Genomic DNA, 55524 nt, shown 5'->3' on the forward strand with positions numbered 1-55524 from the left:
TCGCTCGGGGAGGGGAATGCCGCCGCCATCAAAGGTGAGGTTGCTAAGGCCGAGGTGGTCGGCGCCTTCGGCTGCGAGCAGCGAAGCGCCGCCGGTGAACGTCAGCGTGGTCGCGCCGCGCACACCGACGAGTTGCGAGCCTTTGGAAAGTTGCAGCGGTCCTGTGCGGTAGACACCGGGAGGAAGCGCGAGCGGCGCGTTGGCGCGGGCCGCCTCGTCGATCGCCCGTTGCAGCGTGCGGGTCTGGTCGCCGGTTGCGTTGGGCCGCACGCCGTAATGAGTTGCGTCACGCCCGAGCGCCGATGTCAGCGGGGCTGTACGAGCGGCCTCCGCCGGAATCGCCAATGCACCGGCGATGCCTGCGGCGGAAGCTCCAAGGACATGGCGGCGCGGGATATCCATGGGTGATGATCCTTTCAAGCCGAGCAGACGCCTTAGAGCATGATCCCGAAACGTGGAACCGGCTTTCGGAAAAGATTACGCTCAAACAAAAAGATAAGCGACGGGTCTGATTCAACGTCAGTCAGCTCTGGATGTAATCCGGAAACAAAGGATGACGGTTGGCGCGAGCCGACGAAAACAAGCGATTGTTGGCGACAGGGTTAATGCGGTGGCGGCCTGACCACCGGGTTGTGCGGCACGAACAACCGTCCGCGCTCGACAACGATCACGATGACGAACGCGGCGATTGTGCAAAGGAAAGCGCCGGTCGCGAACGGCAGCATCGTGCCGTTAAAATCCTGCCCGATCAGCGCGCCGACGCCGCTCCCGATCAAAGTAGTAATAGAGCCGAACAAGGATGAGGCGGTTCCGGCGATATGGCCTTGCGGCTCCATTGCGAGCGCGGTGAAGTTCGAGAACATCAGCCCGAACGCAAACATCGTGCCGATCGCGAACGCCATGTAGATCGGAAACGACAGCCAGCCCTGCCAGGCTGCGAACAGCGTCAGCGCCGCGATCACCACCGATCCCGTCAGCGCGCCGTGCGAGATCACCCGCATGCCGAACCGGCCGACAACGCGCGCGTTCAGGAAACCCGCGGCGGCGAGGCCGGTGGCGATGGCGGCGAAGGCGAGCGGAAAATAGCTGCCAAGGCCGTAGACTTCCGTGAAGATCTGCTGCGAGCAGAACACATAGGCGAACAGCACGCTCTGGACGCCGCCGGCCGCGAGCGCATATCCAATGGTCTGCCGGTTGGTGACGGTCTGACGGAATGCGTCGAAGACGTTCGCAGCCGTCAGCGGCTTGCGATCCGTCGGTGGCAGCGTTTCCGGCAACCGCATCGCGCACCACAGCAGGGCGAGCAGACCGTAGGCGGTCAGCACCACGAAGATGCCGCGCCACGCCGCGAACAACAGAATCGCCTGACCGATCGACGGCGCAAGCACGGGCACCGAGATGAAGATCATCATCGCCAGCGACATCACGCTCGCCATTCGCCGCCCGGTGTAGCAGTCGCGCACGATCGAGGTAGCGATGACACGGGCGGCCGAACTTCCGACGCCTTGCAGCACCCGCGCCAGCAGCATCATTTCAAACGAGGATGCAGCCACCGACAACAGGCCCGCGGCGCTATAGAGCAGCATTCCGCCGATCAGGATCGGGCGGCGGCCGAACCGGTCCGACAGCGGTCCCATGATGAACTGGCCCGCGCCGAAGCCGGCGAGAAATACCGAGATCACGGCCTGGACGTGATTGGGATTGGCGATCCCGTAGGCATCGCCGAGATCCGGCATTGCCGGCAGCATCATGTCGGTCGCGATCGGGTTCAGCGCCATGATGCAGGCGACGAGGGCGACAAACTCGGGAAACCCTCTCGGCTGATGGGCTTGCGATACCCACCCATCCATGTTGGCGTCGGTCATCGATGTGTCTCGGAAGATCGGTACGCAGCCATATCGATGCCGCTGTTGCGATGCACAATGCCTGTTTCGAACATGGCTGTCCATCGCCGAGCGCGAGGGCGGCCTGAGTTTTCGGGATTACGCGCAATCCGTCCGGCGTGCCCCTTTAACCAGTTCCATTAACATGGCCTCGCTTGCATCAACGAGATGTTCCAGCGTGATGCCGCCGGGGATGCGAGCCGAGCCGTCCCGCCTCAGGGGCGGAACATGAATGAACGCAGCGAGGCGCGGTCCCGCCGGTTGATCAGCCGCCTCGATGGCGCGCCAGCAGAGGTAGTTGCAAAGATAGCGGCCGGCATCGCGCGAGGCGCGGGCGTCGATGCCCGTTAGCCGTGCCGCGCGCAACAGCCTGGAAACATGGGGTCCGAATGCACGCGCATTCGCCGTGCCCGCGATCGAACCTTTATGCATCCGCGCGCCGCGCTGGTCCGGCCAGATCGGTGTCGCCGCGTTTCGCGCGCGCGTTTCGATCCGCAGCCAGGGCGTGCGGGCCGCGAGGCCGAACATCAAGAGCGCGTGTGGACGGTGCGTTGCAAGAAGCTGCGGCAGTTCGACATCCACCGTCGCATACGCGACCTCGAAGATGTGAGTTGCGATCGTGACGTCGCCCAGCGCGGGGCGGCGCAACTTCGCGAGCCGCTTGACGAGCGGCACGGTCGGATTGAACGGCGCGCCGGGGAAGGGACCGAAGCCGGTGACGAGAATGCGGAGTTGTGTCGTCATGATGAATCAAAATTCTATCATTGAGGCACGTTTTCCCTCTTCCGCAAGGGGAGAGGGAAAAAGCATTACCGCAACAACTCCGCGATCTGGCTTGCTCCCAGCGCTGGCGTGACGCGACCCTCTGCGACCGCGGCTTCGGTCGCCTTCACTTTGGCGCGGATCGCAGGATCGTTGCGCAGGCGCGCCTTGATGCGATCCTCGAACATCGACCACATCCACTTCACCTGCTGCTGGCGACGCCGCTGTGTGAACTCGCCGGAGGCATTCATCGCGGCGCGGTGCTCGACGATCTTCTGCCATAGCTCCGGAATGCCTGATCCGGTCAGCCCCGAATAGGTCAGCACCGGCGGAGACCAGTGCTGCGAGCGGGGCGCAAGAATTTTCATCGCGGAACGATAGGCCGCGGCCGTGGCATTTGCACGCGACAGATTATCGCCGTCGGCCTTGTTGATCGCGATCATGTCGGCGAGTTCGACGATGCCCTTCTTGATGCCTTGCAGTTCGTCGCCTGCACCCGGCAGCATCAAGGCGAGGAAGAAATCCGTCATGTCGGACACGGCGGTTTCCGACTGTCCCGTTCCGATCGTCTCCACCAGGATCACGTCGAAGCCCGCCGCTTCGCACAACAGCATCGCCTCGCGCGTCCTGGCCGCGACGCCCCCGAGCGTTCCGGCGGCGGGCGAGGGCCGGATGTAGGCTGCCGCCGCCGCCGCCAGTCGCGCCATGCGGGTCTTGTCGCCGAGAATGGAGCCGCCGCTGCGCGCGGAGGACGGGTCCACTGCAAGCACGGCAATCCTGTGGCCGCGCGCGATCAGGTCCATGCCGAGTGTATCAATGGTGGTGGACTTGCCGACACCGGGTGAGCCGGTGATGCCGACGCGGATCGCCTTGCCGGTCACCGGCAAAAGCTCCTGCACCAGTTCGCGCGCGGTGGCCTCGTGATCGGCGCGTCGGCTTTCGACCAGGGTGATGGCGCGCGCCAGCGCCGCGCGATTGCCGGCGCGGATATCGGTGGCGAAATCCGAAATGACAGGCAAGCGGTTCATTCGCTGCCGGGTTTTGTGTTCGCAGGACGGTCGCCGCCGAAGATTTCAAGGCCCTGCGGTGAGAGGTGTTTTCTGAAAGCCTCCCACGGCACGAACACGGTATATGAACCCTCGGCGTAGGAACCGACAGCGTAGGGCGAGTAGTGAAACACGAGGCCGGCGCTCTTGCCGGCCAGAACGGAAGGTGCAAGCGAGACCGCGCCGACCTTCAATAGCGTGGGCTCCACGCTCTCGTACCAGTTGATGGCGCCGGAATCGTCGATGCCGCGTTCTTTCTTCTTGGCCTTCACAGCGGCGACGGCGGCATCGCGCAGCGCTTTCAGCGTTGGGCCGTTGTCCGCGGTTTCCTTGAAGAACGGACGGATGCTGATCTGCTTTTTGGTCTCTTGGTCCCACAGGATCGTATCGATGAGCGTATTGGGATGCGCGCCGCCGGTATAGATATAGTCGGTGCGTACGATGCTGACGTACCGGCCGCCGACGTTCGAGGTTTGGGCGTAGCTGCGTTCGAAAGTCCACGCGCGGCCTTCGCCGAATAGTTCCGGCGAGGTCTTGAACTCCTTCGCGGCATCCGCGCGGTTCTTCTCGATCCAATGTTTGCCTTCCGCGAGCAGGTTGTCCGCCAGCGGCGCATTGGCCCTGATCTGCTTGTCGAGCGTGACGCTGGCGTCGATGTATTTCGTCTTAACGGCGACGTCGGGCCTGGGTTCGGCTGCGATGGCAGAAGCGATGCCTGCGAGTACCAGGACTGCCGCGAGACATGAAAATTTCTGAAGCGGGCTCACGATAGAACCGGGTCTGATGATCATGGCAATCCTCGTCATGGCCGGGCTCGTCCCGGCCATCCATGTCTTGGAGTCCGGATCATAGAGCCGTGGGTGCCCGCGACAAGCGCGGGCATGACGGTCATTTGTGGAGAGTTGAAAAACCCCCGTGCTACTCCGCCGCCGAGCTATGGCCGAGCCGTGCGTTCAGTTTGCGGATCAGGTCTTCGGCTGCGTCCGCGATCACCGTGCCGGGAGGAAAGATCGCCTCCGCGCCGGCTTTGTAGAGCGCATCGTAATCCTGCGGCGGCACCACGCCGCCGACGATGATCATGATGTCGCCGCGGCCGTGGCTTTTCAGCGCCGCCTTCAACTCCGGCACCGCGGTCAGATGCGCGGCGGCGAGCGAGGACACGCCGAGAATGTGTACGTCGTTTTCGACCGCCTGCCGCGCGGCTTCCTCCGCCGTCGCAAACAACGGTCCGATATCGACGTCGAAGCCGATATCGGCGAAAGCGGAAGCGATCACTTTCTGGCCACGGTCATGGCCGTCCTGGCCGATCTTGGCGACGAGGATTCGCGGGCGGCGTCCCTCGGCCTCATCGAAGGCGTCGATGAGCCGTTGCAGTTTTTCCACTTTGTCGGACATCGCGGACACCTCGCGCTTATAGACCCCGGTGATGGAGCGGATTTCAGCGCGATGCCGGCCGAACACCTTCTCCAGTGCGTCGGAGATTTCGCCCACGGTTGCCTTGGCGCGCGCGGCGTCGATGGCGAGCGCCAACAGGTTGCCGTTGCCTTCGCCGGCCGAGCGTGTCAGCGCCGCGAGCGCGGCATCGACGTCCTCCTGCCTGCGCTCGCTGCGTAACCGTTTCAGCTTCTCGATCTGCAAGCTCCGCACTGTCGAGTTGTCGATCCTGAGCACGTCGATCGGTGTCTCACGCTCGGGCTTATACCTGTTGACGCCGATCACGACCTGCTGTCCCGCATCGATCCTGGCTTGCGTCCGGGCTGCCGCTTCCTCGATGCGCAACTTTGGCACGCCCGCTTCTATGGCCTTGGCCATGCCGCCGAGTTCCTCGATTTCGCGAATGTGGCCCCAGGCCTTCATTGCAAGGTCATGCGTGAGCCGTTCGACGTAATACGAGCCGCCCCACGGATCGATGATGCGCGTGGTTCCGCTCTCCTGCTGCAGGAAAAGCTGGGTATTGCGGGCGATGCGGGCGGAGAAGTCGGTCGGCAGCGCCAGCGCCTCATCGAGCGCGTTGGTGTGCAGGGATTGGGTATGACCCTGCGTCGCCGCCATCGCCTCGATCGCTGTGCGGATCACGTTGTTGAACACGTCCTGCGCGGTCAGCGACCAGCCGGAGGTCTGGCAATGGGTGCGCAGGCTGAGGGAACGCGGATCCTTCGGGTCGAAGGGCTTCATGAGCTTGGCCCACAACAGCCGCGCGGCGCGCAGCTTGGCGACCTCCATGAAGAAATTCATGCCGATCGCCCAGAAGAATGACAGCCGCGGTGCGAAACGGTCGATATCCAGGCCCGCCTTGAGGCCCGCGCGGACATATTCGACGCCGTCGGCCAGCGTATAGGCCAGTTCGAGGTCCTGCGTCGCGCCGGCTTCCTGCATGTGGTAACCGGAGACTGAGATCGAATTGTATTTCGGCATCTTGCGCGAGGTGTAGGCGAAGATGTCGGAGACGATCCGCATCGAAGGCGCGGGCGGATAGATGTAGGTGTTGCGCACCATGAATTCTTTGAGGATGTCGTTCTGAATGGTGCCCGAGAGTTTTTCCGCCGGCACGCCCTGTTCTTCGGCTGCGGCAACGAACAGCGCGAGAACCGGGAGCACCGCGCCGTTCATCGTCATCGACACGCTGATCCGGTCGAGCGGGATGCCGGCGAACAGCGTGCGCATGTCGTAGATGGAATCGATCGCGACGCCGGCCATGCCGACGTCACCCGAAACGCGAGGATGATCGGAGTCGTAGCCGCGATGGGTGGCGAGGTCGAAGGCGATCGACAGCCCTTTCTGGCCGGCGGCGAGATTACGGCGATAGAAGGCGTTGGACTCCTCCGCCGTCGAGAACCCTGCATATTGCCGGATGGTCCAGGGCTGGTTGACGTACATGGTCGGGTAGGGGCCGCGCAGGTAGGGCGCGATGCCGGGCCATGTGTCGAGAAAATCGATCCCGTCAAGATCGGCTTCCGAGTAGGCGGGTTTGACCGGGATGCCCTCGGGAGTGAGCCAGGATTCCGGGGGTCGTTCGAAGTTGCCGGCGGCAGGAGGCGTGACCGGCTCGAACGCGACATCGGCGAAATCCGGAATGCGGGTCATCATCGTTCAATCATGATCCGGGTGTTGGTGGCTGATGATGGTCGCCATCTTTTCCGGCCCGTAATTTTCGGTGGTGGTATGACTCGGCAGGTTGACGATGGTCGCGACCCAGCCGAGCCGGGACTCCGTTCCATACTGCCCGGTCGGCACCAGCAGGTCGGGCCGGTCGAAAGTGCCGGTCATGATCTCGATGCAAGGGCCACCAATGCGGCTGAAGCTCAATGGCGTGCCGCAGGCGGCGCAGAAAGCACGTTCCGCGATGGAGGATGAACGAAACGTCGCTGGCGTGCTTCTGGTCCAGCGAAAGTTCTCGCGCGGAATGTCGGCAAAAGACGCAAATGGCGCGCCGGCGGCTTTCTGGCACATGCGGCAGTGGCAGATGCTGATGCGCACCGGGGGCGCCGTCAGCATGAAACGAATGGCGCCACACTGGCATCCGCCGGTCAGCGACGTGTTCATTTGCTCGGTCATGATTGCTCCAGTCGCTCCCAGACCTCGTTCAGCACCGCCAATGCATTATTTCCTGCAAAAATGAAATCGCGCACGCCAAACTGGCGCAAGGCCGATTCCAGCCCGGTCGGTCGTCCCACCAGATAGATATGGCCTGCACCTGCGGCCTGAAAGGCCTGCACGGCGAGAGTTGCCTGCTCGGCATAGACCTCATCGGAGGAGCACAGGCAGACCATTTGCGCTCCGGATACCTTGAAGGCTTCGGCGAGCGTATCTTCGTCCTCTCGCTGCGCGGCATCTTTAACGCTTTCCCGCCGCGAGCGGGGGAAGGGGGAATCAACCGCCTCGATGCCACCGGCCTCGAAAAAACTTCTGGCAAAGGTGGCGCGCGCCGCGAAGTCGGCAGGAGCACCGAGAGTGGCAAGCAGGATTTTCGGCCGCGCGCCGGTGGCCTTGAGCCAATCATCGGAACGGTCGCGCAGCTTTTCGAAGGGCGCGGCGAACCGTGTCGGCGTCAGCGCCTCGAAGCTGACTGTTGTCTCGTCGGAGGGCGCGGGTGTGACCGGCTCGGCGTCGAGCAGGTCGAGCGGCCTTTCTTTCAGGTTTGGAAAGTCGCTGGTGCCGGTGAACACGTCGCGTCGTTTTGCGATATTCATTTCGCGCTCGGTGCGCGTCGCGGCGATGCTGCGCTGGATCAGGTTCTGTTCGAGCGCGGCGAAAGCTCCGCCCGCTTTCTCGATATCCTGAAAAAGCGCCCAGCTCCTCCGGCAAAGCTCATGCGTCAAGGCTTCGATGCCGCCCGATCCGGCCGCCGGATCTGCGACTTTGGCGAGGTTGGATTCCTCCAGCAGAATGAGTTGCGTGTTGCGCGCGATGCGGCGTGCGAAGTCATCAGGCAGGCCCAATGCCTGCGTATGCGGGAGCACGCAGATGCTGTCGGCGCCGCCGAGACCTGCCGAAAATGTTGCGACGGTGGCGCGCAGCATATTCACGTCAGGGTCGCGTCGGGTCATCATCCGCCACGCGGTTTCGGCGGCGATGAGCAACGGCTTCGGCGCGAGGCTGCAAGCCTGCTCGACCCGCGCCCACAACAGTCGCAGCGCGCGCAGTTTGGCCAGCGTCAAGAACTGGTCGGCATCGGCGCTGAGACGGGCATAGATCATGCCGCGCGCGTTATCGAGGGCCATGCCGGCGTTTTCAAGACTTCGAAGATAGGTCACCGCCGATGCCAGCACGAAGGCAAGCTCCTGGGCCTCCGATCCTCCGGCGTCGTGGACCACGCGGCCGTCGCCGACCAGGAACGGCCCATTGAAGCCCCGGGCGGCGAGCATTTTTGCGGTCTCCGTTACGGCCGGAACGATCTCAGCCCGTTCGCCGGTGCTGGATCCGGATGTCGCGCAGGCGCCGATCGGATCGAGACCGAAGCGGATTTCGCAGTCGGTCGGATTGACTCCCCTGGCGCTGATGGCGTCTGCGATCTGGAGCGCGACCGCGCGCGACGACGGGTCGATCTGTAACTCGATGGAAATGCCCGCGTCGAGAAAAACGCCGTCCAGCACTTTAGCGACAGCCTCGGCGGTGGGAGGCATTCCGAAACCGCGCGCGCCATTGGCCCCTGCGAACACCAGCGTCAGGCCGCCAGCACCATGGTAGAGGTCGTGCAGCGCCTGCGCGTTGGCCTGCGCGGCATCGGGATGATCGATCCGTTGCATAATCCGCCATGGCGCGGCCGCGGCGCGGCCGGCGATCGCGGGCGCGCCTTTCGCGCGCATATAGATCGGTCCGATCGTGAGCCCGTCATAGGTCTTTCCAACCAGCTTCTCGAAGGGCGCGCCCTTCAGCACCCCATCAACCAGCCTGCGCCAATCGGCTGCGAGCGCCGGCGCGAAATCGGCCGCCAGCGGCAGATTGGTGATCTCGTCGGAAGCAGCGGGCATTCGTGCGCTCGTGTCCGAAAATCCGGCTTTCAAAATGCCACGCGGTGGCGGACAAGCCAAACGGTCGTTTGCGTCCGATCAGGGAAGATCGGGGAGGCGCTCGATTCCGGCGGTGGATATGTCGGCCAGCGCATGAGCTGGCGTTCGCCCGGCAATCACGCGGTCCGGCGCGATTTCGGCAAGCGGAACCAGCACGAACGCGCGCTCGAACGTGCGCGGATGTGGGAGCGTCAGCTCCGGCTTGTCAAGAATGGCATCGTCATAGGCGATCAGATCGAGGTCCAGAGTGCGCGGCCTCCAGCGTTTTTCAGCGCTGCGGTCGCGGCCGAATTTCTTTTCGATCTTGTGCAGCGTGAACAGCAGCGCGTGCGGGTCGAGGCCAGTGTCGATCTCGATGCAAGCGTTGACGAAACGGGCCTGATTCTCCTCACCCCATGGCGGCGTGGCGTAGTCGGACGAGCGGGCGACGAGCACGGCTTGCGCCATGCCGCAGATGTTGGCGATGGCCTTGCGAAAAGTCTGCCGCACGTCTCCCACGTTTCCCCCGAGCGAGATCAGGACGCTGGCCATCGCGACAGCTATTCCCTGCTGCGGGTGAGTGAAATGCCGACGTCGTCGAAGATCGCCGCGATCGGCGCGTGCGGTTTGTGCACGGTGATTTTGATGGTGCGGACGCGCGGAAAAGCCGCCAGCACCGCATCGGCCACCGCTCCCGCGGCACGTTCGAGCAGCTTGTAGTTGGCATCCTTGAACGCGGCGCTGGCCGTCGCCACCACGCTGGCATAGGAAACCGTATCGGCGAGGCGGTCGGTCCGCGAAGATTCCGAAAGATCGGCCGAGAGTTCGATGTCCATCACGAAGCGCTGGCCAACTTCGGTTTCATGCTGCATGACACCGTGCTGTGCGTGAATCACGAGGCCGCGGATGAAGATCGTATCGGTCATGGTGCGGTGATCCTCATTACCGCTTGGATTCGATGGCGTGCGCCACGCGCAGCGCCTGCACCGTGTCAGCGACATCGTGTGTGCGGATGATACGCGCGCCGCCTCTTGCCGCGATCAGATGCGCGGCGAGCGAGCCGCCCAGCCGTTGCTTCGGCTCGGACGGCACCACCGCGCTGATAAAGCGCTTGCGCGACGCGCCTACCAGAACTGGCAGGCCGGATGTCCGCAGTTCGTCGAGTCGGGCCAGCACGGTCATGCTCTGCTCCTGGGTCTTGCCGAAACCGATGCCTGGATCGAGGATGATATGGCTATCGGGGATTCCGGCCTTCGCCGCGATCTCCAGCGATCGTTCGAAGAACGCTGCGATATCCTGCATGATGTCGAGGGAAGCGTCGGGCTTGTCACGGTTGTGCATCACGATGACGGGTACGCCGTGCGCGGCGATGACTCGAGCCATGTCCGGATCGCGCTGTAATCCCCAGACGTCGTTGGCGATCGCCGCCCCGTTCCCGAGCGCCCACTCGACCATCGGGGACTTCATGCTGTCGATGGATACGGGAACTTCAAGCGCGACCACCGCGGCGAGCACCGGGTTCAGTCGCCGCATCTCCTCGTCGCGCGGGACCGGTTGCGATCCGTAGGGGCGTGTGGATTCCGCGCCGATATCGATGATGTCGGCTCCTTCCGCGATCATGCGGCGCGCCTGCGCCAGGGCCCGGTCGGGCGTCATGTATTGACCGCCGTCGGAGAAGGAGTCGGGGGTGATATTCAGGACCCCCATGACCGCCGGATATGGCCGCGACAGCAATGCTTCGAGCGTGGGGTGACGCGTCCCATCCGCCACAGGTCTGGACATGGAATATGCCGACGTCATGCGGTGGCTTTGCGCGGTCCTGAATATGCTGTCAAGGCGCGAGGGACCTCTTCAGTGAAGCCCGGCTTGCAGCCGCGGAAAGCTCAATAGGTGATCTTGAGTGGAAGTTTCCGCGCTTGAGCAATCAGATTGCCGATCGACTTCTCCGACGGAAGGGCGCTGACAAGCCTGCGCTTGGTGTTCGCATCTTTCATGGCTTGGGCCAGGCGAGCCGGATTGCGATGCGTCAATTCCCTTACCGTGGTAACGCCGGCCGCGCGCAGCAGCTTGGTCTTCCCGTTGCCCATCCCAGGGATGCGCATATAGTCAGCGAGATTGGCCCACTCAAGGAGTTGCTGTTCGCTGATGCCGGTTTTGGCGGCGAGCGCCTTGCGGCCTTTCGGCGTGCGCGCCGCCTCGAGGTAAGCGTCGGTTGTTCTGATGCCGATCGACCTCAGCTTCTTGGCGTCGGGGGCGCTCAGCCCTTCGAGCTTGGAGATCGGATACGTCATGACGTTCGGGGATGTAGCGGTGCTTTGTGAGAGCCGGTAAACGTCGAACGGCCTCTCAAGTCATAGGAACCGGCGACCCAGTTTTCCGCGTCGGCTTTTGCGGCGGTCGCTGATTGAACCTTGCCGGCAAACCCTTCTTTGCTGCGAAAGACCGGAATCGCGCCGACGACCGCTCGCGCGACAGCGGTGCTAGCTGTCGCGGCACGCCGCTCCATCAGTTCGTTCATGGTACCCCGCCTCCGCCGGTTGCTCGCCGGCTCGTTATTTATGCTTTCATCTTGATACCCTCGCGATGCGAAAGACAAGTCAGCAGACAGAACAAACGGCTGTTGACACGCAATCGCGCAGCGAGTGTTGCCGAGATGCAAGACTTGCGTGCCAGATTCATGTCGCGAGCATCCGTCACTCGCTGGTTAGAACGCTTCCGCGCTGATGATCCCGCGATAGCTCTGCTGGAAGATTTCGAACGCTGCGACGTAGTTCGCCGGGTTCAATCGGCGCGGAACTTGAAGTAGAATAATGGTTCGACGACGGGATCACGAAGAGGCTCTCATGACGAAGACCGCGACCGGGATTGGCGATACCGATCAAGGCATCTTCATCGGCAAGGGGGAGCGGCCGGTGTGGCTGACGCTGAGCCTCGCCAATCGACACGGTCTTGTCACCGGCGCCACCGGAACCGGAAAAACCGTATCGCTCCAGGTGATGGCGGAAGGATTTTCCCGCGCGGGAGTGCCGGTCTTCGTCGCCGATATCAAAGGCGATCTGTCCGGCATTTCAGAGCCCGGCGAAGCCAGGGATTTCATACTCGATCGCGCCAGGACGATGGGCCTAGCGTTCCAGCCCGATCAATTCTCGACAATTTTCTGGGATGTTTTCGGTGAGCAGGGCCATCCGGTGCGCGCCACCGTGTCGGAAATGGGTCCGCTGCTGTTGTCGCGGATGATGGATTTGAGCGAGGCCCAGGAGGGCGTGCTCAACATCGCCTTCCGGGTGGCGGACGAGCAGGGGCTGATGCTGCTCGACATGAAGGACCTCCGCGCCATTCTTTCGTTCATTGCCGAGCATGCGGCGGAACTGATGACGCAGTATGGCAATGTGTCGAAGCAAAGCGTGGGAGCTATCCAGCGCCGGCTTCTGGTGCTCGAAAACCAAGGCGGCGACAAGTTTTTCGGTGAGCCGGCGCTGGATTTGAAGGATTTCATGCGCGCCGATCGCGACGGCCGCGGCATGATCAACATCCTGGTCGCCGACAGGCTGATGCAGAGCCCGCGGCTTTATGCGACGTTCCTGTTGTGGATGTTGTCGGAGCTGTTCGAACAGTTGCCGGAAGTCGGCGACCCGCCGAAACCTAAACTTGTATTCTTTTTCGACGAGGCCCACCTGCTGTTCAACGATGCGCCCAAAGCGTTGATGGACAAGATCGAGCAGGTGGTGCGGCTGATCCGCTCCAAGGGCGTCGGGGTTTATTTCGTCACTCAAAACCCGATCGACGTCCCGGACAAGGTGCTGGCGCAGCTCGGCAACCGGGTTCAGCACGCGCTGCGCGCATTCACGCCCCGCGATCAGAAGGCCGTCGCCGCCGCGGCGCAGACGTTCCGGCCAAATCCGAAGCTGGACACGGCGCAGGCCATCACCGAACTCGGCAAGGGCGAGGCTCTGGTATCGTGCCTCGAAGGCAACGGAACGCCGGCTGTCGTCGAGCGTGTGATGGTGCGGCCGCCATCTGCCCGGATCGGCCCGATCTCTCCTGAGGAACGCAAGGCCATCATTACCGGCAGCCCGGTGAAGGGAAAGTACGACACCGCGATCGATTCCGAATCGGCTTACGAGCTGCTTCAGAAGCGGGTCGAGGACACCGCGGCTGCTGCCGACGGATCGAACAGCGGAGTTCTTGGTCAGATCGGATCGATCGTCGGCAGCATATTCGGGACCAATACGCCGCGCGGTAAACTGTCGACCGGGCAGGTGATCGCGCGTAGCGTCACGCGCTCCGTCACCAATAAGGTGGTCGGAGGTATCGTTGCCGATCTCGGCAAGTCGATCGGCGGCTCGGTGGGCGGCTCGGTCGGTCGCGCGCTGGTGCGTGGTGCGCTGGGAGGACTGCTGCGGCGGTGAGCGCGCTCAAGCATGTTTTGGACGGATCAGTGTGTTTCCGTCAAAACGCAAACCACTCCAGAGTCCTTCTCGCCTCACGGCAACGGTGAAAGACTTTGGCTTTTGATTTGACGCGTTTTCTTCCCGCGTTCCGGATTCCACTTCGCTCGAAAACACTATAGTGATTTGACATTCGCTACCCAGTTTGCGGCAAACGCGAGTATCGCCGCGTGACAACGGAAAAATGCTCGTGCTGAGATGGCCGTCGCTCCGGCGCCCGCTGGATATCCTGTTTCTCCTGGCCTGCATCCTGCTGACCGCCGACGTTCTTGTCCCGGAAATCTGGGGACACGGTAAGACGAAGGATTATCCGCTGTGGTACTGGGCCGGGCAGCAGGTCCTGTACGGTGGCGATCTGTATCCGCAGGGGCTGAACGACGGCTTTGCCTTTCTTTACCCGCCGCTGTCGGCCATTCTGCTCGCCTTGCCGAGCATATTCGGAAAGGTTCCGCTGTATCTTGGTCTGTGCCTTCTCAATGCCGCCGCATGGTGGATGACGGCGCAGCTCTCCAACGCCATGACAGGGTCGGGCAGGGCGCCTAGTCCCTGGCTCGAAGCCCTGCCGGGCATCGTGATGATCCCCTTTGTCTTCGATATGTTCGATCTCGGGCAGCCCAACCTCGTCCTTCTTGCGATGATGCTGCTCGGATTCTGGTTCCTGCGGCAGGGGCGCGGGTGGTTGTCGGGAAGCATGTTTGCGCTCGCGGCGGCTATCAAGGTCTTTCCAGTCGCCGTGCTGCCGTATCTGCTTTGGCGCCGCTATTGGAAGAGTGCGATAAGCATGGTCGCGTTCCTGGGCGTGTTGCTGTTTCTTGTGCCGGCCCCGATCCGCGGCTTCGACCGCAACGTTTCGGAGCTGACCACATGGTACCGCGGAATGATCGGATCGAATTCGGAGCATGGGTTTGGGCAGCGTGACGCCCAGAACTGGTCCTGGGTCAATCAGTCCATCATCGCCGTCACGCATCGGCTTGTGCGTCCGATCAATTATAACCAGATCGATCCCGCCAAACCGGCGCAGTTCATGAATGTCGCCGATGTCGATTACAGGACGGCGAACTGGATCGTGCTGGCTGTGTTCGCCACGATAGGGTTGGGCTTCATCGCCATCATGCCGGCGCGGGCGAGCATGACGCAGCGATCGATCGCCGAGGAGATCGGGATTCTGTTCTGCCTGATGACGCTCGCATCGCCGCTGGCTCGCCAGTATTATTTTGTATGGCTGTTCTTTCCGATCACGGTTCTGTTTCATCGCACCGCGCTCGATTGTCGGCCCGGAGCGCAGGCGGTCTCGCGCCTGGCGCTCGGCGCGTCATTCGCGCTGATGGCGCTGGCGCTGCCGCCATTTCCGAAACTTCTTCAAGCCGCCGGAAACAACCTCGCGGCGACTTTCGTACTGGTCGCCGCCTTGGCCTGGCACATCCTTGACTCGCCACCGGAAAGCGATCTGCATCCGGTCGCGCAACCGCGAAGCTGAGCAATCCGGCCCGTAACTCGAGGGGAAACTGAAATGTCCGGCACGTCGCAACTGCAAACCGTCCTCGACCACATCGACGCCGATTTCGACAATAGCCTGGAGCGGCTGTTCGCGCTGCTGCGCATCAAATCGATCTCGGCTGATCCGGCCTTTATTAACGATTGCAAAGCGGCGGCCGATCATCTCGCGGCCGATATCGCAACGCTGGATTTTGCCGCCGAGGTTCGCCCGACCGAAGGCCATCCCGCGATCGTCGCCAAAAGCAACGGCAACACCGGATCACGGCCACATGTTCTGTTTTATGGCCACTACGACGTCCAGCCGGCCGATCCACTGAATCTGTGGCATCGTCCGCCGTTCGACCCGGTCGTCACCAGCCATGCGGACGGGCGCAAGATCATCGTGGCGCGCGGCGCGGAAGACGACAAGGGTCAGTTGATGACGTTTGTCGAGGCCTGCCGCGCCTGGATGTCGGTAACCGGTTCGTTGCCGCTGGATGTGACGATCCTGATCGAAGGCGAAGAAGAGGTGGGTTCGAAAAACTTCGTGCCTTTCCTCGAACGGAACAAGAAGGATCTTGCCGCGGATTTCGCTTTGGTGTGCGACACCGGCATGTGGGATCCCGACACGCCGGCGATCACCACGTCGCTGCGCGGTCTGGTCTATGAGGAAGTGATCATCAAGGCCGCAAACCGCGACCTGCATTCCGGTCTTTTCGGCGGCGGCGCTCAAAACCCGATCCGGGTTCTGACCCGAATCCTCGGCGGCCTCCATGATGACGACGGCCGCATCGCTATTCCCGGCTTCTACGATGGCGTGAAGGATTTGCCGTCCGACATTCGCGCTCAATGGGCTAAGCTCGATCTGACGCCGGATCGGTTCCTGAAGCCGATCGGACTCTCGATCCCTGCGGGGGAAAAGGATCGTTTGCTGATCGAGCAGCTATTGTCGCGACCGACCTGCGACATCAACGGGATCGTCGGCGGCTATACGGGAGAGGGGTCCAAGACGGTGATTCCCGCGCAGGCGTCGGCGAAAATCTCGTTCCGTCTCGTCGAGGGTCAGGAGCCCGGCAAAATACGTGACGCCTTCCGTGCTTTCGTGAAGGAGCGTGTGCCGGCGGACTGCTCCGTCGAGTTTCTCGATCACGCCGGCGCGCCCGCGATTGCGCTCGACTGGAATATGAAGCCGCTGGCGGCCGCGAAGCAGGCGTTGACCGACGAATGGAATAAGGAGGCGCTGTTGATCGGCTGTGGCGCGTCGATTCCGATCGTTGCCGATTTCAAGACCTCACTGGGGCTCGACACGGTGCTGGTCGGCTTCGGCCTCGATGACGACAACATCCATTCTCCCAATGAGAAATACGACCTGAAAAGTTTTCATAAGGGCATCCGGTCGTGGGCGCGGATCCTTGCCGCGCTTGCGGAAGCACCGCGCTGAAGCCATCTTCGGGCTTCATGTGCAAACGCCGCCCGGAATTGGACGGCGTTGGATTGACGTGTAGAGGCTGATGACTGAGCCTACACCAAATCCGGCGCGCAGACAAATTCGAACGGAGTCGCGCCCTGGAGCTGGTTCTGGCATTCCCTGCCGCCGCTGAATTGAACCATTCCCGCCATTCGCAGTTGACCTCATCGCCATCGTGTTGTCGGTAGCGGTGGTCGAATTGGCGAGCGGCGACAACCGATAGCGTGGCTGTTAGAGCATGATCCCGACCCGAAGGGCCGCGCCAGCGCAAAGTGGAAACCGGTTTTCGGAAAAGATCATGCTCAAACAAAAGATAATCGACGAGTCTGATTCAACGCAGTTGAAACAGAGTTTCGGCGCCTGTCGTCGCCGGGGGGACGGAGCTTTTGGATGAGCGTGCTTTTGGTCGCCGGGTTCGGTGTATTCGTGACCGGTCTGGTGACGGTCGCCTTCGGGATTTCCATCAAGGAGTTCAGTTTCGGCGATACCCTGGTTGTATCCGGTGCGGTCGTATCCTGCACAGGCCTGATGATGATCAGCCTGTCGATCGTCGTTCGCGAATTGCGAGGGGTCGCGGACCAACTCGGCTCCGGAGCGGTTGCTGATCAAGATGGCGGCGTTCGCGCGAGCGGCGTCCGCGCGTCCCTTCCGCCGGACAGACGCATCGATGATGGTCCGCCGCGGTCTGACGGCGATCGGGTAGCATCAGGTCTGAAAAGCGATCCCAGCGCCACGCCCTCCGCCCTGTCGCCTCGCTGGCAGGCGGAAGTGGTCGACCGCGACGGCGCGACCGTTGTCTCCGCCCCGGATGCTGAGCTTCCGGCATTTTCCGACTCGCCATCGCAGCCCAAACCACGACGCAACCTTCTATTTGCGTCCATGATGAAGGAGCGCGAGCGGGCGGTCGCGGAACGACCGGGCTCCGCCGGCTTGTCTGCGCCCGCGATCCGTGCTGCTGATCGTGACATGCCGGGAACGGCATCGAGTGAGGCGCCCCGGCCAGCATTAAGGGCCGATCACCTGTCCGGCCCTGCGGATCACAACGGCTCCCCGGTCACCGTGGTGAGGTCCGGCGTTGTCAACGGAATGGGCTATTCGCTTTACTCCGATGGCTCGATCGACGCGCAGCTTCCGGAAGGAGTGATGCGATTCGCGTCGATTGATCGTTTGCGCGCCCATCTTGATCAAAGCCCCGATCGATCCTTCCCCAAATAAAATTCCGCGTGTGCGTGCGCGCTGTTCTTGTCATGCCGGCGGCAATCCGCTCATATCATCCTGCTGCGTAACGGCCGATTCTGATCGCATTCCGAGCGGATCGATGCTTTACGATCCGGAAAATTTGAGATCATGAGCGATTCAGCGGGTAAAAGCTTTCTCGACCTCACGGCGGAGATCGTATCCGCCTACGTCAGCAACAATACGACGCCAGCCTCGGAAATTCCCGTCCTCATCAGCCAGGTGCATGCGGCTCTGATGCGCGTGTCTTCTGGCCGCAGCGAATTACCGGTGGAACCGGTCAAGCCGGCGGTGCCGATCAAGAAATCCATGACGGCCGACTACCTGGTCTGTCTGGAGGACGGAAAGCGCTTCAAATCGCTCAAGCGCCATTTGCGGACGCAATACAACATGAGCCCCGAGCAATATCGGGACAAATGGAAGCTTCCCGCGGATTATCCGATGGTCGCCCCCAATTACGCGGTCACGCGATCGCAACTGGCCAAGGACATGGGCCTTGGCCAGCAGCGCCGGCGCCGAAAATAGCCCAAGGGGTTTTCGGCTACCGATCGTTAGGAATAATATCCGAAATCGACGCCTGTCGATACCTCCAGGCATTTCAAATTTTGAAGAAAATGCTATCCCCGGGGCAAAAATAGCCTCTAGGGTATAGGATATTATTCCTAGAGAGGGTTTTCTCCATGCTTCTGACCCATCTGTCACCCGCATCCCTCGGGCGATCGCGAACCTCGACAAGGCGAATCTGTCGCGATATCGCGCGGCTTGTCGCCGAGGAGTTCGAGATCGATGCTGCGGCGATGATGGCGCCGACTCGTGGTGCGCCGCGCGCCGCATTTGCCCGGCAGGTCGCCATGTATCTGGCGCACGTCGGCTTTGCCTTGAGTTTCGAGGCAATAGGCCGTGCCTTCGATCGCGATCGCACCACGGTCTCGCATGCATGCCGCGTCGTTGAAGACAGCCGCGATGACGCCGGACTCGATCGCCGCCTCGCGGCGCTGGAGGCGATGTGTACGATTTGCGGTGAATGCCTCGACGGAACGTCCCATGTCGACATCTAATCGCGGCGGCAGGCAATCGTCGCGTCGTCCCAAAGGGCGGCCGGTTGAAATTGTGGACCGGTTTCGTGCGCAGCATCTCGCGCTGGCCGAACGCAAGATCATGACCGATGAAGGCGTTGCCACCGTGATGGCCGATGACAGCGAGAGCCCTCTTGCCTGGCTGGCGCGCCGCAAAGGCCGCGACGGACGCGCCATGATCAGCCGGGATCAGTTCATGGCCGGCGAAAGATTGCGCGCGGATTTTACGCGCGGGAATCTCACGCCCCGGGTGACCTCGAACTGGTCGGCGCCGACCGGAGGACGCCCGCGCGGGTGCGGAGCCGGCCCCTGCGAGATGACCGATCTGATCGTCGCGGCGCGGCAGCGCGTGCGGCTGGCGCTGGAGGCGTGTGGACCGGAATTTTCCGGCTTGCTGATGGATGTCTGCTGCTTTCTTCGCGGGCTCGAAGATGTCGAACGTGAGCGCGGCTGGCCCTCGCGGTCGGCGAAAGTCGTGCTGCAACTGGCGCTGGACAGGCTCGCCCGCCACTACGGCTTTCATGCGCGTGCGGAAACGAGCGCCCACGTGCGGACGTGGCTGGCGAGCGATGCGAGGTTCACGAGCGGCTAGAGCTGTTCCGAACGGGGAGGCTTGCTCGTCGCTCGTGCGCCTCGCATTCCCCCTTGCTCCAGCCAGGACATGATCTCGAAATTCGAGAACCGGCTCTGATCGGCCTCAGGCTGCGGCGGCCAGCGCTTCGCGCGCGTCCCTGCGGATGCGCTCGACCATGGCGCGCAGCCCGTTGGAGCGTTGCGGCGTCAGATGCTCGCGGAAGCCGAGTTCATCGAAGACGGCGATCGCGTCTGTGTCCAGGATGTCCTGCGGCTTCCTACCGGAATAGAGTGTCAGCAGGATCGCGATCAATCCTCGCACGATATGCGCATCGCTGTCGCCGATATAGGTCAGCACCGGGTCGCTGTCCGCGCCGCGGCTGGCTTTAAGCGACAGCCAGACCTGACTGGTGCAGCCCTGCACCTTGTTCGCGGCGGTGTGTTCAGCCTCGCTCATGGGCTCAAGGGTGCGCCCGAGTTCGATGACGTACCGATACCGGTCGTCCCACTCTTCCAGCAACTCGAAGTTGTCCCTGATCTCGTCGATCGTCATCGCGGCTCGTGTGTCATGTGTCCCACCCGGCCTATATAAGGCCACGGGCGCATAAAATCGATACAAACCAGGCAGTCTATGGGGATTGTTCCCCGGGAGCGGCCATCGGAGCAGCGAGATGCCATTCCACCTCCAGATCCTGCGGGATCAGGGTTCCGTGCTGCGTATCGCCGGAAGCCGCCGCTTCGACGGAGGGGACGGCGTCGATCGACCCGGTATGGTCGGGAGGGCGCTTCTCAGTGATGATCCGGTAGAGCTTTCTTGCGCCGTCCTGCGCGCGCTGGCCGATTGCGGAGGCAGCCTGGCCGCCGACCTCGCAGGCAGCCGGTTGGCGCTTGCAGAATTGACTCATGTCCGAGACGGCGGCTGTGGCGGCCGATACGGCTTCGGAAGCCCCGATCCGGGGTTCCTTGTTCGCCTCGGGCGCCTCATCCCTCGGCAGCAGCACGAGCACGAGCCCGAGCCAGAATGCCATGCGAAGCAGGAAAAACATGTCGCGTCCCCATGCGTCTTTGATCTTCGTCGCGTTGCGTTGAATTCCGCAATCTGGTCCCTTTCTTATCAAGTGGTCCTGAATCCCGCGTTTGTCCGCGACCTTCGGACCAACAAAATCCCGCAAACGGCGGCCAAATTTGATTCGGCGTAAATTTTCGATTGAGGCATGTAGCGACTGCGGTCGACGACACTATCGTCGCTTCGCGGCATCATCGGTACAGAGTGGTGGAAACCTTGCGTTCACCATCTGCACCGAATGAAGGCGCTGCAAAGCGACAAAGAGCGATCTGTGCGTACTGTTTCGTGATGAGGAGCTGCGCCTTAGCGTTCGCTTAAGTTCACTCTGACACGTTGAATCCACAAATGGAGGCGTTCCAGCGCGTCGGACAAGACGTAAGCTGAAGCGCAGGCGACGTGACCGCATTGACCATTATCCAGGACCGCCTCGACGCGTTGCTGCATCCGTCGGCGCGATACGACGCGTTGACGCGAGCGCGTCATCGAACCTTCATGGCGCCGCGGCTGCTCGGCAGCCTGGTCGCGCTCGCGGCGTTTCCGATGTATCTGGCCCTCCGCGGTGCGCCGACGGCGCTGGAAGTGGCGGCTTTCGCCTGGCTCGTCGTGCCGATTTTGCTGTCTTATTTCCTGTCACGGACTGGCCGCTATGAAGGCGCCCACGTGCTGTCGTCGATCGCGTTTGCCGGTCTCGTCATGATGATCGCGATACCGACCGGCGGAATTGAATCGTTCGCTGCCGTCTGGCTCGTTGTGGTTCCGCTGGAGGCGGCGCTGTCAGCGTCCCGCCGCGTCATCGCCTTCGCCTCGATGCTGGCAGTGTCGTGCGTGCTCGCGCTGATCTCGATAAGTTATTTTGATGTTTTGCCACCGTCCGATGCGGGCGCGGCGGCGCATGGCGTCTTCATGGCGTTCGGTATTGCGTCCGCCACGCTCTATGCCGCTGGAGTGGCGTTCGGCTGCGAAGTCTTGATGCGCACCGGCGCCTCGTTGCTGAACGTCGAGGAAGACCGTTATCGCCTGCTGGCGCGCCACATGGGCGACGTGATTTCGCGCCACAGGCGCAATGGCGCTGTCCAGTTCATTTCGCCAGCCGCGGAATCCCTGCTCGGCGTTCCGGTGTCGGAGTTGCAGGATCATGGTCTGTTCGACCGGGTTCACGTCGCTGATCGCCCGGCCTATCTCACCACGCTCGCGGCGGCTGCACTGGGTAAGGGCGCCCAGAGCGTCGAATTCAGGCTCAGGCGCGAAGCCGCGTCCGATGCGAGATTCGAGGCGCACCTTTCGGGGGATTTCATCTGGGTGGAAATGCGGTGCCAGCCGCTCGAGTCGTCCTCTCCGGCCGAACCGGAAGTGGTCGCGGTGATGCGGGAGGTTACCGACCGGAAGCAGCAGGAGCACGCGCTGGATCTGGCGCGAACCGCGGCCGAGCGCGCCGACGCCGCCAAGACGCGGTTTCTCGCGACCATGAGCCACGAACTGCGAACGCCCCTCAATGCCATCATCGGATTTTCGGAGATGATCGTTCAGGAGGCGACCCTGCCGCTCGATGCCACGCGCCGCAAGGAGTATGCCCAGCTCATCAACGATTCCGGCCAGCATCTGTTATCGGTGGTCAACAGCATTCTCGACATGTCGAAAATGGAATCCGGAAGTTTCGAGATATTGCCCGAGCCGTTCGCGCCGCGCGAGGTGCTGCTCAACGGCTGCAACCTGCTCGCGCTCAAGGCGCGCGACAACGGCATCGAGCTGGTCACGCGCGTACCGGAGAATCTGCCGCAGATGATCGGCGATCCGCGCGCGTTCCGGCAGATCGTTCTGAACCTGGTGTCGAACGCGATCAAGTTCACCGAGCGGGGCGGCCGTGTCACGATCTCCGCGCGCGTCGAGGGAGCGCGCATGGTGCTGCGGGTGATGGACGACGGAGTCGGCATCGCGCAGGAAGATCTCAAGCGGATCGGCGACCCCTTCTTCCAGGCCGGGAAAACCTATCAGCGCCGTCATGAAGGGACCGGACTCGGCTTGTCGATCGTCAAGAATCTCGTCGAGTTGCACCGGGGCGAGATCGACGTGCAGAGCAAGGTGGAGGAGGGGACCACGGTCACCGTCATGTTGCCGCTGACGCTGACGCTCGTACCCGACGCTGAACCGCCATCGAGCAACATCGCGACGCTGACGCCGGCCTCCCGCTCCGGCAAGCAGGATCAAGGTTATCGGGTGAGGAAGAGTGCCTAGAAAAGTTGTTGGAGAGGATGGGATGCGGCCGCGCCGTCGCAGCGGGGCAACCAGGAAGATCGAGGTTGACGAAGAGCCTGGTCTGGCGATGCGCATTCTCCTGCACAGCCCGAAGGATCTGGTCGCCGGAGGCCTGGCTTTTGCCGCCGCCGGCGCGATCGTCGCCAACGCCATGTTCATGCAGGCCGGTCATCATCCGTCGCCGATATTCGGATCGGCTGTCCCGATGCCGCCGGTGCAACAGGGCAGTCCGCTGCCGCGGCCTCGACCGGTCGAGGCGGAGCGGGCCGAGCCGCGCGCGAGCGCGGCGGATGCAGCCGCCAATTCCGTCAAGCCGGCCGGCCCGCATAGCGATCCCGTTGCCGACATCATCAATGCGAATCGCCGCGTCGCCGCCGTGCAGCGGGCGTTGACGGAATACGGCTATGGTCAGTTGAAGCCGACAGGAACGGTCGGGACCGAAACTCAGGCCGCGATCCGGAAATTCGAGCAGGCGCGCCAGATGCCGGTGACCGGCCAGATGTCGGATCGCCTCGTGCGCGAGCTCGCGGCCCTGACCGGGCGGCCGATCGATTAGAGCATTTTTCGGCGAAGCATGTCCTCAGGCCAAGCCCGAGGACATGCTTCGCTCGAAAACGCTCCAACCATCGAGAACTATCGCACCCCGTAGCTGGCCACCCGGATGCCGCCGAAAACCGCGAGGCCCGGCGCGAGGAATCCGGTCGGATTCTGGTAGCGGATGTCGAGCAGATTATCGATCCGTCCGAATACCTTGACCTGGTCGTTGAGCGCATAGTCGCCGCGCAAATTCACCAGCGTGTAGCCCGGCGCGACAATTCCGGAGGCCGAACCGTCGCGGGTGACATCAAGCCAGTTGCTGACGCGGAGCACTGTCGCCGACAACGTCAATTCATCGAGGGGAAGCCAGGTCGCGGTCGCGCTCCACTTTTCCTTGGGCCGGCGCAGCAGTTGCAGGCCGGTGGCTGCGTTGACGGCGCGGGTGAAGGTGTAATCCGCGCGGATTCCGAAACGTTCGGTGATCTGTGCCGAAACGAAAGTCTCGGTGCCTTCGGTCGTCGCGCTGTTCACGTTCACCAGCGATGTGAACGTGGCGTTGTAGTCGATAAGGTTGGTGATGTCGTTATGGAAGTAGGTCGAGCCGAACCGTACGCGATGGTTGAACAGGGGTTGCTCGAAACCGGCATCGTAGCCGCGGCTATCTTCCGGTTTCAGGTTGGGATTGGCGAAGAAATTGAAAGTCGGATAGTCCCGAAACAACTGGCTCAGCGAGGGCGCCTTGAATCCCGTGCCGTAGCTTGCTTTCAGTTTTGTTTCCGTGACGGGAACAATGACCGCCGGCGCGATCCGGTAAGTCATGCGTCCGCCGAACAGGTCGTTGGAGTCCTGGCGGACATTGGCCACGAGGAAGAGGCGGTTCGCGAAAGCCGATTGCAACTGGACGAAACCAGCCTTGTTGCCGTTCCTTGCGGCAAAATCGGCGGTATCCATGCGGTCGGTCTGATGCTCGGCGCCGACGATCAGATGGTTGTCATGCGTAATTTCGGCCACGGTGCGCCAGTCGAACTTGAGGCGCTCGCCCGTGGTGATCGCTCCAGCGGGATCGCCGGGGCCTATATCGTAGGCTCTGCTGTTGGTGAAATTGAGACCGAAGTAGCTCTGGACGCGTCCGTCGAACAGAGACCATACGGCTTCCTGGCGGTTGAAGAGTTGCTGGACGCTGTGCGTGCTCTGGCTGGCGTTGGGGGTGCTTGGAAACCCGCCGTCGCCCGTGAATAGCAGCGTCGCGTCGGTATAGCGGGTCACCGAATTAACGGTCAGATTTTCATTGAGATCGACGCCGAGCTTGGTCGAATAGGTCATGTTGTCATAGTTGTTTCCGATCGCTTGCCGTCCTGGCGGAAGAAGCTCCGGCGGTGTGACGGGAACGTCTCCGGCATGAAGATGGGCGACGTTGACCGCGTAGTTGAAGTTTCGTTCGGCGCCGCTCACTCCGAGCGTCTGGTTGAAGGTTTTGAACGAGCCTGACTCGAGTGAGCCGGTGACTCGCGGCGGACCCTCTCCCTTTTTTGTGATGATGGAGATGACGCCGCCGATCGCGTCGGAGCCGTAAAGTCCGCTCTGCGGACCCCGGAGGATTTCCATTTGCTGGATGTCCGCCGTAAGGAGATGCGCATAGTCGAACGCGCCGTTCGAATTGGCAGGATCGCCGATGTCGATTCCGTCGAGGATCACCTTGGTGTGGTTGGCGTTGGTGCCGCGCATGAAGATCGAGGTCTGGGCGCCCGGTCCGCCGGCTTGCACCACGTTCAGGCCGGGAGCCGTCCTGAGGATGTCCGGAACGCTGCGATGCTGCTGGGTCTGGATATCATTCTCGGTGATGACCGTGATGGAACTCGCCAATTGCGCAGCGGGCGTCACGACTCCGGTGGGGCTGACCACGGTCGAACCCGGTGTGCCCGGAGCATGAGTATCAGCGGCAGGAGCTTGTCGAGGAGCGGAGCGGGCCGCACGGCGCGAGCGCGAAGCCGCGCGGCGCATGGGTGCTGTCGTTCTTTCCGGCGGCGGCGCGATCCGAATCGGAGGCAGCAGATTGGGAGAGGCGGATTGCTGCGCGCTCGAGGGCGTATTCAGGCCGATCGATCCCAGCGAGGCGAGAACGGCGGAGGCTAGCAGGCTTCTGCGATAAGCCCCGGACACGAAGGCGGCGGACATGAAAAAACCTCGGCAGGACGTCAGTGGCACGTCACAGCGAACGAGGTTTCACGGGAGCCTGCGCGGGCGCCGATGAAGCGGATGTCTGTAATCCCCGACTGACATCTTCGCGTGTGACCACGGTTTGACGGCAGGTCTCCTGGCTCGCGGGTCGTTACCTGGCGTCGCCTTCCCGGGGCCGAGATATCCCAGTGGCGTATGACGCAGATTCACCGCTTACAGTTGCGGGGGCAGCCGTGGCGTTGGGATGATTCCGCACCACGTTCCCTTTTGATCTCCCGAAGGAGAACCGTCGCCGATCTGTTTGGAAGGGAACAAAGTCGATGTCAATCGACGGGGCGATCGAACTCCGGCTTTTCCCCGTCGCGTTGCATATCCGCAGCACGAGCAACAAGAGCGTTTTCGAGCGAAGTGGACACCGGTTCGCATGAAGAAAACGCGACAAAACAAAATCATACAGCCCGCTTCTGATTCCATCGGAAGCGGGCTGTAGAGCGTTTTCGAGCGAGGTGGGTACCGGTTCGCATGAAGAAAACGCGTCAAATCAGAATCTGAGAGCCCCGCTTCTGATTCAATCAGACGCGGAAAGGCTCTGGTCGCCGCCGGCGAGACCTGCTTTGTCTCTATTCTCGATCGTATGCTGGCGACGTGAGCAGGCCGCCGCGCAGGTGGACTTGCGAACTGACTTGCTCCGGACGGAAGTCATACACCGTGGGTAGGGGGCGTTTGCGTCAGACCACTTCGCCGCGCGCGGCAGCGGCGGCGTTGCGGATCGCGTCCATGTTCGCCTTGTAGGACTCCATCGTGCCGCCCTTGAACACCGCGGAGCCTGCCACGAAGGCGTTGGCGCCGGCGGCGGCAAGATCACCCGCAACGTCGGGTCCAACCCCGCCGTCGACCTCGATGTCGATCGGGCGTCCCCCGATCATCGACCGCAAATCCCGAATCTTGCCGACCGCCGAGGAAATGAACTTCTGGCCGCCGAAACCGGGATTGACCGACATCACCAGCACCAGGTCGACCATGTCGAGCACGTATTCGAGGGTAGACAGCGGCGTCGCGGGATTGAGCGTGACCCCCGCCTTCTTGCCGAGGCTGCGAATGGCCTGCAGCGAGCGGTGCAGGTGCGGTCCCGATTCGACGTGAACCGTGATGTGGTCGCAACCGGCCTTGGCGAAGGCTTCGAGGTAGGGATCGCACGGTGCGATCATCAGATGGGCATCGAAAATCTTCTTCGTGTGCGGGCGCATCGCCTTGATGACATCGGGCCCGTAGGAGATGTTCGGCACGAAATGGCCGTCCATCACGTCGAGGTGGATCCACTCGGCCCCCCCCTGATCGACGGCGCGAACCTCCTCGCCAAGCTTCGAGAAGTCCGAGGCCAGGATCGACGGTGCGATGACGAGAGGACGCGGCGCAAAAGTCTGGGACATGAACGTTTCCGGAAATTTCAGCGGAGCTTGAGAGAGCCCCGCGTAACATGGGCCGCGCCCGGGGGCAATGCGCGGCGGGAGTCAGCGCTTGTCTTATCGGCGGCGGCTCGCGCGCGGTAGTCTTGGGTTCGCCGCATCCGCATCATTGCGCAGTCCGCGCCGATTTTCATGATCCGATAACCATACGCCACAAGTATTCGCTCCTTATTCTAAGTAATATGTGGGGCGTATGTATCTACCGAAAGTATTCCTTCTCGCCGGTTGCCTCGGTCTCGCCGGTTCCCAGGCTTGTGCCGAAAGCGACTTCACCGCTTCGTTCCGGTTGCGCGGCGGATTCGATTCCAATCCGCTATTTTCAATCGGACAGAGCAGCGGCAGCGCGTTCGTCGCCGCCGACACGGCATTGGCTGCCGGTATGAAGGCCGACGGCTACACGCTGGGTGTCGCCGCGGAAGCGACTGCCACTCATTACGCGCATCCGCAGATCACGCCAGCGCGTGGCGGCAAGGTGATCCTGCGCGGTTCGATCGGCGATGACGATCTGAGGCTGGATTCCACATCGACCGTCGCCGATGTCAGCACCTACTCTCTACGCTCGGCCGAATTGATACAATCGGTCCGGGCGGAAGCCAGGCGCGGGCCGATTAAGTTGTTCGCGACCGCGGAGGGAGGCCGGTCGAGCCTGAATCAGGCCAACGCGATCTTTCAGGATTTTCTCCCCGACCCCCAGCAATATCTGCGAGGTACACTGATCCCCGGCGTTAGTCTCGTCCGTGGGAAGTTCGAAGTCGGTGCGTCCGTGAACCTGTCGGCACGGCGCTACCTGCGGGAGTTCGATGTGTTCGGCTATCGTCGCGACAATGAGAGGGTGCAACCGTTTCTGTTCGCCAAGTATAGCGGTGATGCCGTGACCGCCTTCGGCTCCGTCTCACGGTTGTACGGGACATGGCACGATCCCGATTTTACCAATGTCGATCGAATTCTGTTCGATGCGAGTTTAAGCTGGCGTGCAGCGCCTTTTGGGATTGATCTGACGGCATGGCGACGTGCGAGCGAAACCACGTTTCCCATTTCGCCGATCACGATCGACACCGCTTATTCAGCGAGGGTCTCGTGGAATTGGGAGCCGAAGGTGACGTTGGCCGCTTCAGTCGGCTATGCGGCGACGGAGTATCTGGATTCGCCTTTCCGTGCGCGTACTCTTACGTATGGAATCGGCGCGATCCGTGACTTTGACAATGATCTGAGCGTCGGCATCGATGTCGCCTATGCAATGGGTGCGCTAATCTCGGGGGATGACTTGAGCGGGCTCGTGGTGATGTCGTCGATCACGAAGCGCTTTTCCGCCACTCCGTCGGAGTCGAACAAACATTCGGTCGTCGGACCAGCGGCGTGCGGACGGGAATGCCCCGTCCGCCTTCCATCACCCTAGCTAGTGGCAGCCGCATCCGCCGCCGAGCAGTCCGCCCGAAGCAAGGCTGCGGCCGAGCACCGCGCCGAGCACGCCGCTTTTGCCCATGGTGACCGCGGTGTTGACAACCAGCGCGCCACGTCCGTTGAGCAGCCCGGCCACGCCGCCGCGGCCGGTCAGCACGTTCGCCCCGATGCCGATGCCCTGGCCCTTGTTGGCGAAAGCCGGCGCGCTCATGAACGCGCTGACGACTGCGGCGAGAACGAGAATTTTCTTCATGACGGTTCTCCTTGTTAGATGCGCGACATTGCGCATGAGGAGAACATCCGCTGGTCAAACCGCTACTTCAAGTTGTACTATAAACTGACCTTAAATACCTCGTATAATCCAAGTATATACACGAATTATACTTGAACTATATACCCCCATGCCTCGGGAAAAAACCCATGTGGCCCGAACGGGATCGGCCTGCAAACCGATCCTTCCATGCCGGTAATGCATCCGGAAATGGAAGTGCTTTCGCTTCATAGACGCCGCGTGCGATCGCGCGAGCCACCGTGTTGGCCGCGACCATTCCGAGCTCGGTCAGTCCGACGAGTGGATCGAGTGGTTTGGCCCCTGTAGCGGCAGCGAATACGATATCGCCGTCTAGCGGAGCGTGAACTGGATAAATCGCCCGTGCGAAACCGGTTTGCGCCATGATCGCAAGCCGTCTGGCTTGTGGCTTGGTGAGCAGGGCATCGGTGACGACGATGGCGAGTGAGGTGTTTTCACCGGCATTCGCTGTCGCTCCGCCCTTCAATCGCATCGCCAGCATCTCCGGCGTGAACGACGGCGGCAACCCGCGTCCGCCGTATTCGCCGCCGGATTCAAATGGCGCCGCCCAGAACCAGGGGCCGTCTCCCACTGTAACGCTGCCGACGGCATTCACCACGGCGAGCGCTGCCACCCGCACGCCGCTTGGCGTGGCCGCCGAAGCGGAGCCGATCCCGCCCTTCAAGTTGGCGGTCGTCGCGCCGAGGCCGGCGCCGGTGCTGCCGAGCGCGAAATCGTCTCCAGCCGCTGCTGCCGCGGCGTAGCCGAGATCGCGATAGGGCGCGAAACGGCCCCACTTCTTGTCGCCACCGTTCAGGAGATCGAACACGACGGCGCCGGGCACAATGGGGATGACAGCGTCGCCGATCGCAAAGCCGCGCCCCTGTTCGGCGAGCCAGGCCTGAACGCCGCCGCCGGACTCGATCCCGAAAGCGGAGCCGCCTGACAGCGTGAGTGCGTCGATCCGCTCTACCGTATTGACCGGGTCGAGCAGGGTGCTGTCGCGCGTGCCCGGTCCCCCACCACGCACGTCCATCGCGGCGACGATCGGGGCATCGAAAAGCACCGCCGTGACGCCTGACGCCAGCCGCGCATCGTCTGCGTGGCCGACGCGGACCCCGGAAATGTCGGTGAGCAGGTTCTTCATGATTCAGCCTCGCTTGTGGGTGGTGGGGAACGGCTCACGGGCAGAGGAGGACGCCCACGAGCCCGATTCAACCGATCACATCCGATCACAAATGTCGCGGGAAGAACCGAAGCTCTTGCATCGCGAGGCGATGACAGGGCAAGTAGCCGCATGATTCACGACGTTTCCGTTCCCGCCGCCATGGTCGCGGGTCTTGTCAGTTTCCTGTCGCCCTGCGTCCTTCCGCTGGTGCCGCCCTATCTGATCTATCTCACGGGCGCCACCATCGAACACGTTTCTAACGACGAGTCACCGAAGGCATCGAAGCGGGCCGTGATGCTTGCCGCCTTGATGTTTGTGTTCGGCTTTTCGACGGTCTTCGTCGCGCTGGGCGCGAGTGCGAGCTTCGTCGGTAGTTTGATCCGAGCCTGGTCGGCGCAATTGTCGATCGTCGCCGGCATCGTCATTATCGTCATGGGCCTGCACTTTCTCGGGCTGACCCGAATCGGCTTTTTGATGCGCGAGGGACGGCTCACCGCGCCGAAGCCGGTCGGATTATGGGGCGCGTATGTGATGGGGCTCGCTTTCGCCTTCGGGTGGACGCCATGTATCGGGCCGATCCTGGCGGCGATCCTGTCGGTGGCGGCGGCGGAGGCCACTGTCGTAAAGGGAGCCGGTTTGCTTGCGGTGTATTCGGCCGGCCTCGGCATTCCGTTCCTGCTGGCGGCATTCATGATTGAACAGTTTTCCTCGCTGCTCAACCGGATGAAGCGTCATCTTATCAAGATAGAACGGGGAATCGGCGTGCTGATGGTGTTGACCGGAATTGCATTTCTCACCGGAACGATCTCCAACGTCAGCATCTGGCTGCTGGAGACCTTTCCGGCGCTACAGAATTTCGGATGATAGGAGGGGGTGTTTGACTTTTACTCTCGCCCGGCAGAGGAGATATTCATTAAGGATGTCCCGTCGCCTCCGGAAGAGATAAAATGCAATGATCGCGTGCAGATCGTGATGAGGCGCACAAGGTCTTCCCCCGCTTTCGTGGAAACGATTGCCAAGAATTGAGAGGAGCGCCGTGATTCAGATGGCAGGGTCGATCTCGGCATAGTTGCCTTTGTCATCCCACTTGTAGATGACATAGTCGATCTTCTTGATGTCACCTTTCGCATCAAATTCCAACTTGCCGAGAACGGTGTCCCACGCGCCTGCCTTGATGACTTTCATCACCTTCATGGGATCCGTCGTACCCGCTTTCGCAACGGCCTGTGCCCACACCTGCATCGCGGCATAAGTGTAGAGTGTGTAGCCTTCCGGATCGATGCCCCTGGCCCTGAATTTTTCAACGATCGCCTTGGCTGTCGGCTTGTTGCGCGGATCCGGGCCGAAAGTGAAGAGCGTACCCTCGGCAAGCGGACCGGTGATGGAGGCAAACTTCTTGTCGTTCAGGGCGTCGCCCGCCATCAGAATGGTCTTGAGGCCCTGATCACGCATCTGGCGCAAGATCAGTCCGGCCTCCTGATAATAGCCTCCGATGAACACCAGATCGATGCTGTCGCGCTTCAGACGGGATACGATGGAGTTAAAATCCTTGTCGCCCTTGTTGTAGGATTCGAACATCTTCTCCTGGAATCCAGCCTTGTTTAGCGCCTTCTTGATTTCGTCGGCGAGACCCTTGCCGTAGGTGGTCTTGTCGTTGAGGATGGCGACGTTCTTGTCCTTGAAGTTTTTGATGATGTATTCGGCGGCCACGATGCCTTGCTGGTCGTCGCGTCCGCAGACGCGCAGCACGTTCCACAGCTTGCGTTCCGTGAACTGAGGATTGGTGGTGGCCGGTGTGATCTGCAATACGTTGCCATCAGCGTAGGCTTCGGAAGCCGGAATGGATGATGACGAGCAGAAATGCCCGGCGACGAACGGAATGCCCCGGCTTGCGATTCGTTCAGCGATGGAGCGCGCTTGTTTCGGGTCGCAGGCATCGTCGCCGACAAACAGCGTCAGCTTTTTGTTAAGCACGCCGCCCCCATTGTTGGCATCGACGAGGAACTGTTCGGCGCCGTTCTGCAATTGGCGACCGAAAGCGGACTCGCTGCCCGTCATCGGGCCGGCCACCGCGACGGTGATATCCTGGGCGAAAGTCGGGACCGAGAGCGTGAGGAAGGCGCAAAGGGCCAGACCGATCAGCTTCAATGATTTCATTCGAGCGAGCCTCGCGGAGGTGGTCGGGTTGTTTGCTGTTGCGCGGGCATTGTCCGATGATTTGCCGCCGGTGTCATGGATAAAATTCTTGAGCGCCGTTTTTACTGGGTCATCGTCACTCGGTCCCGCCTGGTCAGTGGAGCGGATTCGTATTCGTCGCTGGTCGGGCGAGTGGTGCTCACCTCAGGCGTGGCGGCCGCCTTCGAGATAGGCCGCGCGGATTTCCGGGCGTTGCAGCAGCTCCATGCCATCGCCGCTCATCGTGATCAGCCCGTTGACCATCACATAGCCGCGATGGGCGAGGCGAAGGGCATGATTGGCGTTCTGCTCGACGATCAGCACTGTGAGACGGTCCTCGCAGTTCAATGTGCGGATGGCGCTGAAAATTTGCCGGGTGATCAGCGGCGCGAGACCAAGCGAGGGCTCGTCCAGCAATAACAGGCGCGGGCGGCTCATCAGCGCGCGACCGATCGCCAGCATCTGCTGCTCTCCACCGGACAGGGTGCCGCCGCGCTGCTCCATGCGTTCCTGGAGGCGCGGGAACAGGTTTAGTACCCGCTCGAGGCTGACGGCTCGCTCGGCCTTGCTGCCGGGCGTGGCGTCCGCGCCCATCTGCAAATTCTCTCTGACGGTCATGCGCGGAAAGATGCGTCGCCCTTCCGGGGATTGCGCGATGCGCAGCCGCGCTACCTCATGCGTCGGCATCGAGCTGATGTTCTGGCCGTCGAACAGGATTTCGCCGGCGCGGGCGCGGGGACGGCCAAAAATGGTCATCATCAAGGTCGATTTTCCGGCGCCGTTAGCGCCGATCAGCGCGACGATCTCGCCGGCCTGGATATCGAGATCGATGCCCTTCAGTGCTTCGATCTTGCCATAGGCGGCGCGAAGCCCGCGAATGGCGAGCAGGGGCGTTGTCGCGGCGCTCATGCGCCGCTCTCCATCACGGCGGCGGCGGTGTCCTCGTCGGCGCCGAGATAGGCTGCGATGACCTTTGGATCGTCGCGCACCGCGCGCGGGGTGCCGTCGGCGATCTTGACGCCATGGTCGAGCACGACGATGTGGTCGGAGATTTCCATCACCACGCTCATGTCGTGTTCGATCAAAAGGATCGAAGTGCCGAAGTCGCTGCGGATCGACAGCAAGAGTTCGCTCAAACCGGCGCTCTCGTTGGCATTGAGTCCCGCGGCTGGCTCGTCAAGGCAGAGCAGCGCGGGGTGCGCGCACATGGCGCGCGCGATTTCAAGGCGACGCTGGTCGCCGTAGGCCAGATTGCCCGCGGCGTCATCGGCGCGTTGCAGCAGGCCGATGCGGTCGAGCCAGTTGCGGGCTGAATCGATCGCCTGCCTTTCCGCGGACCGGAACGACGGAGCGCCTATCAAGCCAAGCAGGCCGAAGCCGGACGCACGCATCAAGACATTGTGCTGCGCGACCATCAGGTTCTCCAGCGCCGTCATGCCGGGAAACAAGCGGATGTTCTGGAAGGTGCGCGCCACTTTAGCATACTTGCAGATGCGGAAATCACGCAGACGATCAAGCCGGAAGGTCGCGCCGTCGTCGTGCACCAGGCGCATGGCGCCTTGCGAGGGCCGATAGAAACCGGTGACGCAGTTGAACACCGTGGTCTTGCCGGCGCCGTTCGGCCCGATCAGCGCGGTAATGTGGCGGCGCTGCGCGGTGAACGACAGTTCGTTGATGGCGAGGATGCCTCCGAAGCGCATCGTCAATCCGTCAACGGAGAGAATGGGAGCAGGCGTCGTCATCCACGGCCTTCCTTGACCAGCGACGACGCTATCTCGGTCTGTTTTTGCAGGAACACGGTGGGAGCGCGGTGGCTGACGAGGCCGCGCGGCCGCCAGATCATCAACAGCACCATGACTCCGCCGAACACCAGCATGCGAAACTGGTCGAGGCCGCGAAACAACTCGAACCCACCGATCATCGCAATCGCGGCGAGCGCCACGCCGAGCTGCGAGCCCATCCCGCCCAGGACGACGATGGCGAGCACCAGCGCCGATTCCTGAAAGGTGAAGGACTCGGGGCTGATGAAGCCCTGCCGGGTCGCGAAGAACGCGCCCGCGAAGCCGCCGAACATCGCGCCGATGGCGAAGGCCGAGAGTTTTGTTGTGGTGATGTTGATGCCGAGCGCCCGGCAGGCGACCTCATCCTCGCGCATTGCTTCCCACGCGCGGCCGATCGGTAGTCGCCGCAGTCGTATGGTGACCCAGTTCGTCAGCAGCGCCAGCGCCAGGATGATGTAGAACAGGAAGACGAGGCGATGCGTGGGCGAGAACGGCACGCCGATCAGCGCCGCGAAGCCGTCTTCGCCCGGTGTGAGCGGGATGCCGAACACGGTGGGGCGCGGGATGCCGCTGATCCCGTTCGGCCCGCCGGTCAGTTCCTGCCAGTTGAGGATGACCAGCCGGATGATCTCGCCGAACGCCAGCGTGACGATCGCGAGATAGTCGCCGCGAAGCCGCAACACCGGGAAGCCGAGCAGCATGCCCCAGAATGCGGCGAGCAGGCCGGAGACCGGCAATAGCACCCAGAACGCCCAGGGGCCGGGTTGAAGGAAGTTGATCGCGATATAGGGAGAGGCTTCCGTGAAATATGGGAATGGCAGGCCGCTTTGCGCCAGCAGCGCGTAGGAGTAGGCGCCGACGGCGTAGAAAGCCACGTAGCCGAGATCGAGCAGTCCGGCGAGACCGACCACGATGTTGAGACCCCAACCCAACATCACATAGGTCAGGACGAGAATTCCAAGATCGAGCAGGTAGCGCTGATTGTAAAAGATCACCGGCACCAGCAGAGCGAAAAGCAGAAGAGCGGGCGTCAGCAGGCGGCCCAGCATCGCGAATGCACGGCGCACGGTTTCCGGCAGTTCGACAGGGCCGATGGATCCAGTCCAACGCTTGAGTGTTTCGACGATGATGCTGCCGACGAACACTGCGCCGACTGCGGCCGCGAGTTCGCCGAACCGGGTCCAGTAGGTCAACTGTCCGGACGGGCCGGATTCGGTGCGGATGCCGATCATGAGCGAGAACAGCACCAGCGCGAGCAACGCGCTCACGACCGCGTTCTTCATGATGAACACGATGCCACGATCGCGCACTGTGGTTTGTTGGCTCAGAGCGGGCGCTGCCACGTCCGGACCGTCAGACTTTTTCGATTTCAGGACGGCCAAGCAGGCCGGTCGGCATGAAAATCAGCACGACGATCAGGATGGAGAAGGCGGCGACATCCTTATACTCGATCGAAAAGTAAGCCGACCAGAACGTCTCGATCAATCCGATCGCGAGCCCCCCGAGCATCGCACCGGGCAGCGAACCGATGCCGCCGAGAACCGCGGCCGTGAATGCCTTGATGCCGGCGACGAAACCCATGAAGAAATCAACCAGGCCATAATACAGCAGGTACATCATGCCGGCGACGGCAGCGAGTGACGCGCCGATCACGAAGGTCATCGAGATGGTGCGATCGACATTTACGCCGAGCAGCGCCGCCATGGTCTGGTCCTGCTCGCAGGCGCGCATGTCACGGCCGAAGCGCGTGCGCGACACGATGTAGCTGAAGATCGCGAGCAGGACGATGGTGGTGACCATCACCACGATCTGGACGTTGGAGAGCTGAACCGCGAAGTTTCCGGAATCGCGCAGCGTGTAGCCGCCGGTGATGAGCGGCGGGATGGGCTTGACCTGTGCCCCCTGGGAAACCTGCGAAAAATTCATGAGCACGAACGACATGCCGATCGCCGACAGCAGCGGAGCGAGTCGAAACGACTGGCGCAGGGGCCTGTAGGCGATGCGCTCGACGACCCAGCCGTAAACGGCGGTGACGGCCATTGAAACAATGAGCATGACGAGCAGGATCAGCGGCACGGCGGAGAGGCCCATCGACACCAGGATCAGGAAGGTGATCAGCGCGATGAAACCGCCGATCATGAAGATGTCGCCGTGAGCGAAATTGATCATGCCGACGATGCCGTAAACCATCGTATAGCCGATCGCGATCAGCCCGTAGATCGAGCCGAGCACGACGCCATTGATGAGTTGCTGGGCAAAATAGTCCATGCGCGGCCGTAATCTGCGTATCCCGAATGCGACTATGTCAGACGTGATGGGCTCCGGCAGCCGGGCCGGCGCGTCTTGAATCAATGTCTAACAGTGGCAATCGAGTGCGGCAACCGCAGCAATTCAGGGAGCCGGCGGTTGTGCATTTCGCCGGCATTCGTCCGCTCGGCGGAAGCCTTCATCCCGAAGGGCGGCGGTGGGAAAGCCCTGTCCGGACGGCTATTTGGCGGGCAAGGGGGCCGGATGAGCGACAATTGAAGTTCCAGCCTTCCAGAACCGGCCCCGACAGTTGTCGGCGTTGTCCACAGGTCGGCGGGCCTTGTTAAGGTAAACAAGGGGTTTCCGTTGCGCCACCGCGTTTACCCGGCGTTAATCCCTGCCAAGGCGGCACCGGTTCTCGACATCGCGGCCGCGCGAAAGCGGGGATGGCGCATGACCAATTCCTGGCGCATCAGCACCGTCAACGGCGCATTGCTGGCGCTCTATTTCATTCCGGTCTGGACCTTCGTCGCTTTCAAGATCGTGGCGTCGCCGGTGCATGGACTTTACGATCTGGCCAATGTGTCGGTCGCGTTGTTTCTCAGCGACCATTTGCATGTCGCGGCGATGGACCTTGTGCGTCTTGCCTGGCTACTGGCGCTCGGCAAGATGACCGTCGTCATGTTCTTCGCGGTGTTCCTGGTGATGACCACGCGCGCCTCGGTCCGGAAGTCAGGCGGTTTCGACGAAGCGCTGGCGCTGGCGCTCGGCATCGGCAGCCTCATCACCTTCGCCAGCATGGTCATGGCGTCGCAGGTCGGAGAGATGGCCGCGTTGCGCCTGCATGCGACCGAACTGCTGTTGCTGCTTGGCGGTGCGATCCTGATGGCGACCGAGCCACCGTTCCAGCGTGACCCGCCGCCGGTGCGGCCATGGCCTTCGCAGCCGGACGTCCAGCCTTTCACCAATTCCAGTTCCTGAGTTATCGTGCTGGATTCCTTGACTGCGTGATTTGCCGCGAAAGATTCATTTCCCTATCGCTGCATCAGGAAGCCGGCCACCGCCTCTGTGAAAGCATGAGATTGTTCGACGTTGGAGATGTGCGCGGCGTCAAGCAGGGTCATGCTGGCGGAGGGAATCTGGCTGCGAATGTATTCACCGGCCGCGACAGGCGTCGACGGGTCGTGCCGGCCGGCGATGACGAGCGTAGGGCTTTTGATGCGTGGCAAGAGTGCGCGCTGATCCAGCGTACTCAATGCCTGGCAGCAGGCGATGTAGCCTTCCACAGGAGAAGCGCTGAGCATGGCCTTAATCTTCGCTGTGATCTGGGGTTCGCGTTCTCGAAAGCCAGCGGTCAGCCAGCCGCTGATCACAGTATCGGCGATCGCGGCGAGGCCGCCGTCCTTCACTGCCTTGATGCGGGCATGCCAATTGGCCGGATCGGGATAGTAGCAATTCGTGTTGGCAAGAATGATGCGGTCAAAACGCTCTGGCGCATGTGCTCCCAGCCATTGGCCGACCATGCCGCCCATTGACAATCCGCACCAGTGCGTTTTCGCGATATTGAGGTCGTCCAGAATTGCCAGCACGTCGCGGCCAAAGCGCTCCATCGAATAGGGACCGGGCGGCACACCGGATTTGCCGTGGCCGCGCCGGTCATAGCGGATGATCCGGAACAGCCTGGACAGCGTCGCCATCTGCGGCTCCCACATCTGCAGCGTGCAGCCGAGCGCGTTCGAGAGCATCAGCGTCGGGCCGCCGTCGCGCCCCTCGACGGAAACATTCAGCAGGCAGCCGTCGGCATCGATTATGGGCATTGTCGTTTTCTCCTGCCGGCCTCAAGAGTTCGAGTCGGGAGCGATTCCACCGCCGTCTCTTTCTTTTGCGGCCGTCGTCGTCTACGTCAAGGGTAAGCGCCGTCAAACAGTATGGCCGCCGATCGAGAAGGCAAGCTCATGGCGATGACAGTGAACGGCGAAATCGGGCTCGCGGCCTCTCGCGATCTTGTCTGGGCCAGACTCAACGATCCCGAAGTCTTGAAAAGCTGCATTCCCGGTTGCGAGGAATTCACCAGGACCGACGAGAATCAGTTCCGTGCTGTCGCCAGGCTGAAAATCGGTCCGGTTTCCGCCCGCTTCAAGGTCAGGGTGACGCTCAGCGATATCGATCCGCCGAACGGATACAGGATTGCAGCCGAGGGGGAAGGCGGCGTGGCCGGGTTTGCAAAGGGTGAAGCAACCGTGATGCTGGTCGACCATCATGGCGGCACTCTTCTGAAGTACGAAGCCGCGGCGCGGATTGGCGGCAAGCTGGCGCAATTGGGTCAAAGGCTGATCAGCGGTACGGCCAAGAAGCTGGCCGATGAATTCTTTGCGAATTTCGCCAAAGCCGTTCAGGGATAAACTAAAATCACTTCGTCGCGGCCGGGCGTCGCCCCGTTGAACCCATTATCGGGATGGCTCATATCGTGTATTATAGAAATGATGATTTCGACGTGCGACGGTAGAGAGCGCCAATGGCCAAGATTTCGCTGATCGTGAACGGCAAGCCGACCACCGCCGACATCGACCCCCGCACGTTGCTGGTGAATTTCCTGCGCGAGAACCTCCGTCTCACCGGCACGCATATTGGATGTGACACCTCGCAGTGCGGCGCCTGCATCGTGCATCTCGATGGGAAGGCGGTGAAGTCCTGCACCATGCTGGCGGTGATGGCCGACGGGCACGAGATCGAGACCATCGAAGGTCTCGCAGCCGACGGCGCTCCGCTGCATCCGATGCAGGAGGCGTTTCGCGAGCACCACGGTCTGCAATGCGGCTTCTGCACGCCGGGCATGATCATGACCGCGATCGATATGGTTCGCCGCAAGGGCTACGATCTCGACGAGTGTACCATTCGCGAGGAACTGGAGGGCAATCTCTGCCGTTGCACCGGCTATCAGAATATCGTCGCATCGATTGCGGCCGGTGCGACGGCGATGGCCAAATCTCGTATCGCATGAGTTCCGAGTTGCAACTCCGTGAGACGACATTAAAGAACCGGAGCCATGTACGAATTCAAGTATCATCGGCCGGAGACCTTGCAACAGGCCGTCGATCTGCTGGTCGCAAACGAGGACGCCATGCTGATCGCGGGCGGCCACACGCTGGTGCCGGTCATGAAGCAGCGGCTCGCGAGCCCCGCGCATCTGATTGATCTTTCACATATCGAAGGGCTGGATAGCATCGAGATGAGGGACGGCTTGCTGGCGATAGGTGCAACCGCGAAGCACGCCGATGTCGCGGGCTCGCCGATCGTATGTGAGGCCATCCCGGCGCTCGCCGAACTCGCGGGGATGATCGGCGATCCCGCTGTGCGCCACAAGGGGACTATCGGAGGTTCGCTGGCCAACAACGATCCAACCGCCGATTATCCGGCGGCCTGTTTGGCGCTTGACGCCACCATCGTCACCAATAAGCGCCGTCTGGAATCAGATGGGTATTTCCAGGGAATGTTCTCCACCGCGCTGGAGGCGGACGAAATCATCACTCAGGTGATGTTTCCCCTGCCGAAAAAGGCAGCCTATCAGAAATTTCGCAATCAGGCTTCCCGCTACGCGCTGGTGGGCGTGTTCGTTGCCGGACTGGCGTCGGATGTGCGTGTCGCCGTTACAGGCGCCGGGGCCGATGGCGTGTTCCGCCTGACGACGTTCGAGGAGGCTCTGAAAAAAAGCTTTACGTCGAAGTCGCTTGAGGGGTTGAGCGTTCTCTCCGATGGACTCAACAGCGACCTGCACGGCAGCGCGGAACATCGCGCGCATCTGATCGGGGTGCTTGCGCGGCGCGCAGTTGATTCGGCGAACGGTAAAACATGACATGCGCGATGCTCGCCGCGCCCGGCCGGATCTCATGACAGCGGTCGCGGCGCTGCCATCGTCCGTCGATGCGACGCTCGACCTGCTGGCGAAGCACGGCTATTTTGGCGAGCGTTCGCTGGCGACTGTCGTGTTTCTTTCGCTGCGTATGGCGCGGCCGCTGTTTGTTGAAGGCGAGGCGGGCGTCGGCAAGACCGAGATCGCGAAGGTACTGTCGGCTGCACTGGGCCGCAGGTTGATCCGGCTGCAATGTTACGAAGGATTGGATGTCGCCTCCGCCGTCTATGAGTGGAACAGCCATGCTCAGATGATTGCAATCCGGCTGGCAGAAGCGGCAGGCGATACCGATCGCGAGCAGTTGTCCAGCGACATCTTCGCCGAGAGATATTTGATCAAGCGGCCGCTGCTCCAGGCCCTGGAGCCGGATGTCCGCGGCCCGCCGGTGCTCCTGATCGACGAACTCGATCGCGCGGATGAGGCTTTCGAGGCCTTTCTTCTGGAAATTCTCAGTGACTTCCAGGTGACGATCCCCGAAACCGGCACCGTCACGGCGGCGGCGCCGCCGATCGTCATCGTGACGTCGAACAGGACGCGTGAAATTCATGATGCCTTGAAGCGCCGCTGTCTCTATCACTGGGTGGATTACCCTTCCGCCGAGCGCGAACTTGCGATCGTCAGGTCACGGGTGCCCGGCATCTCCGCGGCGTTGTCGCAGCAGGTGGTGGGCTTTGTGCAGGCGCTGCGCAATCGCGATTTCTACAAGAACCCGGGCATCGCCGAGACCATCGACTGGGCGACGGCGCTGACCGAACTCGATACCCGTTTGCTGACGCCGCAGATCGTCGGCGATACCATCGGCGCGCTCCTGAAATACCAGGATGATATCGGCCGGATGCAGGGCGACGCCATGCAAACCCTGCTGAAAGAAGCCGCCACCGATCCATAAGGCGGGATTCGCATGGCCATCAACCATCTCGATTCGCCAATCGGCCGTATTGCGGACAACGTCGTCGGCTTCGCCCGTGTGCTGCGCGCCTGCGGTCTTCCCGTGGGTCCCGGCGCGGTCATCGACGCGCTGAACGCTTTGCGCCTGATCGACATCGGCCATCGCGCGGACGTCTTCAGCACGCTTCAGGCGGTTTTTGTCACTCGCCACGACCATGCGCTGATATTCGCTCAAGCTTTTAATGTTTTCTTCTGCATCACGGAAGACACGGAAGAAAGGAAAAACATGCTGGATCCGCTCCCGCCGCCGGACCCGGCCAGGAAACCGCCGCCGTCTGCGTCCCGGCGCGTTCTCGAGGCATTGTCGCAACCCGCGATCACGAGCGAGCGCGAAGCGCCGCGGGAACAGGAGAGTCGGCCTTCCGTCTCCGACCTAGAGGTGCTGCAAAAGAAAGATTTCGCGCAGATGAGCGCGGCCGAGATGTGCGAAGTGGCGCGGCTGATCGCGAGGATGAAGCTGCCGCAAGCCAGGCTGCGCTCACGACGCGCCCGGCCCGATTCGCGCGGGTTGCGGCTGGATTTGCGCCGCACGCTGCGCGGCGGCCTGCGCACCGGGGGGCACATCGTCGATATTCATCGTCTTGGCAGGATCGGAAGGTCGGCTCCGATCGTAGCCCTGCTCGATATCTCCGGTTCGATGACCGAATATACGCGAGTATTTTTGCATTTCCTCCATGCCATCACAAATGGGCACAGACGCATTTCGGCCTTTCTGTTCGGAACGCGGTTGACCAATGTCACGCGCGCTCTGCGGGCGCGCGATCCCGATGAGGCGCTGGCCGCTTGCTCGTCGGTGGTGGAGGATTGGGCGGGGGGAACGCGAATTGCGACCTCGCTGCACAATTTCAACAAGCTGTGGGGCCGGCGCGTGCTTGCGCAGGGCGCCATTGTTCTGCTGATTACCGACGGGCTGGAGCGGGAAGCCGACTCCAAACTGGCGTTCGAGATGGATCGGCTGCACCGATCGTGCCGCCGGTTGATCTGGCTCAACCCGCTATTGCGCTATGACGGCTTTGAACCCAAGGCGCAAGGAATTAAAATGATGCTGCCGCACGTTGACGACTTTCGCCGGGTGCATAATTTGCTATCTATTGAGGGGCTGGTTGCTGCGCTCTCCGAGACGCCGAGACCACACGGCCGCGATTCCTCAGCCCGAACCCTGAACGAGTGGCATCATGCTCGATCGCGATGAGGACCTTTTGAAGGCGGCGGAAAACTGGGGGAAGGCGGGCAAGGGCGTTGCGCTGGCAACGGTCATCGAAACCTGGGGCTCCGCGCCACGTCCGGCAGGGTCGAATCTTGTCGTCAACGGGGACGGCACGTTTCTGGGCTCGGTCTCGGGCGGCTGCGTCGAAGGCGCCGTGGTGACCGAAGCGCTGGACGTTATCTCCAGTGGGACGCCCAGGATGCTGGAGTTTGGTGTCGCGGATGAGACGGCGTGGACTGTCGGCCTGTCATGCGGCGGCAGGATCCGCATTTTTGTTGAGAAAGTCGTGTAATGCCATTCGGTGTAAATTTCGTTCGTTATGATGGGAGGCCGGTCCGGAAAGCTTCAATCGAAAGGGCGCCAGTCCTGTAGCGCGAGTATCCTCTGTTTTACGAGTTCGAACGGGGGGCGCTGTTATCTTTACGAACTCGATCTTGAGCGTTCGTCGTGAAGCTTGCCACACTTTCAGCGATCAATACCGAGCGCGCCGCGCGGAGGCCGGTAATCGTGGTGACCGATATCGGCAATGGCGAGCAGCGTCTCGTAATGGCCGCCGATATCGCTGACGATCCGTTGCATAGCGAACTGGAACGACATCTGCGTATGGGCAAGAGTGGCGCGATTGAAGTCGAGGGGCGGAATCTCTTTCTGAACGTCTATGCGCCGACCGCGAAGCTTGTGATCATCGGTGCGGTTCACATCAGTCAGGCGCTCGCGCCGTTGGCGCGATCGCTCGGCTATGACGTCACGGTGGTCGATCCCCGTTCGGCATTCGCAAGTCCTGAGCGGTTTCCGGACATCAGGCTGATCGCCGAATGGCCGGACGTTGCGCTGCCGCCGCTCAATATCGATCATTATACCGCCTTCGTTGTTGTCGCTCACGATCCGAAGATTGACGATCCTGCGCTATTGCACGCGCTGGAGCATGACTGCTTCTACATCGGAGCGCTGGGCTCGCGCAAAACCCACGGTCAGCGTACCCTCCGCCTGAAAGCACAAGGAATCTCCTGTGCCGACATCGAACGCATCCACGCACCGATCGGCCTGGAGATTGGTGCGATTTCGCCCTCCGAGATCGCTGTCGCCATCATGGCGGAAATCACGGCGCAGCTACGACTGCCGAAAGCGAGCGCGGCATGAAATTTGGTCCCGCCACACCGGACGACGCAATTGGCGGCGTCACCGTTCATACCCTGCGGCAGGGTACTTTTGTACTCAAGAAAGGCACCCTCATCGGGCCGGTGGAGGTTGAGGCGCTCCACAGGGCGGGTGTGAAGGAGGTTGTCGTCGTCCGTCTCGAGGACGGTGATGTGTCTGAGGACGTGGCGGCGGCGGATGTCGCGAAAGCTGTCGCCGGCGATGGCGTCACGGTAGAGCGGGCGTTTACCGGCCGGGCCAACTTGTTCGCCGCGCGGGCCGGCGTGCTGGTGATCGATCGCCCGGCAGTCAACCGCATCAACAATATCGATGAAGCCATTACGTTTGCGACGCTCCCGGCCTACAAGCCGGTCGTGCAGGGAGAGATGATCGCCACGGTCAAGCTGATTCCGTTCGGCGTTGAGGCGAAGCTGCGCGATGCCGCGGTCGCGGCGGCACGGGGTGCCGTGTTGCAGGTTGCGCCTTATCGTATCAAGCGGGTTGGTGTCGTCTCGACCATGCTCCCCGGCCTTGCGCCGAAGGTGGTCGACAAGACCTTGCGCGTGACGGCCGAACGTCTTGCACCCGCGGGCGCGAGCATCATCGCCGAGCGTCGCGTGCCGCATGACGAGTCCGTGCTATCGGACGCGATTAAGGAAATGCTCGATAGCGGCGCCGAATTAGTCATTGTGTTCGGTGCATCGGCGATCGCCGACCGTCGCGATGTCATTCCTGCCGCTCTCGTCGGTGCCGGCGGCGTGGTTCAGCATTTCGGCATGCCGGTCGATCCCGGTAATCTGCTTCTGATCGGGAAAGCGCGCGGCGTCCCGGTGTTGGGTGCGCCTGGTTGCGCACGGTCGCCCGTCGAGAATGGGTTCGATTGGGTGCTGATGCGACTGCTCGCCGGTTTAAACGTTGCGAGACGCGATCTGACCGGCATGGGGGTGGGCGGCCTCCTGATGGAAATCGTGACGCGGCCACAACCGCGTATTTCGCCTGCAAGCGACAACAACTGCAATATCGCGGCGGTGATTCTCGCCGCAGGACGTTCAACCCGTATGGGCGGTCCCAACAAGCTATTGGCGGAGCTTGCCGGCAAGCCGCTGGTGCGAATCGTGACCGAGCAGGTGCTCGCCTCAAAAGCAGCGAGCGTGACCGTCGTTACCGGTCATCAAGCAGCCGAGGTCGAGCGCGCGCTGCGAGGACTCAACGTCACGTTTGTATACAATCCGGATTTTCCCACGGGGCTCGCCAGTTCTATCAAGGTTGGCATCGGCGCAATTCCGAAAGAGGCGGGAGGCGCCTTGATTTGCCTTGGCGACATGCCGTTGATCGATGCGCATCTCGTTGACCGGCTCATCGCGGCTTTTGCGCCAGATCGCGGCATGTTGATCGCAGTCCCCGTCAGTGGCGGCAGGCAGGGGAATCCGGTGTTGTGGTCTCGGCGTTTCTTCGGGGAACTGATGGCACTCGAAGGCGATGTCGGTGCGCGCCATTTGCTCGCGGGTCATGCCGAGGTGGTGGCGGAAGTTTCGGTCGATGCTCACGGCGCTTTTTTTGACGTCGATACGCCCCAAGCCTTGGCGGAGGTTCAACGCGGTTGACACCAGGCCGATGGACCAACGCGCTGCCCGGACCTCGGGAGGCAACTGTCGGGCGACGTTAGGCCCCGTGGCCTCCCTCCAGAGAGTTGTTCAGGACGTAGACTGCTGCGACACGGGCGGTCCGGCGGTCGGATCGCGACATATCGCCAAAACCCGCCACTCCCGGCTTCGAAAATTTACCCGATAGCTCAGAAGGATAGGTTTGGATCACGGCGGATTGACCGCTCGCACAAATTTTAATCTTTATTATGACTGACCGGTCAGTCATAATAAGTCCAATGAAAGCTTCAGGATCCAGACCGCGAAAGACCGCTACTGCGAACTCCGCCAAAGGCCGACCTGCCGCAAGCAGGGCTGGTGCGGCGACCACCGCGCAGACCGGCGGGACAGCCGGGCCCCAGAACCGTGCAGCCCGCGCGGCGCAGCGGCGCGCGGCGATCGTCGCGGCGGGGCTTGATGAATTCACCGCGCGTGGTTTTGCCGCGACCCGTCTGGACGACGTGGCGAAGCGGGCGGGCGTTGCCAAGGGCACGATCTATCTGCACTTCAAGGACAAGGAGGCGCTGTTTCAGGAGCTTGTGCGCACCGCGCTGGTGCCGCTGATCGGAAATCTGATGACCACGCTTGCCGCTGGCGGATCGGTACGCGAGGTCCTCGAACGCTTCGCTGAGACTTTTGTGCGCGAGGTTGCCGGGACCAAGCGCGGCGATGTCGTTCGCTTGATCATGGCGGAGGGCGCGCGCTTTCCGTCGCTCGCCGACTTCTACTTTCGTGAAGTCGTTTCGCGCGGTCTTGCGGGCATGCGCGCGTTGATCGAGCACGGTATCGCGCGCGGAGAAATCCGCAATGAGCGTCTTGCCGACTTCCCCCAGATCGTCATTGCGCCCGCCATGGTCGCCGTGATGTGGCAGGGTTTGTTCGGCCGCCATGCGCCGCTCGACGCCGTTGCGATGCTGAAGGTTCATCTCGACCTGATCTTCGGCGAACGGAGAGTTTCATGACGGCGCTACGTATAGTCGCGCGTGTTGGCGCTGCGTTGGCACTAACGTGTCTCGTTGTCGGCTGCGGCCAGAAGCGGCCGCCCGGCTATCAGGGCTGGGTCGAGGCCGACATGATCTTTGTCAGCCCGGACGAGAGTGGCCGCGTCACCAAATTGAATGTGCGCGAGGGCGACGTTGTCGAAGTCGGCACGCCGCTCTATTCGGTAGATGATGAATTGCAGCAGGCTGATCTCAATCAGAACAAGGCGACGCTGGCGAACGCACAGCAGACTTATGACCGTGCGGCCTCGCTGAGGAAAACCGGGGCCGGTACCCAGGCGACTCTGGACGCTGCCCTCTCGGCGTTGCGTGTCGCCGAGGCGCGGGTCAACACCTCGGAGACGCGGCTGTCGCGGCGCAAAGGTTTTGCGCCCGTCGCAGGCACCATCCAGCAGATCTATTTTCGCGAGGGCGAGATGACGCCGGCGCAACGGCCGGTGCTGTCGATTATGCCGCCGGGCAACATGAAGATTCGTTTTTTTGTGCCGGAACCCGATTTGCCGAAACTGAAAATCGGGCAGGAGGTCCGCGTCACCTGCGACAACTGCGCGCCCGACCTGACGGCAAGGATCTATTTCATCGCCACCCAGGCAGAATACACGCCGCCGGTGATCTACAGCCTCGAGGAGCGCAACAAGCTGGTGTTCCTGGTTCAGGCGCGACCCGACAGGCCGGACCGTCTCCGTGTCGGGCAGCCGGTCACTGTTGAACTCGACGCCGCGACGCACTGAGGGCCGTGCCATGAGTCAGACAGCCATAAATGCAGCCGACATCGCGATCGAGGTCTCCGGCCTGTCGAAGTCGTTCAACGGTCGCGAGGTCGTGCACGATTTGTCCATGACGGTGAGGCGCGGAATGATCTACGGATTCCTCGGCCCCAACGGTTCAGGCAAGACCACCACCATCCGTATGCTTTGCGGACTGCTGACGCCGGACAGCGGCGAGGGCACCTGCCTCGGCTATGACATCCGCCGCGACGCCGACAAGATCAAGCGCCGGGTTGGCTATATGACCCAGCGGTTCAGCCTGTACCAGGATCTGTCGGTGCGGGAGAACCTGGAATTTGTCGCACGGCTCTACGGCATGCGCGGTGCGCCCCGTGCGGCGCGGGCCATGATCGAGCGGATCGGTCTTAACGGTCGCGAGGAGCAGCTTGCGGGTGAATTGTCCGGCGGCTGGAAGCAGCGCCTTGCGCTCGGCGCTTGCACACTTCCGAACCCGCAGCTTCTATTGCTCGACGAGCCGACCGCCGGTGTCGATCCAAAGGCGCGGCGCGAATTCTGGAACGAGATTCATGCGCTGGCCGCGGAAGGGCTGACGGTGCTGGTCTCGACGCACTACATGGACGAGGCTGAACGCTGTCACGAGATCGCCTATATTGCCTACGGCCATTTGCTTGCGCATGGCACCGTAGATGAAGTGATCGCGCAATCGGCGCTGACTACCTACACGGTCACGGGCGGCGACCTCAATAGGTTGTCGGCCGAGCTGGCGGACAAGCCGGGCATCGACATGGCTGCGCCGTTCGGCACAAGTTTGCATGTCTCCGGCCGTGACAAGGCTGCGCTCGAACAGACGATCGCGGCCTTTCGCAGCCGCAGCGATCTGCATTGGCAGCAGAGCGAGCCATCGCTGGAAGACGTGTTTATCGAACTGATGAGCCGCTCGAAGGACAACTTCCAATGAGTGCCGCGCACGACCATTCTGGCGGAAGGGAAATGTCGTTCGGTTTCTGGCGGCGCAGCTACGCCATGCTGGTCAAGGAATTCATCCAGCTTCGGCGCGACCGTGTCTCGTTCGCGATGATTGTGATGATTCCGGTGATGCAGCTCCTGCTGTTCGGCTATGCCATCAACACCACGCCGCGTCATCTGCCGACGGCTGTCCTGTTGCAGGAGGATAGCGATCTTGCTCGCTCGATTTTGAAAGCATTGGAGAACACCGCCTATTTCCGTTTCACGCAGGAGGTGCACGACGTTGATACCTTCGACAATCTCTTGAAGTCCGGCACGGTGCTGTTCGGTGTCGAGATTCCGCGCGGTTTCGAGCGAGGGGTGCGGCGTGGTGATCGTCCGGCGCTGCTGGTTGCCGCTGATGCCACCGATCCCGTCGCCGCCGGCTCCGCATTGAGCGCACTCGGTCCGATCGTACAGACCGCGCTTTCGCACGATCTTCATATTGGAGATCCATCCGATCCGCCATTCGAAATCCGGGCGCATGCGCGCTACAATCCAGCGGCGTCCTCGCGGCTGAACATCGTGCCGGGACTCGTCGGGACCATCCTCACCATGACGATGCTGATCTTCACCGCCTTGTCGGTCACGCGCGAGATCGAACGAGGCACCATGGAGAGTTTGCTGTCGATGCCGATCACACCGGTCGAGGTGATGATCGGAAAGATCCTGCCCTACGTGCTGGTAGGATTTATCCAGGCTGCCCTGATCATCGGTATAGGCGTGCTGCTGTTTGGCGTTCCCATCGAGGGAAGCCTGACGCTGCTGGCGTTGCTCTCGACGCTGTTCATCACGACAAATCTCGCCGTCGGATACACATTCTCGACCATCGTGCAGAATCAGCTCCAGGCCATGCAGATGTCGATGATGTTCTTCCTGCCAAGCATCCTGTTGTCTGGTTTCATGTTTCCATTCGCTGGCATGCCCGTGTGGGCGCAGCGTATCGGGGAATGCCTGCCATTGACGCACTACGTCAGGATTGTCCGCGCCATTATGCTGAAGGGCGCGACGCTGCAAAATCTGAAGTACGACACACTCGCGTTGGTGGCGCTGATGCTGGTGGCCATGGCGATCGCGGTGACGCGATTCCGCCGCACGCTGGATTAGTCGGGGCTGGATGTTCAGTCCCGGAGCGTTTTCGAGCGAAATGGATGCCGGTTCGCGTGAAGAAAACGCGTCAGATCAAAATTACGGAGCTTCGCTTCTAATTCCACCAGATGCGGAAAGGCTCGAGAGAACATTACTTTCGAAACAGAGCGCTGATACGCCCGTAGATTCCGCTGCGGTCGAAACTGTCTTGCACCAAGCCGACGCCGGCCGACCACTCCAGCGCCTCCGTCTTGAAGCCCGTAAGATGCGCGCCGATCCGGTATTGGGTGCTGAACCGATCGGTGGATGCGGAGACTTCGGGGCCGATCCAGAACCGGTCGAACAAGCGCCAACCGGCCGCGGCGCGGGCGCTATACACCGAGTTGATTGTGGTGAGCGCAGCGGCGGCGGCTACCATCATGGTGGGCGCGGGCTCCCACCATAGCTCGCTCGCTAACTGGACACCGAGGCGGCTTCCGCTCAGCTTGCCGATTTGAACGTCGGGTTTGAACCCGCGAATTTCGAGAGTTGGACCGGCAAACATCCTGACCTCGAGGTCTCCGCGCTTGATCCGCCAGCCGGGCAGGGCGGAGGTGCGGAAGATGTTGGTGGTGAAGCGCCGGGTCGCAGTACAGTTCAAGGTTGTCTGACATGAACAGACGAACGAGAAAGCCATCCTTGTTCAGGTCACCTTGCGGCGCCAACAGCAACCCGTCGTAGCCGGCCAGTCCGTTGCGCCAGATATCAATGCCGCTGAAAAACAGGAATCGCTCGGGTTTGGAACCGCCGATGAGATTGTCGGTCAGCGGCGGACCGGTTACCGTTGGCTGGGCCACTGACTGACCCATGGTCGCCCACGCCAGCAAGGCGGCCATGCAAACTGCGCGCACGCTCCCCAACGTAGCCGAGCCCCCACAAGCCCAAACGCCAATACGTACAACTACTGATAGCAGGCGGCCGCGAGGGCGCGTAAGGGAACAATGAGGGAACCTCCCCAGGAGACCGAGAGGGTGCGCCTCCCTCACATCTGACCGCGCGGACATCGGCCAGCAGTTCGAGGCCCGCCTGTTCCAACTCGTCGAGCACGGCTCTGGCTGGCGTCTGCTCGTATCCGATGGTGAAGAGGGTTTCCCGCCGCCATATTCTGTCCTCCCGTCACTTCACTCGCGCGATAAGCTCCATCGCGCCGGCAGGCGCATGCACCTTGCCTTCGTGGATCATGTAGGCGAATACGTCGCGCGGCACTTTCTTCGGCTGGGCCCCGTCCACGCGCGGCAGATCATCGGGCTCGTCTCCTGTAGCCCAGCATTGAAAACGTTTCGCCCAGGCATCGAGCTGCTTCGGAGGATAGCAGGTCTTGATCTCGTCGCTGCCCTTTTGCAGGCGAGCATAGACGAAATCCGCCGCGATATCGGCGATCGCCGGATACTTGCCGTGTTCGGCGAATACGACCGGCACCTGGAATTGCCGCAGCAGCGAAATGAACGCGGGCGTGCAGAAGCTGTGGTGGCGAACCTCGACCGCATGCCGTAGCGCGCGTCCCTCCAGCTTTCGTGGCAAGAGTTCGAGGAACTTGCCGAAATCGGCTTCGTCGAAAGCCTTGGTCGGCGCGAACTGCCACAGCACCGGTCCAAGGCGGTCGCCTAGTTCCAGCACCCCCGAGTCATAGAAGCGTTTCACCGAATCGCCGGCCTCGGCGAGCCCCCGGCGATTGGTGGCGAAGCGCGGCCCTTTTAGCGAGAACACAAATCCATCCGGCACTTCGCGCGCCCATTTGCGGAAGCTTTCTGGCTTCTGCGATCCATAATAGGTGCCGTTGATCTCGATCGAGGTGAGCTTGGAGGCGGCGTATGCCAGTTCCTTGGCATGCGCCAGTTTGTCCGGGTAGAAAATGCCGCGCCAAGGCGGGAAGGTCCAGCCGCCGATTCCGATGTAGATATTGCCTGATCTGCAAGCCATATTTGGACCTGCCTCTTGCGGATGTTCCGACCGTACCTACCTAAACGCTAACGGCGATGTCGAAGCCCGCTCCATCGCCGGGACGACCACGGGATGACTGGGCTGCGCCGGATGTACGCGCGCTCCGTTGTTCGTGGTCGTTGGCCCTTGGTCTGTTTCAGGCATTTTCCGACTTTATAACAGGAATTTCCGGCTCGCGGCCTGTTTGGGGCTGGATACCTTGATGCCGGTCATCTTGGCATCGGCGGTTGCCACGGATATATGCTGGCGCCATGAATGAAGCCCTGAGACCGGAGCCGGTCGAGCTATCAATCGGTATGCCGCGCCAGCTTTCGGTCGTCGTGCCTACCTTCAACGAGCGCGACAACGTGGTTGCGCTGTACCGGAAACTGTCCGTTGCGCTGAAGGATATCGCGTGGGAGGTCATCTATGTCGATGATAACTCCCCCGACGGGACTTCGGATGTGGTGCGCGAACTGGCTGCGGTTGATCCGCGCGTCCGCTGCATCAGACGCGTCGGCCGTCGTGGACTGTCCGGCGCGTGCATCGAGGGAATCCTGGCATCGAGCGCGCCGTGCGCCGCGGTGATGGATGCCGACCTTCAGCACGATGAAACCCGGCTGCCAGCCATGCTCGCGCTGCTGGAAAACAACGCCGCCGATCTCGTCGTCGGTAGCCGCTACATCGAGGGCGGCAGCGCCGACAGCTTCGACAAGCAGCGCGCGGGCTTCAGCATGCTGGCAACCTCGGTCGCGAAGAACCTGCTGCGCATCGAAATCGCCGATCCCATGAGCGGCTTCTTCATGATCCGCCGCGACCGTTTCGAACGGCTCGCGCCCGAGCTTTCGACTCAGGGCTTCAAGATCCTGCTTGATGTGGTCGCGACCGCGCGCGGCGCATTGCGGATCACGGAAATCCCCTACACGTTCGGTTCCCGGCTGCACGGCGAGAGCAAGCTGGATTCGATGGTCGCACTGGACTTCCTGGGACTTGTGCTGGCGAAGCTGACCCATGATGCGGTGTCACTGCGCTTCCTGCTGTTCGCGCTGGTTGGTTCGGTCGGCGTCGTCGTGCATTTCGCCGGCCTGTTCGTGGCGCTCGAAGTGTTGCGATGGCCGTTTCCGCACTCGCAGGCTTTCGGTGCGATCCTGGCGATGACCAGCAATTTCCTGCTCAACAATTTACTCACCTATCGCGACCAGCGCCTGAAAGGACTCGGCATTCTTCGCGGTCTTCTGGTTTTCTATATTGTGTGCAGCGTCGGCCTGCTCGCCAATGTCGGCGTCGCGTTCTCCGTCTACGATCAGAAGCCGATCTGGTGGCTGGCGGGCGCGGCCGGCGCGCTGATGGGCGTGGTTTGGAATTACGCGGTGTCCAGCCTGTTCGTGTGGCGCAGGCGATAGCACGGCGATGCGTCTGACCGAGACGTGGTCCGTCCGCGCCGTTGTTCTCATAGTCCTTGCGCTGGTGGCGGTGCGGCTGATTTGCGCAGCCTTCACTCCGCTGACGTTCGACGAAGCCTATTATTGGACGTGGTCGAAGTATCTGGCCGGCGGCTATTACGATCATCCGCCGCTGGTGGCGGTCGTGATCCGCCTCGGCACCATGATCGCGGGTGATACGGAATTCGGCGTGCGGCTGGTGTCGATCCTGCTGGCGCTGCCCATGAGCTTCGCGATCTACCGCACGACAATGCTGCTGTTCGACAACGCAAGGGCGGCAGCCTCGGCAACCGTTTTTCTCAACGTCACGCTGATGGTCGCAGCCGGCACCGTGATCGTCACGCCGGACGCGCCGCTGATGGCGGCATCGAGTTTCGTGCTGCTGTGTCTCGCGATACTGCTGGCGAGCGGGGGCGGGGCCTGGTGGCTCGCGGTGGGCGCTGCGGTCGGGGCGGCGCTGCTGTCGAAATACACCGCATTGTTCTTCGGTCCGGTGATCCTGATCTGGCTGCTCGCCGTACCTGAGCTGCGGCGCTGGCTGCGGACGCCGTGGCCTTATCTCGGCGGGCTGGTGGCGCTGGCGATCTTCTCGCCCGTGATCATCTGGAACGCCGAACACCATTGGGTATCTTTCGCCAAGCAGTTCGGCCGCGCCCGCGTGGATCAGTTCACCCTTCGCTATATCGTCGAACTGATCCCGACCCAGATCGTCTTCGCGACGCCGCCGGTATTTGCGCTCGCCGCGATGGGGTTGTTTGCATTGTCCAAGCGCGGCGAGGGCGCGCGCGCCGCGCGCGTGCTGATTAATGCGACGGTGTGGACGTTGACGATCTATTTCGTCTGGCATTCGCTGCATGGCCGCGTGGAGGCCAACTGGTTTGGGCCGATCTATCCGGCGCTCGCGATCGCGGCGGCGGTCGCTTCCGACGTCGCGCGCTGGCAGCCACGCGGCCGGAATTTCGCCGATGCTTGCCGCCGCTGGGCGCTGCCGGTAGGCATCGGCATGTTCGTGGCGTTGGTGGTGCAGGTGAACACCGGTGTTCTCTCAGGCTATCGGCGCGATGCCTCGGTGCGCAGCGTCGGTGTCGGCGTGCGCGATCTCGCCGCCGGGATCGAAGCGTTGCGCGTGAAAAGCGGCGCGCGCTGCGTGCTTGCTCAAGGGTATGGCGTGACGAGCTGGCTTCGGTTCTACCTGCCGAAGGGAACTTGCGTGGCGCAGTATTTTGAGCGCATTCGCTGGATCAACGCGCCGCCTCCGGACGCGGACCAACTCGCCGGCAGGATGCTTTATGTCGATGACCGGTCGGACAACTGGCCGCCGGTCTCGCAGTTGTTCAATCACGTTGAGAACGTCGCGACGCTCGAGCGCAAGCGTGGGCCTCTGACGATCGAGACCTTCGCGATCAATGTGGTGGCGGAGCCTTCGGGCGATGTGCTCGCACCGCTGCCGGTGGAGTTGAGGTAGCGCAAGTATTTTCGGACATACAGAACGCACTGTTCTTGGGACTTGCAGGATGAACAAAAACGTTCTACCTATAGGTAGAAACTATTTGAAGGGAAGGCCCTATGTCGAAGTACGATCGTCTGGGCGACTTTTTGAGAAGCCAGGACCATGAGCGTGTGCCGATGTCGTTTGCGGAGGTCGAGCGGATCACGCAAACTAAATTACCCGCGTCGGCGCACAAGCACCGACCGTGGTGGAGCAACAACCCGACCAACAGTGTACTGACGCGGGTTTGGCTTGAGGCTGGTTTCGAGAGCGAGCAGGTCGACATGGCAGGGCAGAAGCTTGTTTTCCGTCGCAAGGGGGAAGGTGACAGGCGATCATCCGGGCAACCGCAGCCTTCCGCTTCAGCATCGCTGCACCCGATACATCCGGCCTACGGTGCGATGAAAGGTATGGTGCGGATCGTGCCGGGTACGGATATTGCGGCACCCGCCGATCCCGAGTGGAGCAAGTCTACGGATGGTCGCCGCTGATGCGGCCTCTCTTGTGGGACACGTGCGCCGCAATCTGGATTTCCGATCAGGCGGAGTTGGCGCGAGCAGCCCTGGACTTGCTCGCCTCTGCTCACAGCGAGGGCGCGCCGTCCTACATCTCACCGATCACGGCATGGGAGGTCGGGTTGCTGGCAGCGCGGGGCCGGGTGCAGTTGCAGATCGCGCCGGAGCGATGGTTCGCGAAGTTGCTCGACGTTCCTGGCGTCAAACTCGCGCCGATGCTGCCGGAACTTCTGATTGCGTCGTCATTCCTGCCGGGAACGCCGCCACGTGATCCCGCCGATCGTATTGTGGCCGCCACCGCACGCGACCTCGGAGCAACGCTCATCACGCGCGATCGCGTGCTGCTCGCTTATGGGAAGCAAGGGCACGTAAGCGTGGTGGAGTGTTGAGAGGACTGTGACCGTCTTTGAGCGTATTCGAACAAGTGACGAAGCGCAAACGAAAGGCCCAGCTTACGCCGGGCCTTTCGCATCGGTATTCAGCATTTTAGATTCAGGGACGGCGATTTCTGACGCGGTGCATCAGAAATCCATGCCGCCCATGCCGCCGCCGCCCGGCATCGCCGGGGCAGGGGTGTTCTTCTTCGGCAGTTCGGCGACCATCGCTTCGGTGGTGATCAGAAGCGAGGCGACGGATGCGGCGTTCTGGATCGCGGTGCGCACGACCTTGGTCGGGTCGATGATGCCCTTGGAGATCAGGTTGCCGTATTCGCCGGTCTGCGAGTCGAAGCCGTGCGAATACTGCTCCTTCTCGAGGATCTTGCCGACGATGACGCTGCCGTCCTCGCCCGCGTTGATCGCGATCTGGCGGGCGGGCGCCGACAGCGCCTTGCGCACGATCTCGACGCCGGTCTTCTGGTCGTCGTTCGCGGTCTTGATGCGCTTGAGCTGCTCGGAGGCACGGAGCAGCGCGACGCCGCCGCCCGGCACGATGCCTTCCTCGACCGCGGCGCGAGTCGCATGCATCGCGTCGTCCACGCGATCCTTGCGCTCCTTCACCTCGACCTCGGTCGCGCCGCCGACGCGGATCACCGCGACGCCGCCCGCGAGCTTGGCAAGGCGCTCCTGTAGCTTCTCGCGGTCGTAGTCCGAGGTGGTCTCCTCGATCTGCGCCTTGATCTGGGCTACGCGCGCCTCGATGTCCGCCTTCTTGCCGGCGCCGTTGACGATCGTGGTGTTTTCCTTGTCGATCATCACCTTCTTGGCGCGGCCGAGCATCTGCAACGTGACGTTTTCGAGCTTGATGCCGAGGTCCTCGCTGATCGCCTGACCGCCGGTCAGGATGGCGATATCCTGCAACATGGCCTTGCGACGGTCGCCGAAGCCCGGCGCCTTGACGGCCGCGACCTTGAGGCCGCCGCGCAGGCGGTTGACCACCAGCGTCGCCAGCGCTTCACCCTCGACGTCTTCCGCGACGATCACCAGCGGCTTGCC

The 55524-nt window shown here is 62.0% G+C and carries 54 protein-coding genes, 2 pseudogenes and 1 riboswitch (1 of these 57 only partly in view); of the genes and pseudogenes, 28 read left to right on the forward strand and 28 right to left on the reverse strand.

Going from position 1 to position 55524, the window contains the following annotated elements:
- From NB311A_RS22765 to NB311A_RS17400, 12 genes are all read right to left on the reverse strand, one after another.
- The coding region (locus NB311A_RS22765) for a TIGR03808 family TAT-translocated repetitive protein (RefSeq protein WP_009799904.1) at positions 1–402 on the reverse strand (402 nt) is incomplete at its 3' end.
- 200 nt (positions 403–602) lie between these two features.
- Complete coding sequence (locus NB311A_RS17350) at positions 603–1865, reverse strand: multidrug effflux MFS transporter (protein WP_009799905.1); 1263 nt, start codon at positions 1863–1865, stop codon at positions 603–605.
- 117 nt (positions 1866–1982) lie between these two features.
- On the reverse strand, positions 1983–2627 hold the full coding sequence (locus tag NB311A_RS17355; protein ID WP_009799906.1) for a pyroglutamyl-peptidase I: 645 nt from the start codon (positions 2625–2627) through the stop codon (positions 1983–1985).
- A gap of 65 nt (positions 2628–2692) precedes the next feature.
- The gene (gene meaB / locus NB311A_RS17360; protein ID WP_009799907.1) at positions 2693–3673 is read right to left on the reverse strand and encodes a methylmalonyl Co-A mutase-associated GTPase MeaB; all 981 of its coding nucleotides are present in this window, start codon (positions 3671–3673) and stop codon (positions 2693–2695) included.
- Positions 3670–4482: a DUF3298 and DUF4163 domain-containing protein gene (locus NB311A_RS17365; RefSeq protein WP_050752138.1), complete on the reverse strand. Its 813-nt coding sequence runs from the start codon at positions 4480–4482 to the stop codon at positions 3670–3672. The genes meaB and NB311A_RS17365 overlap by 4 nt, the downstream gene beginning before the upstream one ends.
- A gap of 127 nt (positions 4483–4609) precedes the next feature.
- On the reverse strand, positions 4610–6775 hold the full coding sequence (gene scpA, locus NB311A_RS17370) for a methylmalonyl-CoA mutase (RefSeq protein WP_040675894.1): 2166 nt from the start codon (positions 6773–6775) through the stop codon (positions 4610–4612).
- A 6-nt stretch (positions 6776–6781) separates the two neighbouring features.
- Positions 6782–7246 (reverse strand): GFA family protein, encoded by a 465-nt coding sequence (locus tag NB311A_RS17375; RefSeq protein ID WP_009799910.1) that lies wholly within the window; start codon positions 7244–7246, stop codon positions 6782–6784.
- On the reverse strand, positions 7243–9162 hold the full coding sequence (locus NB311A_RS17380; protein WP_009799911.1) for a methylmalonyl-CoA mutase family protein: 1920 nt from the start codon (positions 9160–9162) through the stop codon (positions 7243–7245). The genes NB311A_RS17375 and NB311A_RS17380 overlap by 4 nt, the downstream gene beginning before the upstream one ends.
- A 78-nt stretch (positions 9163–9240) precedes the next feature.
- The gene (folK, locus tag NB311A_RS17385; protein WP_009799912.1) at positions 9241–9732 is read right to left on the reverse strand and encodes a 2-amino-4-hydroxy-6-hydroxymethyldihydropteridine diphosphokinase; all 492 of its coding nucleotides are present in this window, start codon (positions 9730–9732) and stop codon (positions 9241–9243) included.
- 8 nt (positions 9733–9740) lie between these two features.
- Entirely contained in the window at positions 9741–10106 is a 366-nt protein-coding gene (gene folB / locus NB311A_RS17390; protein WP_009799913.1) for a dihydroneopterin aldolase, read from the reverse strand.
- Between the two features lie 16 nt (positions 10107–10122).
- Positions 10123–10980, reverse strand: coding sequence for a dihydropteroate synthase (folP, locus tag NB311A_RS17395; protein ID WP_040675827.1), 858 nt, complete (start codon positions 10978–10980; stop codon positions 10123–10125).
- Between the two features lie 83 nt (positions 10981–11063).
- Complete coding sequence (locus NB311A_RS17400; RefSeq protein ID WP_009799915.1) at positions 11064–11471, reverse strand: DUF4332 domain-containing protein; 408 nt, start codon at positions 11469–11471, stop codon at positions 11064–11066.
- Between the two features lie 552 nt (positions 11472–12023).
- Between NB311A_RS17400 and NB311A_RS17410 the strand changes: the two genes are divergently transcribed.
- The 7 genes from NB311A_RS17410 (at position 12024) to NB311A_RS17440 (ending at position 19476) form a co-directional block, all read left to right on the forward strand.
- Positions 12024–13589: a helicase HerA-like C-terminal domain-containing protein gene (locus tag NB311A_RS17410; protein WP_009799918.1), complete on the forward strand. Its 1566-nt coding sequence runs from the start codon at positions 12024–12026 to the stop codon at positions 13587–13589.
- 223 nt (positions 13590–13812) lie between these two features.
- Positions 13813–15105, forward strand: coding sequence for a glycosyltransferase family 87 protein (locus NB311A_RS17415; protein WP_009799919.1), 1293 nt, complete (start codon positions 13813–13815; stop codon positions 15103–15105).
- A 33-nt stretch (positions 15106–15138) separates the two neighbouring features.
- Positions 15139–16545: a M20/M25/M40 family metallo-hydrolase gene (locus tag NB311A_RS17420; protein WP_009799920.1), complete on the forward strand. Its 1407-nt coding sequence runs from the start codon at positions 15139–15141 to the stop codon at positions 16543–16545.
- Positions 16546–16962: 417 nt separating this feature from the next.
- Positions 16963–17787 (forward strand): hypothetical protein, encoded by an 825-nt coding sequence (locus NB311A_RS17425; protein WP_009799922.1) that lies wholly within the window; start codon positions 16963–16965, stop codon positions 17785–17787.
- A 132-nt stretch (positions 17788–17919) separates the two neighbouring features.
- Entirely contained in the window at positions 17920–18333 is a 414-nt protein-coding gene (locus NB311A_RS17430; protein ID WP_009799923.1) for a MucR family transcriptional regulator, read from the forward strand.
- Positions 18334–18488: 155 nt separating this feature from the next.
- On the forward strand, positions 18489–18866 hold the full coding sequence (locus NB311A_RS20870; protein ID WP_009799924.1) for a helix-turn-helix domain-containing protein: 378 nt from the start codon (positions 18489–18491) through the stop codon (positions 18864–18866).
- Positions 18853–19476, forward strand: coding sequence for a DUF6456 domain-containing protein (locus tag NB311A_RS17440; protein ID WP_009799925.1), 624 nt, complete (start codon positions 18853–18855; stop codon positions 19474–19476). Before NB311A_RS20870 ends, NB311A_RS17440 begins: the two co-directional genes overlap by 14 nt.
- A gap of 105 nt (positions 19477–19581) precedes the next feature.
- Here the strand turns inward: NB311A_RS17440 and NB311A_RS17445 are convergent, their stop codons facing one another.
- Positions 19582–20010: a SufE family protein gene (locus NB311A_RS17445; RefSeq protein WP_009799926.1), complete on the reverse strand. Its 429-nt coding sequence runs from the start codon at positions 20008–20010 to the stop codon at positions 19582–19584.
- 76 nt (positions 20011–20086) lie between these two features.
- Complete coding sequence (locus NB311A_RS17450) at positions 20087–20503, reverse strand: DUF5330 domain-containing protein (RefSeq protein ID WP_040675897.1); 417 nt, start codon at positions 20501–20503, stop codon at positions 20087–20089.
- A gap of 425 nt (positions 20504–20928) precedes the next feature.
- Here NB311A_RS17450 and NB311A_RS17455 point away from each other — a divergent pair, with 425 nt between their 5' ends.
- Together NB311A_RS17455 and NB311A_RS17460 are read left to right on the forward strand one after the other, a co-directional pair.
- Positions 20929–22755, forward strand: coding sequence for a PAS domain-containing protein (locus NB311A_RS17455; protein WP_083780510.1), 1827 nt, complete (start codon positions 20929–20931; stop codon positions 22753–22755).
- 22 nt (positions 22756–22777) lie between these two features.
- Complete coding sequence (locus tag NB311A_RS17460) at positions 22778–23332, forward strand: peptidoglycan-binding domain-containing protein (protein ID WP_009799929.1); 555 nt, start codon at positions 22778–22780, stop codon at positions 23330–23332.
- Between the two features lie 77 nt (positions 23333–23409).
- Here the strand turns inward: NB311A_RS17460 and NB311A_RS17465 are convergent, their stop codons facing one another.
- Positions 23410–25488 carry a TonB-dependent siderophore receptor gene (locus tag NB311A_RS17465; protein WP_009799930.1) on the reverse strand — a complete coding sequence of 693 codons (2079 nt, stop codon included), beginning with the start codon at positions 25486–25488 and terminating at the stop codon, positions 23410–23412.
- Positions 25489–25599: 111 nt separating this feature from the next.
- Positions 25600–25797, reverse strand: a riboswitch (cobalamin riboswitch).
- Positions 25798–26219: 422 nt separating this feature from the next.
- Positions 26220–26921 carry a ribulose-phosphate 3-epimerase gene (gene rpe / locus NB311A_RS17470; protein WP_009799931.1) on the reverse strand — a complete coding sequence of 234 codons (702 nt, stop codon included), beginning with the start codon at positions 26919–26921 and terminating at the stop codon, positions 26220–26222.
- Between the two features lie 229 nt (positions 26922–27150).
- Here rpe and NB311A_RS17475 point away from each other — a divergent pair, with 229 nt between their 5' ends.
- Entirely contained in the window at positions 27151–28353 is a 1203-nt protein-coding gene (locus tag NB311A_RS17475) for an outer membrane beta-barrel protein (RefSeq protein ID WP_009799932.1), read from the forward strand.
- Here NB311A_RS17475 and NB311A_RS17480 read toward each other — a convergent pair whose 3' ends face one another.
- Positions 28354–28611 (reverse strand): hypothetical protein, encoded by a 258-nt coding sequence (locus NB311A_RS17480; RefSeq protein ID WP_040675836.1) that lies wholly within the window; start codon positions 28609–28611, stop codon positions 28354–28356.
- Between the two features lie 136 nt (positions 28612–28747).
- A complete protein-coding gene (locus tag NB311A_RS17485) occupies positions 28748–29794 on the reverse strand; it encodes a P1 family peptidase (RefSeq protein WP_009799934.1) in 1047 nt (348 codons plus the stop codon).
- A gap of 150 nt (positions 29795–29944) precedes the next feature.
- On the opposite strand from NB311A_RS17485, the gene NB311A_RS17490 reads away from it, so the two are divergent.
- Positions 29945–30679: a cytochrome c biogenesis CcdA family protein gene (locus NB311A_RS17490; RefSeq protein ID WP_009799935.1), complete on the forward strand. Its 735-nt coding sequence runs from the start codon at positions 29945–29947 to the stop codon at positions 30677–30679.
- Between the two features lie 177 nt (positions 30680–30856).
- Here NB311A_RS17490 and NB311A_RS17495 read toward each other — a convergent pair whose 3' ends face one another.
- The 5 genes from NB311A_RS17495 to NB311A_RS17515 all read right to left on the reverse strand — a co-directional run bounded on the left by NB311A_RS17495 (position 30857) and on the right by NB311A_RS17515 (position 36039).
- A complete protein-coding gene (locus NB311A_RS17495; RefSeq protein WP_009799936.1) occupies positions 30857–31972 on the reverse strand; it encodes a branched-chain amino acid ABC transporter substrate-binding protein in 1116 nt (371 codons plus the stop codon).
- 183 nt (positions 31973–32155) lie between these two features.
- Positions 32156–32899: an ABC transporter ATP-binding protein gene (locus tag NB311A_RS17500; protein WP_009799937.1), complete on the reverse strand. Its 744-nt coding sequence runs from the start codon at positions 32897–32899 to the stop codon at positions 32156–32158.
- The gene (locus NB311A_RS17505; RefSeq protein ID WP_009799938.1) at positions 32896–33732 is read right to left on the reverse strand and encodes an ABC transporter ATP-binding protein; all 837 of its coding nucleotides are present in this window, start codon (positions 33730–33732) and stop codon (positions 32896–32898) included. The genes NB311A_RS17500 and NB311A_RS17505 overlap by 4 nt, the downstream gene beginning before the upstream one ends.
- Complete coding sequence (locus NB311A_RS17510; protein ID WP_245257029.1) at positions 33729–35054, reverse strand: DUF3382 domain-containing protein; 1326 nt, start codon at positions 35052–35054, stop codon at positions 33729–33731. Before NB311A_RS17510 ends, NB311A_RS17505 begins: the two co-directional genes overlap by 4 nt.
- A gap of 70 nt (positions 35055–35124) precedes the next feature.
- On the reverse strand, positions 35125–36039 hold the full coding sequence (locus NB311A_RS17515) for a branched-chain amino acid ABC transporter permease (RefSeq protein ID WP_009799940.1): 915 nt from the start codon (positions 36037–36039) through the stop codon (positions 35125–35127).
- Positions 36040–36471: 432 nt separating this feature from the next.
- On the opposite strand from NB311A_RS17515, the gene NB311A_RS17520 reads away from it, so the two are divergent.
- Entirely contained in the window at positions 36472–36999 is a 528-nt protein-coding gene (locus tag NB311A_RS17520; RefSeq protein ID WP_040675906.1) for a hypothetical protein, read from the forward strand.
- Positions 37000–37052: 53 nt separating this feature from the next.
- Here the strand turns inward: NB311A_RS17520 and pcaD are convergent, their stop codons facing one another.
- Positions 37053–37835 (reverse strand): 3-oxoadipate enol-lactonase, encoded by a 783-nt coding sequence (pcaD, locus tag NB311A_RS17525; RefSeq protein WP_009799942.1) that lies wholly within the window; start codon positions 37833–37835, stop codon positions 37053–37055.
- A gap of 138 nt (positions 37836–37973) precedes the next feature.
- Here pcaD and NB311A_RS17530 point away from each other — a divergent pair, with 138 nt between their 5' ends.
- The 12 genes from NB311A_RS17530 to NB311A_RS17585 all read left to right on the forward strand — a co-directional run bounded on the left by NB311A_RS17530 (position 37974) and on the right by NB311A_RS17585 (position 48704).
- On the forward strand, positions 37974–38420 hold the full coding sequence (locus NB311A_RS17530) for a CoxG family protein (protein ID WP_040675909.1): 447 nt from the start codon (positions 37974–37976) through the stop codon (positions 38418–38420).
- 113 nt (positions 38421–38533) lie between these two features.
- Complete coding sequence (locus tag NB311A_RS17535; RefSeq protein WP_009799944.1) at positions 38534–39019, forward strand: (2Fe-2S)-binding protein; 486 nt, start codon at positions 38534–38536, stop codon at positions 39017–39019.
- Between the two features lie 45 nt (positions 39020–39064).
- Positions 39065–39871 carry a xanthine dehydrogenase family protein subunit M gene (locus NB311A_RS17540; protein WP_009799945.1) on the forward strand — a complete coding sequence of 269 codons (807 nt, stop codon included), beginning with the start codon at positions 39065–39067 and terminating at the stop codon, positions 39869–39871.
- 1 nt (position 39872) lies between these two features.
- Complete coding sequence (locus NB311A_RS17545) at positions 39873–40817, forward strand: MoxR family ATPase (RefSeq protein ID WP_009799946.1); 945 nt, start codon at positions 39873–39875, stop codon at positions 40815–40817.
- Positions 40818–40829: 12 nt separating this feature from the next.
- Positions 40830–42068: a VWA domain-containing protein gene (locus NB311A_RS17550; protein ID WP_009799947.1), complete on the forward strand. Its 1239-nt coding sequence runs from the start codon at positions 40830–40832 to the stop codon at positions 42066–42068.
- Entirely contained in the window at positions 42052–42375 is a 324-nt protein-coding gene (locus tag NB311A_RS17555; protein WP_009799948.1) for an XdhC family protein, read from the forward strand. Before NB311A_RS17550 ends, NB311A_RS17555 begins: the two co-directional genes overlap by 17 nt.
- 155 nt (positions 42376–42530) lie before the next feature.
- Positions 42531–43223: an XdhC family protein gene (locus NB311A_RS17560; protein WP_009799949.1), complete on the forward strand. Its 693-nt coding sequence runs from the start codon at positions 42531–42533 to the stop codon at positions 43221–43223.
- Positions 43220–44824, forward strand: coding sequence for an NTP transferase domain-containing protein (locus NB311A_RS17565; protein WP_009799950.1), 1605 nt, complete (start codon positions 43220–43222; stop codon positions 44822–44824). Before NB311A_RS17560 ends, NB311A_RS17565 begins: the two co-directional genes overlap by 4 nt.
- 278 nt (positions 44825–45102) lie before the next feature.
- On the forward strand, positions 45103–45825 hold the full coding sequence (locus tag NB311A_RS17570) for a TetR/AcrR family transcriptional regulator (RefSeq protein WP_009799951.1): 723 nt from the start codon (positions 45103–45105) through the stop codon (positions 45823–45825).
- Positions 45822–46595, forward strand: a complete 774-nt coding sequence (locus tag NB311A_RS17575) for an HlyD family secretion protein (protein WP_009799952.1) — start codon at positions 45822–45824, stop codon at positions 46593–46595. The genes NB311A_RS17570 and NB311A_RS17575 overlap by 4 nt, the downstream gene beginning before the upstream one ends.
- Before the next feature lie 10 nt (positions 46596–46605).
- Positions 46606–47550 (forward strand): ABC transporter ATP-binding protein, encoded by a 945-nt coding sequence (locus tag NB311A_RS17580; protein ID WP_009799953.1) that lies wholly within the window; start codon positions 46606–46608, stop codon positions 47548–47550.
- Positions 47547–48704: an ABC transporter permease gene (locus NB311A_RS17585; RefSeq protein ID WP_009799954.1), complete on the forward strand. Its 1158-nt coding sequence runs from the start codon at positions 47547–47549 to the stop codon at positions 48702–48704. The genes NB311A_RS17580 and NB311A_RS17585 overlap by 4 nt, the downstream gene beginning before the upstream one ends.
- A 133-nt stretch (positions 48705–48837) precedes the next feature.
- Here NB311A_RS17585 and bcsS read toward each other — a convergent pair.
- From bcsS to NB311A_RS17595, 3 genes and pseudogenes are all read right to left on the reverse strand, one after another.
- Positions 48838–49729 (reverse strand): annotated as a pseudogene (gene bcsS, locus NB311A_RS23260) (cellulose biosynthesis protein BcsS).
- Positions 49680–49829 (reverse strand): annotated as a pseudogene (locus NB311A_RS22770) (DUF488 domain-containing protein); the annotation flags it as partial. The pseudogenes NB311A_RS22770 and bcsS, both read right to left, overlap by 50 nt.
- A gap of 12 nt (positions 49830–49841) precedes the next feature.
- The gene (locus NB311A_RS17595) at positions 49842–50645 is read right to left on the reverse strand and encodes a DUF72 domain-containing protein (protein ID WP_009799957.1); all 804 of its coding nucleotides are present in this window, start codon (positions 50643–50645) and stop codon (positions 49842–49844) included.
- A 272-nt stretch (positions 50646–50917) separates the two neighbouring features.
- On the opposite strand from NB311A_RS17595, the gene NB311A_RS17600 reads away from it, so the two are divergent.
- The 4 genes from NB311A_RS17600 (at position 50918) to NB311A_RS17615 (ending at position 54480) form a co-directional block, all read left to right on the forward strand.
- A complete protein-coding gene (locus NB311A_RS17600) occupies positions 50918–52048 on the forward strand; it encodes a glycosyltransferase family 2 protein (protein WP_009799958.1) in 1131 nt (376 codons plus the stop codon).
- Between the two features lie 7 nt (positions 52049–52055).
- On the forward strand, positions 52056–53552 hold the full coding sequence (locus tag NB311A_RS17605; protein WP_009799959.1) for a glycosyltransferase family 39 protein: 1497 nt from the start codon (positions 52056–52058) through the stop codon (positions 53550–53552).
- A 101-nt stretch (positions 53553–53653) separates the two neighbouring features.
- Positions 53654–54067: a hypothetical protein gene (locus tag NB311A_RS19805; protein ID WP_009799960.1), complete on the forward strand. Its 414-nt coding sequence runs from the start codon at positions 53654–53656 to the stop codon at positions 54065–54067.
- Positions 54067–54480 carry a type II toxin-antitoxin system VapC family toxin gene (locus NB311A_RS17615; protein ID WP_040675919.1) on the forward strand — a complete coding sequence of 138 codons (414 nt, stop codon included), beginning with the start codon at positions 54067–54069 and terminating at the stop codon, positions 54478–54480. Before NB311A_RS19805 ends, NB311A_RS17615 begins: the two co-directional genes overlap by 1 nt.
- 132 nt (positions 54481–54612) lie before the next feature.
- Here NB311A_RS17615 and groL read toward each other — a convergent pair whose 3' ends face one another.
- Positions 54613–55524, reverse strand: partial view of a chaperonin GroEL gene (gene groL, locus NB311A_RS17620; RefSeq protein WP_009799962.1) — the 3' portion only. It continues 729 nt past the right edge of the window; 912 of the gene's 1641 nt are visible here — the last part of the coding sequence; the start codon falls outside the window, past its right edge; its stop codon occupies positions 54613–54615.

Origin of the sequence: Nitrobacter sp. Nb-311A (genome assembly GCF_000152905.1) — a bacterium.
Taxonomy (GTDB): domain Bacteria; phylum Pseudomonadota; class Alphaproteobacteria; order Rhizobiales; family Xanthobacteraceae; genus Nitrobacter.

What these genes read in the sequence shown, in the direction of transcription:
- NB311A_RS17350 (WP_009799905.1), bottom strand. Translation starts at nt 1,865, where the DNA reads ATGACCGACGCCAACATGGATGGGTGGGTATCGCAAGCCCATCAGCCG.
- NB311A_RS17355 (WP_009799906.1), bottom strand. Translation starts at nt 2,627, where the DNA reads ATGACGACACAACTCCGCATTCTCGTCACCGGCTTCGGTCCCTTCCCC.
- meaB (WP_009799907.1), bottom strand. Translation starts at nt 3,673, where the DNA reads ATGAACCGCTTGCCTGTCATTTCGGATTTCGCCACCGATATCCGCGCC.
- NB311A_RS17365 (WP_050752138.1), bottom strand. Translation starts at nt 4,482, where the DNA reads ATGATCATCAGACCCGGTTCTATCGTGAGCCCGCTTCAGAAATTTTCA.
- scpA (WP_040675894.1), bottom strand. Translation starts at nt 6,775, where the DNA reads ATGACCCGCATTCCGGATTTCGCCGATGTCGCGTTCGAGCCGGTCACG.
- NB311A_RS17375 (WP_009799910.1), bottom strand. Translation starts at nt 7,246, where the DNA reads ATGACCGAGCAAATGAACACGTCGCTGACCGGCGGATGCCAGTGTGGC.
- NB311A_RS17380 (WP_009799911.1), bottom strand. Translation starts at nt 9,162, where the DNA reads ATGCCCGCTGCTTCCGACGAGATCACCAATCTGCCGCTGGCGGCCGAT.
- folK (WP_009799912.1), bottom strand. Translation starts at nt 9,732, where the DNA reads ATGGCCAGCGTCCTGATCTCGCTCGGGGGAAACGTGGGAGACGTGCGG.
- folB (WP_009799913.1), bottom strand. Translation starts at nt 10,106, where the DNA reads ATGACCGATACGATCTTCATCCGCGGCCTCGTGATTCACGCACAGCAC.
- folP (WP_040675827.1), bottom strand. Translation starts at nt 10,980, where the DNA reads ATGACGTCGGCATATTCCATGTCCAGACCTGTGGCGGATGGGACGCGT.
- NB311A_RS17400 (WP_009799915.1), bottom strand. Translation starts at nt 11,471, where the DNA reads ATGACGTATCCGATCTCCAAGCTCGAAGGGCTGAGCGCCCCCGACGCC.
- NB311A_RS17410 (WP_009799918.1), top strand. Translation starts at nt 12,024, where the DNA reads ATGACGAAGACCGCGACCGGGATTGGCGATACCGATCAAGGCATCTTC.
- NB311A_RS17415 (WP_009799919.1), top strand. Translation starts at nt 13,813, where the DNA reads ATGCTCGTGCTGAGATGGCCGTCGCTCCGGCGCCCGCTGGATATCCTG.
- NB311A_RS17420 (WP_009799920.1), top strand. Translation starts at nt 15,139, where the DNA reads ATGTCCGGCACGTCGCAACTGCAAACCGTCCTCGACCACATCGACGCC.
- NB311A_RS17425 (WP_009799922.1), top strand. Translation starts at nt 16,963, where the DNA reads ATGAGCGTGCTTTTGGTCGCCGGGTTCGGTGTATTCGTGACCGGTCTG.
- NB311A_RS17430 (WP_009799923.1), top strand. Translation starts at nt 17,920, where the DNA reads ATGAGCGATTCAGCGGGTAAAAGCTTTCTCGACCTCACGGCGGAGATC.
- NB311A_RS20870 (WP_009799924.1), top strand. Translation starts at nt 18,489, where the DNA reads ATGCTTCTGACCCATCTGTCACCCGCATCCCTCGGGCGATCGCGAACC.
- NB311A_RS17440 (WP_009799925.1), top strand. Translation starts at nt 18,853, where the DNA reads ATGTCGACATCTAATCGCGGCGGCAGGCAATCGTCGCGTCGTCCCAAA.
- NB311A_RS17445 (WP_009799926.1), bottom strand. Translation starts at nt 20,010, where the DNA reads ATGACGATCGACGAGATCAGGGACAACTTCGAGTTGCTGGAAGAGTGG.
- NB311A_RS17450 (WP_040675897.1), bottom strand. Translation starts at nt 20,503, where the DNA reads ATGTTTTTCCTGCTTCGCATGGCATTCTGGCTCGGGCTCGTGCTCGTG.
- NB311A_RS17460 (WP_009799929.1), top strand. Translation starts at nt 22,778, where the DNA reads ATGCGGCCGCGCCGTCGCAGCGGGGCAACCAGGAAGATCGAGGTTGAC.
- NB311A_RS17465 (WP_009799930.1), bottom strand. Translation starts at nt 25,488, where the DNA reads ATGTCCGCCGCCTTCGTGTCCGGGGCTTATCGCAGAAGCCTGCTAGCC.
- rpe (WP_009799931.1), bottom strand. Translation starts at nt 26,921, where the DNA reads ATGTCCCAGACTTTTGCGCCGCGTCCTCTCGTCATCGCACCGTCGATC.
- NB311A_RS17475 (WP_009799932.1), top strand. Translation starts at nt 27,151, where the DNA reads ATGTATCTACCGAAAGTATTCCTTCTCGCCGGTTGCCTCGGTCTCGCC.
- NB311A_RS17480 (WP_040675836.1), bottom strand. Translation starts at nt 28,611, where the DNA reads ATGAAGAAAATTCTCGTTCTCGCCGCAGTCGTCAGCGCGTTCATGAGC.
- NB311A_RS17485 (WP_009799934.1), bottom strand. Translation starts at nt 29,794, where the DNA reads ATGAAGAACCTGCTCACCGACATTTCCGGGGTCCGCGTCGGCCACGCA.
- NB311A_RS17490 (WP_009799935.1), top strand. Translation starts at nt 29,945, where the DNA reads ATGATTCACGACGTTTCCGTTCCCGCCGCCATGGTCGCGGGTCTTGTC.
- NB311A_RS17495 (WP_009799936.1), bottom strand. Translation starts at nt 31,972, where the DNA reads ATGAAATCATTGAAGCTGATCGGTCTGGCCCTTTGCGCCTTCCTCACG.
- NB311A_RS17500 (WP_009799937.1), bottom strand. Translation starts at nt 32,899, where the DNA reads ATGAGCGCCGCGACAACGCCCCTGCTCGCCATTCGCGGGCTTCGCGCC.
- NB311A_RS17505 (WP_009799938.1), bottom strand. Translation starts at nt 33,732, where the DNA reads ATGACGACGCCTGCTCCCATTCTCTCCGTTGACGGATTGACGATGCGC.
- NB311A_RS17510 (WP_245257029.1), bottom strand. Translation starts at nt 35,054, where the DNA reads ATGAAGAACGCGGTCGTGAGCGCGTTGCTCGCGCTGGTGCTGTTCTCG.
- NB311A_RS17515 (WP_009799940.1), bottom strand. Translation starts at nt 36,039, where the DNA reads ATGGACTATTTTGCCCAGCAACTCATCAATGGCGTCGTGCTCGGCTCG.
- NB311A_RS17520 (WP_040675906.1), top strand. Translation starts at nt 36,472, where the DNA reads ATGACCAATTCCTGGCGCATCAGCACCGTCAACGGCGCATTGCTGGCG.
- pcaD (WP_009799942.1), bottom strand. Translation starts at nt 37,835, where the DNA reads ATGCCCATAATCGATGCCGACGGCTGCCTGCTGAATGTTTCCGTCGAG.
- NB311A_RS17530 (WP_040675909.1), top strand. Translation starts at nt 37,974, where the DNA reads ATGGCGATGACAGTGAACGGCGAAATCGGGCTCGCGGCCTCTCGCGAT.
- NB311A_RS17535 (WP_009799944.1), top strand. Translation starts at nt 38,534, where the DNA reads ATGGCCAAGATTTCGCTGATCGTGAACGGCAAGCCGACCACCGCCGAC.
- NB311A_RS17540 (WP_009799945.1), top strand. Translation starts at nt 39,065, where the DNA reads ATGTACGAATTCAAGTATCATCGGCCGGAGACCTTGCAACAGGCCGTC.
- NB311A_RS17545 (WP_009799946.1), top strand. Translation starts at nt 39,873, where the DNA reads ATGCGCGATGCTCGCCGCGCCCGGCCGGATCTCATGACAGCGGTCGCG.
- NB311A_RS17550 (WP_009799947.1), top strand. Translation starts at nt 40,830, where the DNA reads ATGGCCATCAACCATCTCGATTCGCCAATCGGCCGTATTGCGGACAAC.
- NB311A_RS17555 (WP_009799948.1), top strand. Translation starts at nt 42,052, where the DNA reads ATGCTCGATCGCGATGAGGACCTTTTGAAGGCGGCGGAAAACTGGGGG.
- NB311A_RS17565 (WP_009799950.1), top strand. Translation starts at nt 43,220, where the DNA reads ATGAAATTTGGTCCCGCCACACCGGACGACGCAATTGGCGGCGTCACC.
- NB311A_RS17570 (WP_009799951.1), top strand. Translation starts at nt 45,103, where the DNA reads ATGAAAGCTTCAGGATCCAGACCGCGAAAGACCGCTACTGCGAACTCC.
- NB311A_RS17575 (WP_009799952.1), top strand. Translation starts at nt 45,822, where the DNA reads ATGACGGCGCTACGTATAGTCGCGCGTGTTGGCGCTGCGTTGGCACTA.
- NB311A_RS17580 (WP_009799953.1), top strand. Translation starts at nt 46,606, where the DNA reads ATGAGTCAGACAGCCATAAATGCAGCCGACATCGCGATCGAGGTCTCC.
- NB311A_RS17585 (WP_009799954.1), top strand. Translation starts at nt 47,547, where the DNA reads ATGAGTGCCGCGCACGACCATTCTGGCGGAAGGGAAATGTCGTTCGGT.
- NB311A_RS17595 (WP_009799957.1), bottom strand. Translation starts at nt 50,645, where the DNA reads ATGGCTTGCAGATCAGGCAATATCTACATCGGAATCGGCGGCTGGACC.
- NB311A_RS17600 (WP_009799958.1), top strand. Translation starts at nt 50,918, where the DNA reads ATGAATGAAGCCCTGAGACCGGAGCCGGTCGAGCTATCAATCGGTATG.
- NB311A_RS17605 (WP_009799959.1), top strand. Translation starts at nt 52,056, where the DNA reads ATGCGTCTGACCGAGACGTGGTCCGTCCGCGCCGTTGTTCTCATAGTC.
- NB311A_RS19805 (WP_009799960.1), top strand. Translation starts at nt 53,654, where the DNA reads ATGTCGAAGTACGATCGTCTGGGCGACTTTTTGAGAAGCCAGGACCAT.
- NB311A_RS17615 (WP_040675919.1), top strand. Translation starts at nt 54,067, where the DNA reads ATGCGGCCTCTCTTGTGGGACACGTGCGCCGCAATCTGGATTTCCGAT.